Origin of the sequence: Nocardioides sp. GY 10113, assembly GCF_004919105.1 — a bacterium.
In the GTDB taxonomy this organism is placed as follows: Bacteria; Actinomycetota; Actinomycetes; order Propionibacteriales; family Nocardioidaceae; genus Nocardioides.
This window is the reverse complement of sequence record NZ_STGK01000017.1, coordinates 56,798-97,616: the sequence shown is the minus strand read 5'-3', so window position 1 is coordinate 97,616 and position 40,819 is coordinate 56,798. Positions and strand designations below refer to the sequence as shown.

The window sequence follows — 40,819 nt, the reverse complement described above, 5'->3', positions numbered from 1 at the left end:
GTGCTGGTGCGAGCCCTTGTACAGCACGCCCCGCATCACCGCGATGCCCTGGGAGGCCCCGAGACACTCGGAGTTCCAGACCATCTCGCCGGTCTCGATGTCGGCCGCGTAGGTGCCCTCGTAACAACCCGGCGGGTCGCCCTCGGCGGTCACGTAGGCGTTGGTGCCGTCGGTGATGATCGCCCGGGTGCGGCCCCCACAGTTGGTGTTGATCGGCTGGTCGGTGTTGGCGGACCAGTCCTGCAGCGCGCCGGTGGCGGGGTCCAGCGAGGCGACGCCGCCGGTGGCGGTGCCGTTGACCGCGTTGAAGCCACCGCCGATCAGCAGTCGCTGCCCGTTCGGGGAGGGCAGGATGCTGAGGGCGCGCGGGCTCGGTGTGCCGCTGAACGGGTTCGGCTCGGGGGCCGTCAGCGTGGCTCCGAACGAGTTGTCGAGGGCGCCCGGCGTGCCGCTGCTCGCGCCGACCGCCACGACCGAGGCGATGGTCGGCCTGTCGGCGCCGCCCACGGTCGTGAAGTCGCCGGAGAGGTAGAGGCGGTTGGCCGTCGGGCCGAGCGCGGTGACGACGCGGTTGGCGTTGGGGTTGAAGCTGGTGAGCGTGTAGTTCGACAGGTTGATCGCGGCCACCCGGCCCCGGGCGCTGCCGTTGACGCTCGAGAACGAGCCGGCCACGTAGAGCGTCTGGCCGTTCGGGGAGACCTTCAGGTCGTAGACGCGACCGTTCAGCGTGAAGTTGAACGACGTGATCAACGCACCGGTGCTGGCGTTGAACGCCGCCAGGTAGGTCCGCGACACCGCCTGGTTGGAGTTGCTGTTCGTCCCCGGTGGGCGCACCTGCGTGAACCGACCGCCGGCGAACACCACCCCGTTCGCGGTCGCCAGCGCGTCGACGGGCTGGTTGGTCTGCCACATCGAGGACGCCGTGCCGCTCAGCGTCTGGTCATTGGTCGCGGCCTGCGCCGGCGCCGGCGGCGTCGCCACCGCGGCCACCAGGCCGCCCGCGAGAAGCGCCGCGGCGCTACCTGCCAGCCTGCGGCGCCATGCTGCTCGGAGCATTATCTCTCCCCACTCATTCGTTCACCGGAACGCCACTGAGGACATGGGACCCCAAGTCAACGCTGGACAACGGTCACATTGATGGCCAGCAGCGGCATGCCCCACAAGCGGTAAATCGCCCCTCCGCTGCCCGTCCTCGCGGGGCCGGGCCCGTCGCGCCGCGGCGGGACCCCAGCGGCGCGGCGCCCGCCACGCACTGGGATCGGTCCCGCCGGGAGACGTCTGGCGCCTACGCTCGGCTCCGTGACGAACCGGGGCTGGCCCGCGCACCGACCCGCCGCCTGGCTGGCCGGCGCCCTCGGGTGCGCGCTGCTGACCGCGACGGCGTGCGGGGTCCAGGACGAGCAGGAGCCCCCCGCGTCCACGACGCCGATCACCCCGTCGCCGACCGCGGAGGTAGCCGACGGACCGACGACGGTGCGGATCGAGGCGCGCGGCGGCGAGCCCGTCCAGGTCGGCTCTGCCGACGTCGACGTCACCGTCGCCACCCTCGCCGGCGGGGAGGTCACGGCGGCGAAGGCGCCCGAGGGGGTGGGAGCGCTGCGCTTCCCCACCTACCGCGGCCAGGGTCGCTACCCACGAGCGGTCGTGGTGGTCACCAACGCGGGGCCGGACGACGCCCTCAACCCCGGGCAGCGGCCCTTCACCTGGGGCACGGACTTCAACGTGGCGACCGACTCGGCGGGGCGTGCTGAGGACAACGGCGACAACCTGGTTCAGCGGGGCCTGTACAGCGAACCGACGCTCTACAAGGCCGAGCTGGACCTGGGACGGCCGGCGTGCGTCGTCCAGGGCGACCTCGGCACCGTGACGGTGCGCTCCGAGGTCACCGTGATCCCGGGCCTCTGGTACCACATGGAGTGCCGACGCGAGGGCATGGAGGTCACCGTCACCACCTGGCCGCTCGCGGATCCGTCGGACATGTCGGAGCGGACCGTGGTCGGCGCGACGGGCGACGTGACACCGGCGGACCCGCGGGTTCCGATGTCGATCGGCGGCAAGGTCTCCGCCAACGGCGTCATCGTCGCGTCGGCCACCGACCAGATGAACGGCGACCTCGCGACGCCGTTCCTGGTCATCGGCAAGGGCTGACCGACGCCGCGCGGCCGGCGCTGGTGCGCCCCGGCCGCGCGAGCCGAACAGGGCGCCGTCAGGGGGACTCCGTGAGCTGACCGGACAGGTCGAAGCTCAGGTCCCGCGTCGCCCGGTAGTTCAGGTGCGTCTCCGCAGCCACCACGTTCGTGCCGTCCACCAGCAACCCGATCGGCACCTCGATCACCACCGGAGAGTTGCTGGCCGTCGTGCTGTTGCGCGCCGAGGACGCATACGTCCCACTGGTCACCGACCCGCTGGGCATGTTCGACCGCCCCACCTCGGTCCCGTTCACGTAGACCACCACACCGTCATCGGCCACCGTGGTCAGCACCAGGGCGGTCACCTTCGCACGGTCCGCGACCTGGAACTCCCGCCGGAAGTACGCCGCCAACGGCCGCTCCGAGGTCGAGGCGAACGTGTCGATGTTCGTGCCCAACCCCGAGGCACCGAACCCGAGCACACCCGCACCCTCACCCCACGAGGACGCATCGAAGCCCACCTCCGCCCACGACCCCGCGGGCGCACCCGACTGATACCGCCACCGCCACGCCGATCCCGCCGGGATCACCACGCTCTCACCGGCCGGACTCACGGTCACGTCATGGCTCACCGAGTCGGTCGCGCCCTTGTCGTCGGTCACCGTCAACGTCACCGTGTAGGTGCCCGCCGCCGCGTACGCGTGCTGGGCCTGCTGCCCGGACCCGGTCGCGCCGTCACCGAAGTCCCACGCGTAGGAGGCCACCGTCCCGTCGGCGTCGCTCGAGGCCGCGCCGTCGAACTGCGCCGTCAGCGAGTCCACGGACGAGGTGAACGCCGCGGTCGGCGACTGGTTCACGCTCACCGAGCCCGTGGTCATCACCGCGGACAGGTCGAAGCTCAGGTCCCGCGTCGCCCGGTAGTTCAGGTGCGTCTCCGCAGCCACCACGTTCGTGCCGTCCACCAGCAACCCGGTCGGCACCTCGACCACCACCGGCACGCTGTTCGCCACGTCCGTGCTGCGCGCCGAGGACGCGTACGTCCTGCTGGTCACCGACCCGCTGGGCATGTTCGACCGCCCCACCTCGGTCCCGTTCACGTAGACCACCACCCCGTCGTCGGCCACCGTGGTCAGCACCAGGGCGGTCACCTTCGTACGGTCCGCAACCTGGAACTCCCGCCGGAAGTACGCCGCCAACGGCCGCTCCGAGGTCGAGGCGAACGTGTCGATGTTCGTGCCCAACCCCGAGGCACCGAACCCGAGCACACCCGCACCCTCACCCCACGAGGACGCGTCGAAGCCCACCTCCGCCCACGACCCCGCGGGCGCACCCGACTGATACCGCCACCGCCACGCCGACCCCGCCGGGATCACCGTGCCCGACGTGGGCGCCGGGGTGGTGGTCACGTCATGACTCACCGAGTCGGTCGCACCCTTGTCGTCGGTCACCGTCAACGTCACCGTGTAGGTGCCCGCCGCCGCGTAGGCGTGGCTGGTCAGCTCCCCCACCCCGGTCGCGCCGTCACCGAAGTCCCAGGCGTAGGTCATCACCGTCCCGTCGGCGTCGCTCGAGGCCGCACCGTCGAACTGCACGGTCTGGAAGTCCGCCGTCGAGGTGAACGCGGCCGTCGGCGCCTCGTTGGTGCCCGTGCCACCGCCGCCACCACCGCCACCACCAAGGATCTCGGTGGCCAGGCGAGCGTCGTACAGCGCCTGCATCTGGTTCGCGCTCAGCACGGAGCCGAAGACGGAGGCCTCGTCGAGCGTGCCCGACAGGTTGTCGGACCAGGCACCGGACCAGATGTTGTCGCTGCCGACCCGCCAGTAGCCCTGGAAGCTCTGCGCGACGGTGTTCGCGTTCGTCCCTGCGGGGGCGCCGTCGACGTAGAGACGCATGCCGTCGGCGGGCGACATGGTGGCGGAGATGAGGTGCCACTGCCCGTCGTTGACGCTCCGCGAGCTGGTGATCCGCTGCTCCGAGCCCGAGTAGGCGCCGAACACCACCGTGCCGTCGCTGCGCAGGTAGAGCATCCGGTCGTAGTTGCTCGAGCCGCCCGAGTTCGAGCTGCTGTAGCCGATCAACCGGCCGCCCAGGGAGGACGTGGTCCTCACCCAGATCGCCAGGGAGAACGTGTCCGGCGCGGAGGTCAGCTGCGGAGAGGCGACGAAGCCTCCCGTGAACCAGCTGCTGCTGACCGCGGTGTCGGTGGTCCCGGCGAGCGCGCCCGCGGCGCCCTTGGTCAGGCTGCCGACGTACGTGCCGTCGGCGCCGGCGGGCCCGGCGTCCTTGGCGGTGCTGCCGCTGCTCTCCCCCAGCCGGTAGTAGTGCGACGGGTTCATCGAGTACACCAGGTTGCCGTACGGGTCGTCCGGCCCCGCGCCGGGCGGCCCTCCGGCCGTGACCGTGACGGTGCTCGAGCTCGACCCTGTCGCACCCGTCGAGTCCGTCACGGTGAGGGTGACGACGTAGGTCCCGCCCGTGACGTAGGTGTGCTGCGTGGTGGCGCCACGCGCGCCGCCGCCGTCGCCGAAGTCCCACAGGTAGTCGGTGATCGTGGCGTCCGTCGCCGCCGAGGCCGAGCCGTCGACCTGCACGGTGGCGCCGCTGGTCGAGGCCGAGAACGACGCGGTCGGCGGGGTGTGGCCGCCTTCGACGGCCACCACCGAGGTGGTCGCCGAGTAGTTGCCCGCCCGGTCGACGGCACGGACGAAGTAGCGGTTGGCGCCACCGAGCGGCACCGTGATCGCGGTGATGTTGCCCGTGGTCGCCGCGATCGGACGGTCGTCCCGCAGCACGACGTACCGGACGCCGCCGCCGGCGTCGGTGGACCCGGACCAGGACAGCGTCGCGGTCGTGGAGGTGGTGCCGGACACCGTCAGCGCGGACGGCGCCGTCGGCGCGGTGGAGTCCCGCTTCGGGAACCGAACGAAGCCACCGGCGAACGCCGCGGCCTGCGTGCTGGTCGCCGCCGCGACGACGTCGCCGCCCGCCCAGAGCACGCCGGTGTCGTCGGGCGTGATCGCCCAGATGCCGGTGCCCGAGCGCATCTCCAGGTTCGGCGTGAAGGACGGCAGCCGATCGCCGGTGGTGGCGTCCCAGGCGCCGAGCCACCTCAGCGCGTCGGCACCGGTCCACCCGGAGTTCAGGGTCGACCAGGTGTAGGCATCGTGGTACGACCAGTCGTCGCAGTGACACCCCGCGAAGACCGCGTTGTCGAGGTGCCCGATCGCCTGGATGTCGCCGTGCGGCTTGGCGATGTCGCCCATGGTGCGGTTCAGGGTCGTGGGGTCGAACTGGAACAGCGAGTGCTCGGAGCCGCCGACCCACACCTTGTTGCCGACCGCGTCGACGGACCGCTGGTAGTTGTTGGAGTTGCTCCAGGTCGGCGACCACGCGCGGGCGGTGGCGCCGGCGGCCGTCGAGACCGCCGCGGCCTTGATCGACACGACGTTGTTGCTGTTGGCCCGGGTGAAGTAGCCGGTGGCGTACGCCGTGCCCCCGTCCGGGGAGACGGAGACATCGGTCACCGTCGCGTTGAACGTCGGCCGCCAGTCGACGTCGGGCGTGCCGTCGGTCACCGCGACCCGGCCCAGGCCACGGGAGTAGACGAACGCGCTCCGGGTGCCGCCCGCGTAGTGGGTCACGGCCCCGGCGATGTAGAGCCAGTCGCCCGCCACGGTCAGTGCGTTGACGCGGAAGTCGCCGTTGGTGAGCCGGTTCTCGAGGGTCACGTTCCACGAGCCGTCGATCGCGCCGGTGACGGGGTCGAGGGCGACGATGCCCGTCGCCGGCTGCCCGTTGACCGAGGTGAACTCGCCGGCGGCGACCACGGCGCCGCTCGGCAGCGTCGCGAGGTCGTGCACCTGCTCGTCGAGGGTCGGCCGGAAGCTCTGCACCCACTCACCGGTGGCCACGTCGAAGGCCGCCAGGAACGGCTGGCTGACCCGCCCCGTCCCCGCGGCGTCCCGCTGGACGTAGCGGAAGTTGCCGCCGACGTACATGGTGGAGCCGGACTGGGTGAACGCCTGGACCTCGACGTTGCCCTCGGTCTCGGTGTCGCCGGCCAGACCCGAGACGCCCCACGGTGAGGCGAGCGCCCGCGAGCTCGGCAGGCTCTGCTGGGACCAACCGGCCAGGCCCGCGTCGCCGATCGCGGTGAAGGCGGCGTCGCTGGAGAGGACCTTCGGCCGGACGAAGACCTGCGTCTGCGGCAGCGCGTACCCGGAGCTGGACGCCGACCACAGGTAGGACGAGTCACTGCTGGAGCCGCCGACCGAGCTGCCGTAGCCGAAGCCGCGCCGGTAGGTGTTGGCCTCGACGGCGGTGTTGTAGACGAGGTTCTGGCCGCTCCCGGTGCCGAAGGAGGCCGAGGTACCGCCGCTGCCGGACCTGCCGCCGACCGTCCAGGTCGAGACCGGGTTCTCCGCGCCGAAGGTCCAGGTCCAGCCGGGCCACTTGGCGTACCGGACCCGCACCTCCTGGTACGACGAGCCGGAGGTGGTGGTCGCACGCCGCAGGCGGACGCCGTCGTCGAGCGCGTCCACCCGGCCGCCGTTCATCAGCGCCCGGACCGTCCTGCTGGGCAGCTGGACGGTGCTGGTCAGCGCGAGGGCGGACGGTTCCAGCAGGCCCGCCGCGTCGCCCTTGCCGTCGTAGTCGATCGTCCAGCCCTCACGGCCCTGGCCGACCAGTACCCAGCCGCCGCCGTCCGTCGTCATGTCGCAGTAGAACCGCTGCGGCTCGACCATCGCGGGGGTCAGCAGCCAGTAGGCGCCGTCGGTGGACGACGGCTGCGCCTGCTTGATCTCCCAGCAGGAGCCGGCGGCGGTGTCCGCGGACGCGCCGAGCCGCAGCACGGCGGCCGCCGCGGGGGCCAGCTGGCTGGTGACGACCGGCAGCACCAGCGCCGACGCCAGCAGGCACAACAGGACGATCGGGCGCACTCCGCGCATGGTCAAACTCCCCCGTAGAACAACGCTGTCACCGCCCCACCCACGCACGTCCGGGACGGGCCGGGAGCGGCACAGGAACGTAACGTCGGTGCGACGACCTGCACCGTGCGAACTGTGCAGACATCACCAATGTGGGGCACGTGCGGCCTCCGACGGCCACGGCAACGGCGCCCGCGCGCCTCACAGCCAGTCCGGCTCCACGCCCCAGCAAGGCAGCAGGCGCCGCAGCACGTCGCGGTCCGACGCGTAGTACTCCTCGAGCGCCGCACGGGTCTCGACCGCCAGCTCCGGCGGACGACCGGAGTCGAAGTGGCTGAGCACCAGCCGGTCGAGACCCACGACCGAGGCGTTGTAGGTCCAGCCCCAGGGGGTCATCCGCCGCGGATAGCGACGGTCCATCGACTCGGTGTAGGTGAACCGCGTCCGGTTCTTCGTGCGGAGCAGCCGCAGCCGAGGCAGCGAGTAGACACCCTTGTTCGAGACCCGCAGCTCCCCCTCGGGCAGCCGCCACTCCGGATCGACGCCGACGAACTCGAACGCCGCCCGCAGCGCCTCCGGCGAGCGCCGGATCAGGTGCACCTGCTCGAAGACCATCATCTGCTCGGCCGGGAACAGGCCGAGATAGCGCTCCAGGTGCTCGCCGTACCGACCGAAGGTCAGCACCTCGGGCGCGCGGGGGTAGTCGCTCTCCCACGCCCCGCTCATCAGCGCCTGGACGGCGTCGTCGATCGGGAGCAGCGGCACGAAGCCGTGCCGGGCGAAGTGGAAGTAGCTGGACACGGCACGGGCGATCGGGTCCCGCAGCACCACGAGCAGCCTCGCATCGGGCATCGCGGCCTGGATGCGCGCCGGGATCTCGGGGCGTCCGAGGTAGTCGGGTCGCTTGATCCCGCGCACGGTCGTCGCGGCGGGTCGCTCGAACAGCTCGGGGAGCCGGGCCACCTCGCCGGCGGAGTAGAACGGGTCCTCGAAGTGCCGGACCTCGCCGTCGGGAATCTCGATCTCCGGGTGCAGGCTCATCTGGTCCTGGAGGAACGTCGACGCCGACTTCTGCGCGCCGATCACCGCGAAGGACGGCATCCCGTCGTCGAGGCGGCTGGGGCTCCCGCTGCGTGCTGGCGACTGGTCGTTGCTGCTCATGAGGCCTCCGTCAGTGGCGGTTCCGAGGCGCGCTCGCGCTCCCCGAGGTCGAGGAGCCGGGTGCCCTGGTGCAGCAGGTGGGCGAGCCCGTCGGGAGCGATGAAGGCGGTCTCCCAGGTGCCGGCATTGCGGGCGATGGTGCACGCACGCTCGACCGTGACCAGCGCGTAGAGCGCCGCCACCGCCGCTCTGTCGTCGGCCGCGACCCCCGCCGCGACCAGGTGGTGCTCGGCGCGCGCCAGGCAGTCCGCCAGCGAGATCCGATGGACGTCGGGCGCCACCAGCCGGGCCTCGGAGAACGCCCAGTGGAGGGCGTCCAGGCCCGCCACCGCGTCCGGCTCCGCGTTCTCCCAGTCCCAGATCCAGAGCTGACCCGCGCCGTCCCGGGCCCGGTTCCACGGCGCCAGGTCACCGTGCCACAGCGTGGTCACCGGCACCGGCGACCGGAGCCGGGCCAGGGCGGCGGCAAGCGCCAGCGCCTGCTCCGCGAGCGCGCGCACCGGCCCCGAGCGGGCCGCCAGGTCCAGTCGACCGCGCACCGCCCGGAACTGCCCGGTGTGCGCGAGCGGCGCGAGGCGCACGACGGGCGCCAGCGCGTAGAGCTCCTCCGAGGTCGGCGCCGGCACGCGGGTCAACGATCCCCACGCATCGGCCGGCAGCGGCTCGGTCACGGTGACCGGGTGGCCGTGGTAGTCCAGGCGGGCGAGCACCCGCGGCGCGCGTGCCGCGCCTGGCCGACCGCCGATCTCACCCAGCACCTCACCCTCGGTGGCCACGAGGTGGTCCGTCGTCGCGTCCCAGCCGAGCTTGGCGTAGCCGACGGGCTCGCCCCGCCCGTCCACCAGGTGCAGCATCGTCTTGCGGTTGTCGCTGGTCCGGATGCCGGTGGCTGCGTAGACCTCGGTGCCGAGCGCCCGGCTCACGTGCGCGAGCGGGAGCAGGTCGGCGGTGCCGGGCGGGGCGTCACGGCGTACCTGGACGTGCACCGAGGACGCGGCCAGCGGCAGCCCCGCGCGCGCCGCCGCGCCGAGCGCGAACCTCACCGCGTTGGTGGTCGGTGTGCGCAGTCGCCGGTAGTTGGTGAGCGCCCGGCTGGTCACCGCCCGCGGGCCGCGCGGGACCAGCAGCTGCGCGGAGGTCTCCCGCGGCACCAGCCAGTACGACTCGACCGTCTCCCAATCGGCGTCCGGGCTCGGGTCGACGATCGCCCGCAGCGCCGCCGAGCGCTCGAAGGCCGGACCCCACAGCTGCTCGACGACGTGGTCGAGGGGGTGCGGGCCGACCATCACGACCAGCCGAGGCTGCGGCCGAGGTACGCCTCGAGCGCCGCGTTGTGCGGGCGGTAGAACTCGGTCAGCTCCTCGCGCACGGCCTCCGGCATGGCACCGCGGGCGCTGGCGTTGAACGTCTTGCGGGTGGGCAGGGCGACGCTCGGGATCCCGAGGAAGGCGCACACCTCGTCGAAGACACCTTGGACGTCGGTGTACATGTCCTCGCTCCTGACCACCATCAGCTGGTCGCGCGGGAAGCTCTCCGTCCACGTCTGCAGCTGGGGCAGGTAGACGCCCCGCTGGCGATAGGGGTACCAGTCCCACGCGTCGCTGTGGTAGCTCGGATCCCGACGCATCCGCTCCGGCTCCCCACCGGTACGCCGCGACTCGGCCGCGAGCGCCTCGGGGAACGAGAGCGGCTCCACGCCGTTCTGGACCCGCTCCTGGTAGTGCGACCAGGCGCGCTCGACGGGATCGCGGACCAGCGCGATCGCCTTCACCGAGGGTGCCAGCTCGCGCACCCGCGGCGGGACCCGCTCGTCCCACATGTAGAAGGGCGAGGCCTCCCCGCAGACCGGACGGTAGCCCAGCTGCCGCGCGGCCCGCTCGAGGTGGGTCTCCGAGTGGAAGTGCGACCGGTACCAGGGCTCACCCAGGTGCAGGTTCCGGTAGAAGTAGTCGGTGCTCTTGCGTCCCCTCACCTGCGGGTAGAGCCCGAGCACACCGGGATGCATCAGCAGGTAGTTGAACAGCGACGTCGTGCCGCCCCGCTTGGTGCCGATCACCAGGAAGTCCGGCAACCCGCGCCGGGACGAGGTCGCCACGCCCCACCGTCGGGTCGCCCAGTTCGCGAGGTCCATCGCCCCTCGCGGCATGCGCTCTTTCAGATCCGTCAACTGTGTCATCCGATTCCGGGGAGCCCGAGCTCCCCATCCCTCCCTCGAGCGAGCGCCGCTACTACTTCGCCGTGGTGGCCTGGGGGTACGGGAAGAGCGCGACGCGTGGGTGCGCCTTGCCGTTGATCCGCGTGAACTGACCGCCGGCGACGATGCCGCGCTGGGAGGCGGCGATCGCACGCACGCCCCAGAAGCCGTTGAACTTCGGCTGGAAGGCCTTGCGGATGGCGCCGGTGCTCAGCTTGACCGCCAACAGCCGCAGCTTGTCGTTGCCCTGGTAGGCACGGTGGAAGCCGACGTAGACGATGCCGCGCGCGACCTTGACCGCCTGGCCGTCGCCACCGAACTGGACCCGCCACTTCGGGTTGCCGGTGGAGGAGTTCCACGCCACGACCTGGTTGCCCGCACCCGAGGTCGCCTCGCCGCCGACCGCCGCCACCACGCGCTTCTTGGTGGCGTCGAGCGAGAACACGATGGCCTCGGTCGGCGTGCCGGACACCCCGGGGAACCGGAACGTCGGTCCGGTGAGCGCTCCGCTGGCGGTGCTCACGGCCCCGAGGCCGGCCCGCACCGCGCCGTTGAGCTCCAGGAAGTTGCCGCCGACGTAGAGCCGCTTGCCGACGACGTCCAGGGCACGCACGGTGCCACCGGCGGAGGCGTCGAAGTTGGTCGCGACCGCACCCGTGCCGCCGTTCACGGCGACCAGGCGGTCGTGGGCACTCTCGACCGTGAAGAGGTCGTCGGCGGTGCGCGCGGCGTACTGGAAGTCCCCGCCGACGAAGAGCCGACTGCTCCGCCGCGCGAGCGCCCGCACGGCGCCGCTCGTGGCCAGCTGGAACGACGGGTCGACCTTCGCGCCCGACGTGGTCAGGCGTGCCACGTTGGTGCGCTCGACGCCGTCGACCTTGTCGAAGGAGCCACCGACCCAGACGTAGTTCTTGGTCGCGGCCAGGGCGAACACCGGACCGGTGACACCTGCCCGCCAGCCGCCGAGCGGCTGGCCGGTCTTCAGCGAGAAGGCGGCGAGGTTGCGGCGGGCGACCTTGCCACCGTGGCCGTCGACCGCGTGGGTGAAGTCACCGCCGACGATGAGCATGTTGCCGGTGACGGCGAGTGCGTAGACCGGGCCGTCGACGCCCCACTGCTTCGTCGCCGGGGTGGCGAGGGCGTACGGGGACGGGGCCTTCTTCCGCTTCTGGCTCTGTGCGGCGTCGGCAGGGAGACCGGCGGTCACCACCAGCGCCACGCAGAGCGCGACCAGGGCAGCGAGCCGGGCGCGCCCGGCGGGCGCGCGGAGCAGGGAGGTCATCGGACGATCCCCTCCACCTCGGTGGCGGGCCAGACCTCGTCGGCGATCTCGCGGGTGCTCCGGATGTGTGCGGCCGACGAGGCCCCGAACACCACGGACTCGATCGCCGGGAAGTCGGCGACCCACTCGAACGCCTCGCGGGGCGAGACCGCGCCCGAGGCGAAGACCGACATCGCGATCGCCCGGAAACGGCGCTCCTGCAGGGCGCTGCGATAGCTCTCCGAGCCCCCGGACATCCGGAACTCGAGCTTGTTCATGTTGCTGCACACGATCGGGTTCTCGATCCCGACCCGGTCCAGCGCGTCCAGCAGCCGCACCAGGTTCATCGTGATGTACCCGGGCTCGGCCCCGTAGTTCTCCCGCACGTGGCGGGCGAAGACCGCGAACGCCTCGTCGAAGCCGAGGCCGAGCAGCAGGTCGACGATCACGTTCTGCAGGAAGATGACCGGGGTGCTCGCGCCGCGGAACATGCTCATCTCGGCGTCGATCAGCATGGTGATCATGCTCTCGACGTCCTTGCGCGCCACCGCGCGCCCGCCCTTGAACGCCGTCGCGACGACGCCGTCGTCCGGCAGGAACCGGCGCAGGGCGCCGATCATGCCGTAGTCCGTCACGGCGTTGGCGTACTTGTGCGCGTACGGCATGCACGGGTAGAAGGTGAACTCCGGATAGCGGTCCGGGTTGGCCCGCACCACGGCGACGATCTCAGCGACGCGCTCGTGGGTGGTGCACATGAACGTGCGGATGCCCTCGTCGTACGCGGCGTCGAGCACCGCCATCACGGCGTCGAGATCCTGGAAGCGCATCGCCTGGGCGCGCGCCTTCTCCTCGGACATGTGGTTGACCCCGAAGAACTGGTTGTCCCCGAACAGGAGTCTGTCCATGACTCCCCGGTCATGAATACTGATCGTCACTGTCCTCGTGCTCCCCATGATTGTCGGATCCTTGCCAGCCCGCGGCGCGTTCCGCCTCGAACCTTCATCCCGTGCCCGCGCAGCCGGTCGGCGCGCGTCGGACCTACCACTGCCGGACCCCGAGCACTCCCCGTACCCGCCGCGCTGCCGGCCCCGATGCCGCCGTCCGCGTCGGCCAGCAGCATCTCGATGACGCGATCCGCCACCGCCGCCGAGCCGAACGAGTTGAGCCCCCCGGGCTCGCCGGCCGCGAGCTCGCCGAGCGCGCTGCGGACGAAGTAGTCCAGCTCCGCGCTGTACTCCTCGCCGCGCACGTAGAACCACACCGCGGGGGTGAGCTCGGTCGTGTACTTCACGTTCCACCCGACGCGGTAGCCGTCCGGCACCGGCGCGGTGTCGCGCAGGTAGACCTGGCACTCCTGTCGATCCACCGTGATCCGACCGTGCGTGCCCCACAGGGTCACCCGCGTCGTCATCTTCCGGTAGGACTCGTCCGACCAGTTCACCGACAGCTGCGCACTGCCTCCGGTGGCGTACTCCAAGGTGGCGTAGACCTCGTCCTCGGTGTCCGCCGAGAAGATCCGGCCGAGCGTCGTCCCGCGTACGCCGGTGGGCTCGCCCAGGAACCAGGTGAGGAGGTCGAGCGGGTGGGCGGCGTAGTCGTAGAGGCAGCCACCGCCCTCCGAGCGTCGGGAGCGCCAGGTGCCGCCGCGCGGCTTGAGGACCACCGGGCCGTAGGCCTCGGCGAGGGCGTGGTGCACCGTGCCGATCGCTCCCTCGGCCACCAGTCGGGCGGCTTCGGCGAAGGCCGCGACGAACCGGTTGTGATACCCGACCTGGCTGGTCAGGCCGCGCTCCGCGGCGAGGGCGGCGAGCTCCTCGGACTGGCCGGCCGACAGCGTCAGGGGCTTCTCGCAGAAGACGTGCAGCCCGCGTTCCAGGGCGGCGCGGACCATCGGGTAGTGCGCTTTGGTCGGTGTGGCGATGACCACCGCATCCAGCTCCACCGAGTCCAGCATCGACGCGTAGTCCGTCGCCGACCGCATCCCGGTGTGGGTGCCGAGCACATCGAGGACATAGCCGTTCGAGTCACACACGACCTCGATCGAGACCCTCGGGTGCGCGCCGAGGATCGCGAGATGCGAGAGTCCCATCTTCCCCACACCCACGACGGCGACGCGCAGCGTGCTGGTCGGTGCCGGGTCGTGGCCCGCGGTCCCGGCGCCCGGGTCGAGGGAGGTCGTCATGACGTCATCTCACCGGCCGGACCGAAATGTCGGGTCCCGTTGGGTCCGGCGTACCCCATTTGAGGGGTGCGTGTGACGCGGGTCACTGCGGGGCGTTCCCGCGACGCCTCACGGACGCCAACTCGTCCAACCGAAGTCGCCGCCGGTCCACCAGGCAGTAACCTGCGAGCACCAGGCCTGAGAGCAGCACCGCGACCATGAGCTGCAGCTCGCCCTGGCCTGCCACGAGCACTACCGCCAACGACGGCACGGCTACGCAGCCCATCACGGCGGCCGCGGTACCCGCGATCGCACCGAGCGCCGGCGACACGCCGATCCCCCGACGCACCTGCCACGCAGCCAACAACGTGTCGAGCGCCATCGAGAGCGCCCAGACACACGCGGCGCCGTCGATCCCCGCACGCGGGATCACCACCAGGTTGGCGCCGACGTTGAAGCAGACCACGACGAACTTGTTGAACGCACCCCAGCCGCTGCGCCCGCTCATCAGCAGCAGCGATTGCACGTTGCCCGCTGCCAGCACCACGATCGAGCCCAGGCTCAGGATCACCATCGGCGTGACGCCGTCCCCGAACCCCGGGCCGAGCCACCCCAGCACCGTGGGCGAGAAGACACCCAACGTCAGGTAGATCGGTGCCCCGAGCAGCAGGACCCAGCGTGCCGTTGTGGTGTACAGATCGGCCACCTCGGCGCGGCGGCCCTCGACCAGCAGCGCGCTGAACCGCGGCGCCACCACGATCCGGAGCGCCGTCATCGCCACCACGCCGGCCGCGACGAACCGGGAGGCCGCGCCGTAGACGCCGGCGGCGACCGATCCGAGCAGGGCGCCGACCAGCAGGACGTCGATCCAGATGATCGTCTGCTCCATCGCCGCCATCACCGTGCGCGGTCCGGCGAACCCCAGGATCTGGCGCAGCAGCGCACGGTCCGGGAGCCAGCCACCAGCGGCGCGTCGCGACGGGTGGCCGACCATCCGGAGGAGGATCACCACCGCGAGCACGGCTCCAACCAGGCAGCAAGCAGCCCACACCCCGGAGATCGCCAGTGCGCCGCCGCCGAACGCGACCACCAGCACCAGCGAGATGGGCCGCAGCGCCGGCACCAGCACGTTGCCGATCGCGTTGAAGGCGGCCACGCCGCCGAAGGCCCGCGTCGCGGCCAGCGCCACCATCATCAGGCTGGCCGCGGGCAGGAAGACCACAGCGATCGTGATCGCGTCCAGCACCTCCGAGTCCCGCGAGCGCAGGAAGGCCTGCCAGACCACGAGCCAACCCAGCACGCCGGCCAGCGGCACGGCCAGCGCGAGGCCGCAGGTGCCGGCCAGCGCGGCCCGCACGCGGGCCGGGTCCTGGCGTGACAGGCGCGGCAGCAGCCACACCGCGGTGGTGTCCAGCCCCAGTCGACCGACCGCGAGCGCGATGGTGAAGGTGGCGATGGCCTGCAGCACCACACCGGCGCCCTGCGGACCGACCAGGCGCGCCAACAGCAGGTTGAAGAGGAAGCCGCAGAGCGCCGAGACGGCGGCGCCGACGAAGGTGATCGCGCCGCCGCGGGCGGCGCGTCCCAGTTCCGTGGTGCGGCCGCGCGTCCCCGGGTGGGAGACGACGTCAGACACCGTCGGCCGCGAGCGCGACGCGGGCCTCGCCGGCCACCCGCCGACCGGCGCCGCGCTCCACGCCCCGGCGTCGCGGCCCCCGGGCAGCGAGCAGGGTGCCGAGCATCGCCGCTCCGACGCCGGCGAGGTCATCGCTCAGCGCGCGCACCGCCCCCTGGGTGGTCCGCCGTGCCTCCACCACCGCGACCGCCGAGCCCGTGCGTCGAGCCGCCGCGAGCACCGCGGCGCGGGAGGCGCTGGAGGGCATCGCCACCAGGACGCACGCGGGGGGCTCCTCGGCTGCGCCCTCCTTCGTCCCCGCCGCCGACGACGTGCCGGAGGGGGTCTCGGGCCCGAACCGCAGGGCGAGCCTGCCGACCTGGGGCACCGGGCTCGGCACCGTCACTCCGCCGTGCTCGTCGGCGAGCTCGCGGGCGAACTCCTCCTCGCCCTCGGCCAGCACCACGACCACCGCGGCCTCCGCCGACGACGCCAGCCCGAGGGCCAGGTTGATCGCGACGGTGGGACGCTCCTGCGAGGTCAGGTCGACGACGGTCGTCGCCCGCTGGCCCGTGGTCGGCGTCGCCAACAGGCGTTCCGCCGCGCGCCAGTAGCCGTCCAGGTCGGCGATGGAGGCGGGCACCGCACGGGTCGGGTCGGAGAGCCGGGCCAGGAGCGGCCCGCCCCGGGCCTTGGTGACATCGTGCGCGGTCGCCACCCGGCGGTCGAGGGCGTTGACGACGAACGCGGCGATCAGGCCGAGCACGACGCCGGCCGCTAGGCCGATCTGCACGATCATCCGGGTGTGCGGCTTCACGCCGACCGTCGTGTCCCCTGCCTCGGTGATGACGTAGCCGCCGGAGGTGTCGATGCTGTTCATCGCGCCGACCTGGTCGACCAGCGTGCCCAGCTGCGCCTCAAGGACGGTCCGCCGGCTCATCGCGACGGCGTGCGCGGCGCTGCTGGCAGGCGACGAGTCGAGCGCCTCGTTGACCTTCGCGAGCTCCTTGTTGACCTCGTTCTGCTTCGTGGTGAGCCGATCGCTGATGCGCTGCACCTTGCCCTCGGCCACCTGCGTCCGATAGTCGACGATCGCGGTGCTGACCGCGTCCGCCCCGGTGAGCGCGCCGTCCAGCGTGGGCGCGGTGTAGGTGATCCGCGCGACCGTCGTGTCGGGCAGGACGGTGACCGTCGTGGCCCGGCGGACGTCGGCGACGGTGGCGCCGTCGCCGATCTCCCCGGCGGCGGCCGTCAGCACCGCGGAGGACTTGGCCAGCTGCACCTCGGTGGCCGGGTCGATCAGGCCCGACGCGGCGCGCTGGGTGTTGAACGGCTGGTCGGCGATCACGCTGAGATTGACCTGGGCGGTCGCGGTGTAGGTGGTCGGCGTCAGCGTCGCGTAGACGCCCGCGAGCACCGTCGCGAGCATCGTGACCGCGAGTACCACCTTCCACCGCGTCTTGACGATGGCCCAGTAGCGCCCCAGATCCAGCGAACCGCTGTCAGGCGACTCGGTCACTTGCACCCCCTGGAGAAATGTTTCCGAGCGAGCCCCCAGGATCACCGCTCTCCCTAGACTGAGAGATCACGTGGACGACGGCTTACCGCAAATGGGGGGGACTCCCTGGTGTCAACGACTTCCGAGGATCGGGCCGTCGCGACCATGCGGGCGGGGGCGACGTCGCTGCCCGTCTGGCCGGTGGCGGCGTACTTCGGGTTGACCCCCTTGTGGTGGGCGCTGGGTCTCCTCGACATGGTGCTCATGCCGCTCGCGGTGGCGATGGGCGCGCTGCTGGCCGCGCGGGGCAACGTCCGGGTGCCCCGTGGCTTTGCGCTGTGGCTGCTCTTCCTGGTCTGGATGGGCTGCTCCATCGTCATGGTCGACACCCCCAACCACATGGTGGCGTTCCTCTACCGCGCCGGGATCTACGTCGGCGCCACCGTGCTGTTCCTCTACGTCTACAACCTGAGCGGACAGAACGTCGGACGACGGGTCGCGGGCATCCTGACGATCCACTGGCTCAGCGTCGTCGCCGGCGGCCTGGCCGGCATCGCGCTGCTCGGCAGCGTGGTGAGGACCCCGACGTTCTACGTCCTGCAGGCGGTCAGCCCGGGCCTGGTGAACGTCGACTTCATCAACCACATGGTGGTGAGGCGCTTCGCGCAGTACAACCCGGACTCCTACCTGGGCGTGGCGGGACGACCGAGCGCGCCGTTCCTGTACGCCAACAACTGGGGCAACGTCTACTCGTTGCTGTTACCGGTCGTCATCGCGTACATGCTCACCCTGAACCGGCGCGGAGAGCGCCGGGACCGCGTCGTCTTCTGGACGCTGGCCGTGACCATCGCGATCTCGGTGGTGCCGGCGTCCTTCACGATGAACCGCGGGATGCTGATCGGCCTGGGCCTGGCGGCTCTCTACGTCTCGGTCCGGATGGCGATGCGCGGCAACCTGCTGGCGGTCGTGGTGATCCTCGGAGCCGCGGCGATCGGCGGCCTCGCCTTCCAGCACCTCGCCGGCGACCGGCTCGAGACCCGACTCGAGGGCTCGGGCACCGAGACCCGCGGCTCCCTCTACCAGCAGTCGCTGGACGCGGTGCCCGAGTCACCGATCTTCGGCTATGGCGTCCCCATCGCCAGCGACAACCCCGACGCCCCGCCCGTCGGCACTCAGGGGCAGTTCTGGATGGTGCTCGTCTCCCACGGGCCGGTGGCCATCGCCGCGTTCATATCGTTCTTCCTCCTCGCCTGGTTCCGGTCCAGACGGCTCTGGGACCCGGTCGGGCTGGTGACCTCCACCCTGTGCCTGGTCGCCTGCGTGGAGCTCGGATTCTACGGCGTGGTCCCGTACGGGCTGCCGATCATGATGACGATTGCCGCGCTGGCCCTCCGCGGCTGCACGCGGCCCGCGATTCATCGCGCGCCAGAGGAGGACCCGCCAGAGCGCTTCGGCCCCGCGGCTCCGGCCCTGCCGGCGGTCAACGGCCTGTCCAGCGACGGTGCCCGATGAGGCCCACCCTGCTCGTCGCCTCCCCCGGGGGGCACCTCGACGAGCTGATGATCATGGTCGACCTGCTCGGGGTCGACACCAGCAACGCCGTCTGGGTCACCGGCCGCACCTCCCAGTCCGAGTCGCTGCTGGCCGACCGCGAGGTGGTCTGGGTGCCGCGGGTCGGCTCCGGGCAGATGTGGAAGGCGGCCGCCGGGCTGCCCGCCGCGCTCCGCCTCCAGCAGCGGATCAAGCCGGAGCTGCTGGTCAGCACCGGCGCCCTCTTCTCCACGCCGCACCTGCTCGCCGCCACACTGCGCGGTTGCGAGACCTGGTTCGTCGACAGCGCCACGAGGGTGCTCGGGCCGTCCTCGACCGGCAGGTTCGCCCAGCGCCTGACCCGCGCCCGGCTCTTCGTGCAGGGCGAGGGATGGGGCGACGACGCGTGGACCCCGGTGCCGAACGTCTTCGACGCCTTCGAGGCGCACCCGCAGCCCGGGCCCGTCGACGCCTCGCGGCTGCGCACCGGCGTCGTCTCGCTCGGCACCGAGCTGTGGCCGTTCGACCGCGCGGTCGAGAGCTGCCGCCGGGTGCTGGCCGGGCTCGACCTGCGGTGGCAGACCGGGACCACCGAGGCGTACGCCGACGACGGCTCGCCGCTCACCCGCTGGATGCCGGCCACGGAGCTGCACGCCGCGTTCGGCGAGGCCGACGTGGTGGTCACCCACGCCGGCGTCGGCTCGGTGCTCTCGGTCCTCCAGCACGGCAAGGTGCCGGTGATCCTGCCGCGTCGCGCCAGCCGGAGCGAGATGGTCGACGACCACCAGCTGGAGTTCGCCGCGATGATCGACGCCAAGGGCCTCGCGGTCTCGGTCGATCCCGACGACCTGACGCTCGACCACGTGCTCACCGCCGCCGGCCTCGCCGCGCGCCGCCGTCCGGCGACCGCGACGGCAGGGGATCAGATTCCGCGCCCGCGACGCTGAATCTCCGAGACCACCCACGGGACCGAGACCAGACGAAGCGAGACGGCCAGCGCCAGCCACGCCTTGACCTGGATCGGCTCGTACCGCACGGCTCTGCCCACCCACGTACGCGCCTCCGACCCGTCACCGTCCGCCGCGTGCGCGAACGCGATCTGGCCTGCGATGCGGCCGTGGGCCTTGCGGTCGGTCTGGAAACCCGGGTGCTCCGCGCAGAGGTACTCCAGCCCTTCGGCGTACGCGCCCCAGCGTCCGAAGAAGTAGGAGTCCTGGGACCACGTCACCGACACCAGGGGCTCGTTGGCGACCGGGATCGGCGCGATCCACGCGCTGCGCAGGAGCAGGTCGTAGTCCTCGCCGTAGCTGCCGGGCAGCTCCTCGTCGACCAGCCCGAGGCCACCCAGCATCGCCGCCCGGCGCAGCACGAAGGTGCTCGAGTGCAACCCCGCCATCCGGTCGCGCAGCAGCTCGGCGTGGGTCACCAGGTCGGTCGGCACCGGACGGTCGTGCTGGTGCTCGCCGTCGTCGAAGACCGCCGCCGTGCCGACCAGCACCGACCGCGGCGACTCGTCGAACAGCGGCATCTGGGCCGCCAGCTTGCCGGGCAGCCAGTAGTCGTCGTCGTCGAGGAAGGCGACGAACTCGTGGCTCGCCTCGAGGATCCCGGTGTTGCGCGCGCCGGCCAGGCCGCGCGATCGCTGGTTGGCGACCACCCGGAGGGTGCGACCCTCGGGCACGTCCACCTCGGGGGCCTCGATCTCGCAGGCGTCGAAGACGACGATCACCTCGATCTCGCCGTCGTACTCCTGGGCCAGCACGCTGGCCACCGCCCGACGCATCAGCTCGGGTCGGTTGTGGGTGGGCACGACGACGCTGACGGCTGCGGGGCGTGACAAGTCGGGACCTCCTCGAGACGAGAGGGTCCAACCTGCGCGAGCGCCTCGGGCGCCCGGAGGAACTCGGCACAACATGCCTGATTTGAGGGACCTGCCGCGGCGCTCGCAGGTACCGGACCATCGGGGCCCGCATCGCCCGACCGCGGGTCAGTCCAGGCTGACCCGCTCGCCGAGGCGCGGCACCACCGCCATGACCTCGAGCTCCCTCGAGATCCGGTCCGCGAGCGCAGCGCTGGAGTCGGGCTCCCCGTGGACGACGTAGACCACCTCCGGCCGGGTGGGCGCCCCGGCCAGCCAGCCGAGCAGCTCCTCGGCGTCGGCGTGCACCGAGAACGTGGCATCGTCCACGATCTCGGCGCGGACCGGCACGTAGTGACCGTGGATCTTCACCTGGCGCGCCCCCTCGGCCAGGTCCCGGCCCCGGGTGCCGATCGCCTGGTAGCCGGTGAGCACGACGCAGTTGCGGCGGTCCGGCAGCTGCTGGGCGAGGTGGTGGATCACCCGACCGCCCGTGGCCATCCCCGACGCCGACACCACCACGCACGGCACCGTCGGCTGGTTCAGCCGGCGCGACTCCTCCGCGTCCGCGACCCCGCGCACGTGCATCCCGTCGATCGCCTCCTGGAGCTCGACAGCCTCCGGTCGCAGCTGCGGCGACCCGCGGTCGATCGCGTGACGATAGACCTGCAGGGTGGCGAGCGCCATCGGGCTGTCGACGTACACCGGCACCCGCGGCACGGCGCCGGAGCGCATCAGCCGGTACAGCTCCAGCAGCACCAGCTCGGTGCGGTCGACGGCGAACGCCGGGATCAGCACCGACCCGCCGCGCGCGATGGTGCGCCGCACCGCCGGACCGAGCACGTCGCCGCTCGGCGCCGGGTGGCGCCGGTCGCCGTAGGTGGACTCGATGACGACGGTGGTGGAGGCCAGCGCGGGCGGCGGAGGCAGCAGCAACGGGTGGCTGGGGCGCCCGAGGTCCCCGCTGAAGGTCACGGTGGCGCCATCCACGGTGAGGTGCACGGTCGAGGAGCCCAGGATGTGACCGGCGGGTCGCAGGACGGCGCTGGCACCGGTCCCGAGCCCGACCTCCTGGCCGTGCGGGATCGGCGTGACCAGCCGCAGGGTCTGGTCGACGTCGTGCCCGTCGTACAGCGGCAGCGCCGGGTGGTGCCGGGAGAACCCCATCCGGTTGGCGTACTTCGCGTCCTCCTCCTGCAGGTGCGCGCTGTCGCGGAGCACGATCTCGATCAGCGCGGCGGTCTCCGGCGTGCAGACGATCGGTCCCGAGTAGCCGTCGCTGACCAGTCGCGGCAGGTAGCCGCAGTGGTCGAGGTGCGCATGGGTGACCACCACGGCGTCGAGGTCGGACGCGGGGATCTCCGAGGGCTCCCAGTTGCGCCGCCGCAGCGAGGAGAGGCCCTGGTAGAGCCCGGCGTCCACCAGCAGGCTCACGTCGTCGGACTCCACCAGGAAGCGGCTGCCGGTGACGCTGCCGGCCGCGCCGAGGAAGGTGAGCGCGGGTCGCCGCCGTGGCGCCGGGGACATCTGGTCCGCCCCGCTCAGGCCGGGAGCAGCCGCCGCCCGGTCAGCTCCTGGATCTCCAGGAGCACCACCAGGGTCCGGCGCCCCTCGGCCCACGGCAGCAGCCGTTGGGACGCCGGGTGGTCGGCAGCGTCGACCCACCTGGAGTGGCCGCGCGCGAGGACGCTCCAGCCCGACTGGTTGTAGGTCTCGTAGTCGTCGATCTCGAAGGAGGCCGGCGTCGACTGCAGGTGGTGGGCGATGTTGGAGTTCGGTCCGAGGCGGAGCAGCAGGGCGTCGCCCTCCATCGTGTAGTTGACCGGCACGACCACCGGCGCCCGACCGTCACCCACGCTGTAGGCGACCCGGCCGACCTCGTGGGCCGCGAGCAGCTCACGGCAGTCCTCCTCGGGGATCTCCCTGATGTGGCTGGGGAACCATCGCTCCGGCTCGGTCATCACGACTCCTCGCTCGCGGCTCTTCTCGTCCTGTGGGTCCACCCTTCCGCGAACCGGTCGCCGCGCCAAGGGGCAGATCATCGTGGCCCGCGGGACCAAGGTCCCCCGGCCCGGCTCCGGGCACGACGGCTCAGGGGCGGAGGCTCGCCCGGTGGTCGGTGGGCCACGGCCGGACCGACCCACACTGCCAGCGGACACGAGCCCCGACAGTGGCTAGCGTGGCGTCATGGCAGCGCCCTCCCTGGTCCTGGTGCTCAACGCCGGCTCGTCCACGCTGAAGTACCAGGTGCTCCATCCGGGCTCGGGCGACTCGCTGCTGCGCGGCGTGGTGGAGCGGATCGGCGAGGACGAGGTGCCCGACCACGGAGCCGCGCTGGGCGTGATGCAGGCCGCGCTCGACGACCGCGGGATCGGCGCCGACGCGCTGCTCGCCGTGGGCCACCGGGTGGTGCACGGCGGACCGCGGCTGGGCCAGCCGACGGTGATCGACGACATCACCCTCGCCGAGATCGAGATCCAGGCCCGCCTCGCGCCGCTACACAACCCGCCGGCGGCAGCAGGCATCCGCAGCGCGCGCCACCACTTCCCCGACGTACCCCAGGTGGCGGTCTTCGACACCGGGTTCTTCGCCGACCTGCCCGCGCCCGCGGCGACCTACGCCATCGACGCCGAGCTCGCCGGCCGCGAGGGGATCCGGCGCTACGGCTTCCACGGGATCAGCCACGAGTACGTCGCCGCCGCGGTCGCCGACTTCCTCGACCGACCGATCGGCGACCTGGACCAGATCGTGCTGCACCTCGGCAACGGCGCCTCCGCGTCGGCCATCCGCGGCGGTCGGCCGGTGGAGACCTCGATGGGCCTGACGCCGTTGGAGGGCCTGGTGATGGGGACCCGCGCCGGGGACCTCGATCCGGGCGTGCTGCTGCACCTGCTGCGGCACGGCAACCTCGGCGTCGACGCCCTCGAGGACCTGCTCCACCACCGCTCCGGCCTGAAGGGGCTGTCCGGCCACGGCGACTTCCGCGACCTCCACGTGGCGATCGACGACGGCGACCAGGGCGCACTCGCCGCGCTCCAGGTCTACTGCCACCGCGTGCGCAAGTACGTCGGCGCCTACCTGGCGGTGCTCGGCGGCGCCGACGTGATCACGTTCACCGCGGGTGTCGGCGAGCACGACGACCGGGTGCGCGCCGACGCGCTGGCGGACCTGGAGCCGCTCGGGATCGTGCTCGACCCCGAGCGCAACCACGCGGCCACGACGGGGCCGCGCCGGATCAGCGCCGACGAGTCGCCCGTCGCGGTGCTGGTGATCCCGACCAACGAGGAGCTCTCGATCGCCCGCCAGGCCGCGTCCCTGCTCGCCGCCTCCTAGGCCCCACGACCGGAGACCCTGCCGACTCGCGCCTGCGCGACGCGCTCGCGCCGTCCAGCTCAGAAGTCGGCGCTGGTCATCGCCGAGGCGCTGACCGACGGCGAGTGCTCCTCGTCGAGCTCCTCCCCGCCCGGCTCCCACCGCCAGTCCCGCACCTCGGGCAGGTCGTCGCCGTGGTCGCGGGTCCACTGCCGCGCCCGCCGTCGGGTGTCGACCATCTCCTGGCGCAGCGACGCCGCGCGGGAGCGCAGCCCCGGGGTGCGGTCGATGACGTCCATGACCAGGTGGTACCGGTCCATGTCGTTCATCATCACCATGTCGAACGGCGTGGTGGTGGTGCCCTCCTCCTTGTAGCCGCGCACGTGCAGGTACTCGTTGTTGGCCCGCCGGTAGGTCAACCGGTGGATCAGCCACGGGTAGCCGTGATACGCGAAGACCACCGGGATGTCGACGCCGAAGAGGTTGTCGTAGTCGCGGTGCGGCAGCCCGTGCGGGTGCTCGGTCTCGTCCTGGAGCCGCATCAGGTCCACGATGTTGACCACGCGGATCCGCAGCTCGGGCAGGCGCTCACGCAGGATCTTGACCGCGGCCAGCGTCTCCAGCGTCGGCACGTCGCCGGCGCACGCCATCACCACGTCGGGCCGGCCCTCGTCGTTGGAGGCGAACTCCCAGATACCGGCGCCCCGGGCGCAGTGCAGGTCGGCCTCCTCACCGGTCAGCCAGTCGAACGACGGCTGCTTGCCCGAGACCACCACGTTGACGTAGTGCTGGCTCTCCAGGCAGTGCTGCATCGTCGAGAGCAGGGTGTTGGCGTCCGGCGGGAGGTAGACGCGGACCACCTCGGCCCGCTTGTTCACCACGTGGTCGATGAATCCCGGGTCCTGGTGGGAGAAGCCGTTGTGGTCCTGGCGCCACACGTGCGAGGAGAGCAGGTAGTTCAGGCTCGGGATCCGGGGACGCCAGGCCATGTCGCGGGTCGTCTTCAACCACTTGGCGTGCTGGTTGAACATCGCGTCGATGATGTGGATGAACGCCTCGTAGCAGCTGAACAGCGCGTGGCGACCGGTCAGCGTGTAGCCCTCGGCCCAGCCCTGGCAGGTGTGCTCGGAGAGGATCTCCACGACCCGGCCGGCGCGGGCCAGGTGCTCGTCGGTCTCGACGATGTCGCCGGCGAAGACCTTGTCGGTGACCGCGTAGACCGGGTTGAGGCGGTTCGAGGCGGTCTCGTCCGGGCCGAAGATCCGGAAGTTCGTCGGGTTCTCGCTGACCACGTGCACCAGGTAGTCGCCCAACACCCGGGTCGGCTCGTGGATGGTCGCCCCCGGCGCGGGGACCTCCACGGCGTGCTTGCGGAAGTCGTCCATCTTCAGCGGCTTGGTGAGCAGCCCGCCGTTGGCGTGCGGGTTGGCGCTCATCCGCCGGTGCCCCACCGGCGAGAGCGCCTGGAGCTCCTCGATCAGCACGCCGTCGGCGTCGAAGAGCTCGTCGGCCTGGTAGGAGCGCAGCCACTCCTCGAGCTGTCCGCGGTGCTCGGCGTTGTCGCGGGTGCCGGCCAGCGGCACCTGGTGGGCACGCCAGGTGCCCTCCACCGGCACGCCGTCGACCACCTTGGGGCCGGTCCAGCCCTTCGGGGTGACCATCAGGATCATCGGCCAGGGACGACGCTCGGTGTCTCCGTCCTCCCGAGCCGCGCGCCAGATCTCGCTGATCTTGTCGTGCGCAGTGTCCATCGCCGCCGCCATCTGGCGGTGCACGTCCGCGGGATCGTCGCCCTCGACGGTGAGCACCTCGTGGCCGTAGCCGCGCAGCAGGCTCTCCAGCTCCTCGCGGTGGATGCGGGCCGGAACGGTCGGGTTGGCGATCTTGTAGCCGTTGAGGTGCAGGATCGGCAGCACGGCGCCGTCGTGGATCGGGTCGACGAACTTGTTGGCGTGCCAGGAGGCGGCCAGCGGGCCGGTCTCGAACTCGCCGTCACCGACCACCGCGGCGACCACCAGGTCGGGGTTGTCCATCGCGGCGCCGTACGCGTGGGAGAGGACGTAGCCCAGCTCGCCGCCCTCGTGGATCGATCCGGGCGTCTCGGGCGCCACGTGGCTGGGGATCCCGCCGGGGAAGGAGAACTGGCGGAACAGCGCCTTCATCCCCGCCTTGTCGAAGCTGATCCGGGGGTACAGCTCGCTGTAGGTGCCCTCCAGCCAGGCGCACGCCACCGCGGCCGGCCCGCCGTGGCCCGGTCCGGCGAGGAAGATCGCGTTCACGTCGCGCTCGCGGATCAGCCGGTTGAGGTGGGTGTAGACGAGGTTGAGGCCCGGCGTGGTCCCCCAGTGGCCGAGCAGCCGCGGCTTGATGTCCTCGGCCGCCAGCCGGCGTTCCAGCATCGGGTTGTCGAGCAGGTAGATCTGCCCCACCGAGAGGTAGTTCGCCGCTCGCCACCACGCGTGCAGCGCGGCGAGCTCGGCATCGGTCAGCGTGGTCTCGGTCATGAGGGGCTCCCACCGTGTCGGCTGTGCAGCAACCAACGTGCCAGATCGGTCGGGGGCCCGCTACCCCGTCGTCGGCTGTTCGCGCGCTGGTCAGGCGCCGTTGCCGAGCGCGGCGAACGCCGCCCCGAGCCGCTCGCGGGCGTCCTCCGCCACCTTCGCCAGCACCTCGCTCCCGGCGAGGCCCATCATCGCCTCCGGGTCGAACGCCTCGACCAGCGTCGAGCCCGGACCCAGCGAGCGCACCACGACGTTGCACGGCAGCACGGCCGCGATCGAGGGCTCGGCCTGGATCGCCTCGTAGGCCAGCGGCGGTCGGCAGGCGCCGAGGATCACCTGCGGCGCCAGGTCGACGCCGAGCTTCGCCTTGAGGGTGGCGGCGAGGTCGATCTCGGTGAGCACGCCGAACCCCTGCTCCTGCAGCGCCTCGCGGACGGCCGCAACCGTGTCGTCGTAGGACCGGTCGACAGTGGTGGCGATCGTGTAGCTGCTCATCGGTGCCCTCCGGGGATCGTCGGTGAGGCCAGTCTGCCGGGCGGGGCAAGCCACGCCCCCGGGGGCCGACAGCAGAGGCAGCGTAACCAAATATGACTATGCCGCGTTGACCGAACAGGCACCGGTGCGGTCCGCTCCCGCGGTCGCGTCTCGGTCGGTCGCCTGCACCTCGTTCCCGCACCACCACCGATCGAGAGGTCCGCATGACCCCGCGCCGCACGCTTCGGGCCCGCCTGGCCGCCGCGGCCGCGACGGTCGTCGCGATGGCCTGCGGGGTCACGCTCGGCCCCGTGGGGCCCGCGCACGCCGACGAGCCGGTGGTGATCGTGGAACCGGTGCCGGACCTCGGCGGCGACCCGCTGCCGGTCGTGGAGGTGACCAAGCCGTGCGGCGGCGTCGCGGACTACGGCCCGCGCCAGCGCAGGCGGCTGGTCCGGATCACCGACCCGCGCCGGATCGACCGGCTGCCCCCGATGGCGGCGCTGCGTCGCGGGGCGCGGGTCATGGCCGAGGTCGCGCCGACGCTGGTCCGGGCCAACGACCGCCGGGGCATCTTCGCCGTCTTCTACGGCAACATCCTCGGCGAGGCGGCTCCCGCGCTCGCCGACGGGTCGTCGTACGACGACCCGGCCTGGTCCCGGAAGGTCAGCATCACCTTCTTCCGGCCGTACCTGGCCGCGCTGCACGCCAGCCTCGCCAACCAGCGCGTGCCGAAGAACTGGCGGACCTACTACCGGCTGGCGGCCGACTGCTCGGTGAGCCCCGGCCGGGTGGCGATGGCGGGCCTCGACGCGCACCTGATCCTCGACTTCCCGGTCGCGATCGCGCGCAGTGGCGCCCGCCCCGCGCACTTCGGCGACTACTACGCGATCGGCGAGCTGCTCCAGGACGCGACCGTCGACATCGGGGAGGACCTGAAGCGGACGTACGGCGCGGACCTGACGGAGTTCTTCCACCTCTGGGCCCTCGGCGACAGCCTCGACTCCGTCGCCGGCGACGGAGCCACGACGACCCTCCTGTTCCAGGGGATCCGCACGGTGGCGTTCAGCTACGGCCTCGGCCTCCGCAGCGACCACGGGCGGCTCACCCGAGCCGCGATGCGGGCGACCTACTACGCCGCGGAGTCGGTCTCGGACGCGCTGACCGACGCACGCCTGATCTGAGCGGCCCGGTCGGCTCAGCCCGGATCCTCCCTCAGCCCTCCGGCGGGCCGCTGTCCGGCAGCCAGGTGCCGAGCTTGCCGCGGAACAGGCGGCCGATGCGCGCTCGGACCCGCGTCGCCGCCAGGGCCAGGCCGAGGCCGACCGCACCGAGCAGCAACGCGGCGCCCCCGAGGCAGGCGAGCGCCACCCCGACCCCGGGCCGGCCTCCCGCGAGGATCGCCGCGACGACCACCGCGACGGCGCCGCCGAGCGCGACCAGCAGCCACGGCACGGGGGTGAGCAGGCCCACGACCAGGCCCCGCGGCGGGTCCGACTGTGCACCCTTGCCCACCAGCCGCTGCCAGAGCGCCTCCCTGACCGGCGCGGCGAACCACCGCGCTGTCCGCTCCGCGGCACCGACCCCCGCGGGCTCGCGCAGGCCGAGGGCCGCCTGGATCCATCGCCCCGGCGTCCTCCCGAGGCCCGGCGCGATCGCCAGCGCGCGCTCCCCCGCCTCCCGGGTCGCGTACTGGTCGGGATGGTTCCCGGCACGCCGGTCGGCGTCGTTCATCCCGTCGATCATCCGCGCCGCGCCGTAGGCCAGGGACGACCTGTCATAGGCCTCGGCCAGGTCGTCGACCTGGGCGATGACCTGCTCCAGGGTCCAGCCCTCGGCGGCCAGCACCGCGGCCTGGGTCTCGCGGACCCAGGCAACGGCGGACTCGGTCGTCCGTCCCTCGCTCCCGTCGCCGGTGGGGGCGCCGGAGCCGTGGAGCAGCATGCCGAGGTGCGCCACCGCGTGCAGGCGACCCAGCAGCCAGTCCCACCGCCGCATCTGCTCGGCACCGAACGCCCCGAAGTGGCCCACCTGGGTGCCGAACAGGATGTGGTCGCCCAGCCGGCGCGCCACCTCCTGGTGCTCCGGCGGCAGCACCGGCAGCGCCACGTCGGGTCCCAGCCGGACGAACGAGAACGGCACGCTGCGCTGGTCCGGCATCCGTGACGACGTGCAGCGAGACACCACCTCCACCGCCAGCGCCGCCTCCAGCAGCTGCTCGCCCGCGGGCAACGCTCCGCGGGCGGCCGCGAGCTCGCGGCCGAGCACCTGCTGGACGCGCAGGTCGGCGTAGACCCGGTTGATCGCGGCGGCGACCTCGGCGGGCGTGCGCTCGAGCGGGACCCCCGCGCCGACGGAGCCCGACACGACCGGGAACTCCGCGGCCAGCCGCGCACCCACCGCGCGGCGTACCGCGAGCACGCGGCGCACGGACGCGCTGACCAGCGCCAGCGCGGCGCCGAGCTCCGCCCGGGTGGTCGCGTCGGTCTCCCCGGCGAGCCTGCCCCTGAGGGTGCGCAGGATCGTGCGCAGCACCCGCTCGGCCGGCCCGAGCCCCCACGGCCACTCCACCCCGCCCGCCGTGTCCTCGCGGGGGAAGGCCCGCACGGGAGCGCCCTCCGGAGGCGTCCAGAGCGGACCGGTCGCGAGGATCTCCGGCACCGCGCGCATCGGCGCGTCGGCGTCCCGGTCCAAGAGGGTGAGCCGCCCCGCCGCGGTCACCATCACCGCCTCCCACACGCCTCCGGCGGCGCGCCCGCGGGTGTAGACCGGCTGCAGGTGCTCGGCCGCCACCCTCAGGCGCTCCAGCTGGTCGTCGTCGGCGACCGCCCGCTCGAAGAGCCGCTGGCTGTCCGACCAACCGGCGTCGGCCTCGACGCGGAGCCGCTCGAGCTCCTGCACGTCGCTGCGGAAGTCCGCCTCGGCGGGGAACCGGAGCCCGGACGCGACCGCCTGGGTCCACGGCGGCGGCCCGTCGGCCACGGCGGAGTCGGCGATCCGCTGCGCGACCCGGGTGATGCCACCGCTGGGCACCACGTACGCCAGGTAGCGGGTCACCTTGCCGGACACGGCGGTACGGGCGAGCGTGTCCAGGACGGGCCCGAACGGGGCGTTGTCCAGCACGCCGCCGTCGATCAGCCACGACGGCTCCCGGCCGCCGGTGGCCGGCCACACGCGGGGCGGGCCGACCTGGTTCAGCAGCGGCCCCTCGTTGACCGGCGCGAACGCCGCCGGGAACGAGGCCGAGGCCCGGGCGGCCCGGCCCAGCCGGTCCGGGTCGGAGAACTCGGCCAGCAGGTCCGGCGGTGGCGCGAAGTCCATCGTCTCGGGCCGGTAGGTCCACGGCAGGTCGGTGGTCAGCCGGTAGAGGAAGCGGTGGTCGTCGACGTCGAACTCCTGGCCCGCGGCGTCGGTCGCCCGGAACCCCTGTCGGCCCAGGCCCGAGGCCGTGGTGAACAGGGTGACGGTCGGCGGGGCCTGGCCCCGGCCACCCCCACCGGTCGTGGCGCCCAGCGTGGCCATGATCCGCTGCGCCTGCCGGAGGAAGAAGTCGCCGTCGAGGATCGACCCGGTGGCGGCCGCGACGTCCTCGGGGATCAGGCGTCCGCGGCGCAGGGTGCCGAGGTTGCACCAGACCTCGCGCAGCCAGGGACCCGGTACCGGCTCCGCGGGCGCGAAGAAGCTCGGCTCCACCTCGGGGTCGAGCGAGCCGTCGTGAGCGATCGTGGTCGCCAGCATCGCCCCGTTGAGGCCGCCGGCGCTGGTCCCCGCGATCACGTCGACGACCAGGTCGCGGTGCTCACCGCCGTCCGGGTGCAGCAGCGAGCGCCAGCGGTCCGCCAGCGTCGCGTCGTACTCCTTGATCGGGGTGCCGCGGCACGAGCGTCTGACCAGGTCGATCTCGTGGGTGACGCCACCCATCCAGACGGCGAGGCTGACCCCGCCGTTCATCACCAACGCCAGCCGGACCTCGTGATCCGCCATGGGGCGCCTCCTAGGGCGTGTGCCTGCTATCACACTTCCTAGCGGTGATCCGGCCTCACGTCGAGAGCGGGCCCCGATCGCCCAGGTCGCGGATCGGCGTGATCCACGAGCGGTGCGTCGCCGGATCCTTGGTGATCGCCAGCAGCTCGTCCATGTGCGGCTCGAGACCGGTCACCTTGTCCAACGGCACCCCGATGATCAGCTGGAAGCCCAGACCCTTCCACGCCTGGACGGCACGCCCGGCGAAGTCGGAGTCGGCCTTCACGAAGCCCTCGTCGAGGAAGACCGGCGCGAACCGGGGACGCGAGCGCATCTCGTCGCCCAGCCTGAACCGCAGCGCCGAGCCCACGATGAAGGCGACGAGCTCCTGGCTCTCGCCGCCGCTCTTCTCGCCCAGGGTGCGGTAGGTGGCGCGCAGCTCGCCGCTCAGGTGGTCGTAGCGCTCGGCACTGATCTCGACGTGTCGACGCACGTCGAGGAGCCGGTCCCGATCCGTGAGCCCGTCGACCGTGTCGGAGCGGCGCAGCTGGTTCATGAACCGGCTCAGCTGGTCGAACCGCCGCTCCAGGCCGGCGTCGTCGAGCTCGTCGGTGGGACCGGCGGACAGCGCGCGCAGGTCCTTCATGAAGACCTGGACATGCGCCGGGGACAGCCGGCGCAGCCGGATCCGGAGCCGGTCACCGGCACCGCCGAACTCCAAGCGGCGCAGGATCGCGTTGATCGGCTCCAGCCGGTCCTCGATCTCCTCCACCGAGGAGGCCATCGCGCCGACCAGCGGCACCAGGTCCTGCCCGCTCCACTCGGTCAGCCGGCGCCGCCATTCCGAGCGCCGCTCGGCCAGGCCGGTGCCGCGGATCTCCTCGAGGATCCGGGCGTAGTCGGGATAGGAGTCCGCGGTGGCGCCGAGGTTCGGCGAGTCCCACTGCACCTTGTAGACCCGGAAGATCGCGGCGAGCTCGTCCTCGACCCGCCGCGCCTCGGCCTCCAGGTCGCCGACTGCGTCACGCAGCCGCGCGTCCAGGCGCTGGGCGTTCTCGGCGAACCGGTCCAGGTCCTCGGGGTCCGACGGCGCGACGGCCGCGGCGAACTCGGCAGCCAGCGCCGCATCCTGCTCGGGCGTGAGCACCAGGTCGCCGCCGCGGTCCATCGCGTCCAGGCGGTCCTTGACCAGGTCCTCGGAGTCGACCAGCTCGGCGTGCGCGGCGTTGAGCTCGCGCTGGCGCTGCTCCAATCGGTACCGGCTCTCGCGCGCGGTCTCCAGCTCCGCGGCGAGGCGGTCGATCTGCCCCTGCAGCACCTGGAGACCGTCGTCGGAACCCAGGATCTCGCTGCGGCGCTGCTCCAGCTCGGCGATCCGCCGGTCGCAGCCCTCGACGTCGAGGTCGTCGTAGCGGGCCGCCACCACGGCGTCGTACGCCGTACGCCGGTGCTCCATCACGCGCACCTGGCGGTCGAGCTCCGCGACCTCGCCGTCCAGCTCGTCCAGCTCGTCGGCGAGCGTGCCGAGCTCGTGGTCGATCTCGGCGAGCGCGTCGGCGTTGGAGAAGCCGATGATGCTGCGGGCGTCGTTGCGTCCGTAGGCGCCGCGGCGGCCGTTGCGGGTCTGGCCGGCCAGCGTGACCCGCAGACCCTCGCCCGCGAGCCCGTCCGCACTCTCCACGCACAGCGCGTTGCGGCTCGGGTCCGAGACGTGCTGCTGGACCCAGCCGGAGAACGGCGAGTCCTGGAACAGCAGCTTGCCGGCGATCCGCTCCGGGTCGCCGGGGCCGAGGTCGGGAAGGTCGAGCGCGGCGCCCTCGAAGGTGAGCCGGCCGCGCAGCCGCAGCCCGTCGATGGCGGCGGAGAAGGCCTCGAACCGATCCAGCGGGACCAGCATCTGGCGGGCCGAGCCGCCCAGCACCGTCTCCACCGCGGTCCGCCACCGCGCCTCCTCCGGCGCGACGTCGATCAGCTCGGCGACGAAGGGCAGCTCCTCGACCGCGAGACCACTGGCACGCGCCACCTCGGCGCGCAGCTCGTGCAGGCGGGCCGGTACCCGGCCGGCACGGCTCTCCAGCGACGCGCGCTCCTCGCGCAGGTCGGACTGACGCTGCTGGAGCGGGTAGCGCCGGTCGCGCACCGCGTCGCGCTGCTCCTTGAGGCGGGCGTGCGTGCGCTCCCAGCCGGTCAGCCAGCGTCGAGCGTGCTGCTGCAGGGTCGCGAACGACTCTGCGGAGGCCAGCGCCTCCTCGATCTCGACCCCGTCGGCCAGGCCGTCGCCGGCGAGCCCGTCCGCGTCGATCAGCGGCAGCAGCCGCTCCTGCAGCTGTGCCCGCCGCCCCGCCCGGTCCTCGCGCACCACGCGCTCCTGCTCGACGGAGAGCCCCAGCGACTGCAGCGTCGATCCGCCGGCGTCGCGGTGGGCGGCCTTGGCGGCCTCCAGGTCGGCCAGCAGCGTGGTCTCCGCACCGGCGGTGCTGGCCAGCGCGTCGACCGTGGCCGAGCGGTCGGCGCGATTGTCGGCGACCGCGGCCTCGAGGAGGCGCAGGTGGGTCTGCAGCAGCCAGCGTCGCAGCGGGGTGTCACCGGCGAGCGTCACCCCGTAGGCGTCCAGGTCGGCGCGGCGGCGGGTCGCCGCGACCCGCCGTGCGTGCAGCTCGGTGATCGGCTCGAGGATCTCGAGCTTGGCCTCCTCGGTGCGCATCGCCGCGTACGCCGCGTCGAGGTCGTCGAAGTGCTCGATCGCCCGGTCCGCTGCGGCGTAGGTGGCGGGCCGCTCGAGCACCATGTCCTTGTAGAGCTCGTCGACGCTGCGCACCTGGTTGCCGGCCTGGATCCGGGCCAGCAGGCGCAGCGCCTTCGCGCCGTCGCCGTTCGCGCCGATGCCCAGGCGCGCGTGCAGCACCGCGGCGAACTCCGCGTAGGTGCGGTGCACCCGGATGCCGGGGTAGAGCTTCTTCAGCGTGTTCGCGTGGAACCGCTCGGGCACCGCCACCTCGAGGGTCTCCAGTGCCAAGGCGCCCTCGTGCGTGGCCAGCTGCATCTGGACCTCCGCGGAGCGGGTCGCCCGGCGCGGCACGTAGTAGGTGCGCAGGGCGGTGAACCGCCCGCCCTGGTCGTTGACGAACGTCATCGCGACCGCGCCCCAGGTGTCGGCGCCCTTGCCCCGCAGCAGCTTCTCCACCGGCCGTCCGGTGCGGGGGTCGTCGACCACGTCGACCGCACCGCGCAGGTAGGAGAGCAGGTTGCGCTGCCCGGCGCTGCGGGCACGGCCCGCGACGGCGTCGTTCGAGGCGCCGTTGAACTTGGTGTCGGAGGTCATCATCAGCGCCGTGTAGGCGTCGAGGACCGTCGACTTCCCGACGCCGGAGGCACCCGACATCATGATCGCGTCACCGCGCAGCGGCACGGTGGTGAGGCCGCCGAAGCCACCCCAGTTGACCAGCTGCAGCAGCGCCGCGCGCCACTGCACCGTGCCGTCCTCGGGCAGCGCCACCTCGCGGCGGTCGAAGAGGCCCTCGAGGGAGCCGTCGTCGACGAACGCCTCGAGGTCCTCGGCGATCCCCTCGGAGCGCCCCTCGCTCTGGTCGATGCTCATGCTCGCTCCCCCTGGTGCTCCGCGGCGCGCCCCTCCGTGCCGCCGTCCCCGTCCCCGAACAGCTCGACGTCGGCCTCCTCGGCCGCCGGCTGTGCGGTGCCGTTGGCTCGCTGCAGCGCCGCGAGCAGCTCGGCGAGCAGCTCGAGCGGCAGCAACGGCTCGACCGCCTCGCTGATCTCGAACCGGTCCTCGGCAGCGGTCGGGATCAGCAGTCCGGCCTTCATCACGCTCAGCACCGCGTTGCGGGCGCGCTTCTCGTCGCCCGCCTCGTCGGTGGCGTGCGGCGGCCGGAAGCTCGCGACGTGGTCGACGATGTCGTCGCGGTCGATGAAGACCCGGGCGTCGCCGCCGGCGACCCCGGCGCGCAGCCGGTCGCGCAGGTGCACCAGGACCAGCGTCTCCTCGCGCGACCACGCGGCGTCGTACAGCAGGGTCGGGAAGCGGCTGCCCGTCTCGGAGGTGGCCTGGCGCTTCCACGCCACCTCGCGCTCGCGATCGATCTGCAGGTCGAGGAAGAGGTCGTTGAGGCGCCCGCGGAGCACGCGTTCGTGCTCGACGAGCACCCGCCAGTCGCGCGGGTGCGTGCGGGCGCTGATGAACCGCTGCTTGAGCAGTGTGACCAGGGCGTGGCGCTGGCCGTACTCCAGGCCGCCCTCGTCGCCCTCCCAGAGCGAGACGGACCGCTCGTCGATCAGGTCGTCCGCGACCGGATCACCCACCTGGTCCCCGGCCGGGTCGAGGTCCTGGTCGAGGTCCTGGTCCGCGACGTCGTGCGTCAACGGGGACTCCGCGGCCAGGTCGGTCTCGGCGCTCATGCTCGGGTCTCGCTCTCCAGGTGGATCGGGTGGCTGCGGCCGGGCTGGTCGGGCCCGCCGGGAAGGTCAGGGTCGGGCAGCGGCAGCCGGGGCACCGCGAACTCGCGGCGCGATCCGTCGGGCCGGACCGCCGAGAACCGCTCGGTGGCGCGTTCGGCCTCCCAGCCGCGACCCGCGGCGAGGTGGAGGAGGCCGAGGATCTCCACGGGCCGCCGCAGCGCGGGCTCCAGCGAGCCGAAGAGCTCGCCCAAGGTTCCCGCCGGCAGCAGCGCCGCCAGAGCCTCGTCCAGCCGCTCGCGCAACGGGCCCAGCTGCGGACCGCCCTGGGCCTTGAGCGCGTCGAGCGAGACGGTCGGGGCGGCGTCGGCCACGTTCGGCACGATCCGCTCGGGCAGCACGTCGTCAGCGGGATCGTAGAAACGCTCACGGAAGTGCTCCACCCCCGCGCGCGACGGCAGCAGCGGCACGTCGTGGGTGGCCCGCGGGCCGGTGGTCGCCATCCACGTCATGAGCTCGGACTCGACCTGCCGCAGCGTCTGCTCCAGCTCCCGGTCGCGGGCCGCGTCGTGGGAGACGATGTACTCCTTGAGCGTCGCGGTCACCCGCGAGCGCTGGGTCAGCACCCGGTCCAGGCCGTCGCGGACCAGCTTCACGGTCCCCCGCAGCTCGGCGCGCTCGGCCTCGCCGAGGATGCCGTCGGAGAGCGGGTGGTCCAGCAGGGCTCCGAGGTCCTCGCGCAGCCGGCCGACCAGCGCGTCGTCGCGCAGCAGCGCGAAGGCGCCCTCGAAGGCACGCCCCTCGTGGGTCGCGGTCATCAGGGCGTCGGCGCGCGCCAGGTACTCGTCGATGACCTCACCGGCCGGCCGGTCCTCACCCCGGAAGGCGGCCAGGATCTCGCCGCGGATCTGGGCGAACCGCTCCTCGACCCGCGCGAAGTCGCTCGGCAGCGCGGAGATGAGCGAGAGCAGCTCGGTGAACCCCTCGGACATGTAGTCCTCGGTGGCGCCGACCATCTCGGCGCCGTCGACGAGCCGGTCGCGCTCGGCCTTCAGCCGCGCGATCTCGTCGTTGAGGATGGTGACCCGGGCGGTGCGGTCCGGGTTCGCCTCCGCGTTGAACCGGCGGACGGTGCCCAGGATGGTGGCGATCCGGTGCTCGCTGAGCGTGGCCCGGTCGCGGGTCAGGTTCTTCACCAGCTCCAGCGCCTGCTGTGCGTGCGAGGTGAGCGTGTAGACCTCGTTGCCGGCGGGGTCCAGCGAGCGGACCAGCCACTGTCCGCGCATCCAGCGCTGGCACAGGTCGCGGCCGGTGCCGCTGGGCACCTCGTCCCGCCCGGTACGCCGCATCGCGGCCAGGTGCTCCTCGACCTGGGTGTGCAGCCGCGCGGTCGGGATCGGGGTGTTGTTGCGCCCGAACGCGGCCCGGAAGAGGGTGATCACCACGGGCGCCTGGCGCTGGTGGAGCAGGGTCAGGGTCGGCTGGGCGAAGGCGTCCTCGACGCGCGCCAGCTCCGCCGCGATCTCGCTCATCCACCGTCCTCGGCTCTGCCGCGCCGACCCTCCTGACGGCGCACGGTCGGCAAGTGTCTCAAAGGGGTCCGCCACCCCGTGGAGGCGCACCCTGTTACCGGCGCCGGCGCCGGCGTGTCGCCGCGGCCCGGGGACCGGCTCAGACCGCCAGCGGCGGCGCCGCGAGCACCACGGCGCCGACGATCTGCGCCGCGGACGTGAGCCACACCGACCCGCGGTCGGTGCGCAGCGCGGCCCGCCCGAGCTCGAGGTCGAAGACGCCGACCACGTCGCGTTCGGTGACGCGCGCGAGGGCCGGCTCCCCTCGCCGCGGGCGCCGGCGCGGGTCGATCAGCAGCTCGGTGCCGGCCGGCCAGCCACGCGAGGCGAGACCGTCGCCCACCACGAGGTGGCGCACCAGGTCGGCCCCACGGGCCGGGGCCGCCGCCCGAACGGCGCGGCGCGGCGCGGGAACGGGATCGACCGGGGGCGCGACGTCGAACGGCAGCCGGTCCTGCCCGGGCTCCCGCGGAGACGAACGCATGTTCGAACGGTAGCGGATGCATCGCGTCCCGTCGGCGAAGGCCTTGCACGCCGAGTAGAACGCGTTCTAATCTGGACACCTGTCCAGATCGGCGGGGCCCTGCCCGCCACCGGGTCGAGGAGGATCGCGTGGCTGTTCGGGTCGTGCACGTGGCCACGGGGAACGTGGGCCGGATCGCCCTGGGGCAGCTGATCGCCGACCCGCGGTTCGAGCTGGTCGGGCTGGTCGTCTCCGATCCCGAGAAGGTCGGCCGCGACGCGGGCGACCTGGCCGGGGCCGGCGTCGCGACCGGCGTGCTGGCCGGGGACGACCTCGACGCGGCGCTCGCGCTGGCCCCGGACTGCGTCGTCTACTGCGCGCTGGCCGAGACCCGGTTCTTCGAGGCGATCGGCGACCTGGAGCGATGCCTGGCGGCCGGCGCCAACGTGGTCGCCACCTCCCCCGTCCCCCTCATCTACCCCTGGGGCCTCCTGCCGGGGTCGATGATCGACCCACTGGAGCAGACCTGCCGCGAGCGGGGCGTCAGCCTCTTCGTCAGCGGCGTCGACCCCGGCTGGGCCAACGACCTCCTCCCCTTCGCGATCGCCTCCACCTGCCAGTCGGTGCAGCAGATCCGATGCTCCGAGATCGCGGACTACGCGACGTACGACGGCGGGCCGGTGATGTTCGACGTGATGGGTTTCGGCCGCGAGCCGGGCGACCTGCCGATGCTGTTCCAGCCGGGCATGCTCGCCTCGGCCTGGGGCGTCACCCTGCGCCAGCTCGCCACGGGCTTCGGGCTGGAGCTGGACGAGATCACCGAGTGGTTCGAGCAGGAGCCGGCGCCCGAGGCGTTCGACGTCGCCGCCGGGCACATCGCGAAGGGCACCGTCGCCGCGGTCCGGTTCACCATCACCGGCGTGGTCGGCGGGCGCGAGGTGCTGGTGGTCGACCACACCACCCGGCTGCGCCCCGACCTGCGTCCCGACTGGCCGCAGGCGGCCCAGGAGGGCGGCTCCTACCGGGTCGAGATCACCGGCGAGCCGTCGTACCGGGTCGAGGTGTGCCCGACCAGCGCGAAGGGCGACCACAACTACGCGGCGATCGCGGCGGGCGCCGGTCGCGTGGTGAACGCGATCCCCGACGTGGTCGCCGCGGAGCCGGGCATCCGGACCGTGCTCGACCTTCCGTTCGGCACCGCGAAGGGCATCTTCGCCACCACCCTGAACGACTGATCCACCCACTGCACCCACTGATCCAGCCAGCAGCACCGAGAGGAACGAGGAATCCATGGGACGTGTCCAGGGAAAGGTGGCGCTGGTCACCGGTGGCTCCGGCGGGATCGGCGCCGCCAGCGCGCGGGCGCTCGTCGCGGAGGGCGCGAGCGTCGTGATCGGCGACATCCTCGACGCCGAGGGCAAGGCGCTGGCCGACGAGCTCGGTCACGCCGCGCGCTACGTGCACCTCGACGTCACCGACGAGGAGGACTGGTCGGCCGCGCTCGCCGTGGCGACCGCCGAGCTCGGCCGACTCGACGTCCTGGTCAACAACGCCGGCATCGCCAACGGCGGCCAGCTGCAGCGCTTCAAGATGGACAAGTGGCAGCAGATCCTCGACGTGAACCTCACGGGTCCGTTCCTGGGCATGCGCGCCTGCGCGGACGCCATGATCGCCGCCGGGGGCGGCTCGATCATCAACGTCTCCTCGATCGAGGGGCTGCGCGGCACCCCCTGGGCGCACGGCTACGTCGCGTCCAAGTGGGGCCTGCGCGGCCTGACCAAGTCGGTCGCGATGGAGCTCGCGCCGCACGGCGTCCGGGTGAACTCGCTACACCCCGGCCTGATCAGGACCCCGATCACCGAGGGCATTCCCGACGACATGATCCCGATCCCGCTCGGCCGCCCCGGCCAGCCGGAGGAGGTGGCCTCGTTCGTGCTGTTCCTGGCCAGCGACGAGTCGTCGTACGCCACCGGGTCGGAGTTCGTGATGGACGGCGGCACCGTCAACCAGATCCCGCACAAGGCGTGAGCGCCGCCTCCGGCGGTCGAGGTACCGCCGGAGCTGGCCGCGAGACCCCGGTCGCCGTGCCTCAGAGGCCGGCGACCGGCGGCAGGGTGACCACCTGGCCGGCGTAGCTCAGCCCGGCACCGAAGGCGATGAGCAGCGCCGTGTCACCCGGCTTCGCCTCGCCGTCGCGAACCATCCGCTCGATCGCGAGCGGCACCGAGGCCGCGGAGGTGTTGCCGGTGTCGGCGATGTCGCGGGCCACCGGGATGCCCTCGGGGAGCTTGAGGTTGCGGACCAGGGTGTCGGTGATCCGCATGTTGGCCTGGTGCGGGACGAACGCGTCGAGATCGGCGAGCTCGAGGCCGGCGCTGGCGACGGCCTCGCGGGCCACGTCGGCCATCTTGAACGGCGCCCAGCGGAAGACCGCCTGCCCCTCCATCGCGATCACCGGCTGCTGGTCGTGCTCGACCTGGCGGCAGCGCGGCTCCTGCCGGATCACCTGCGACTGGCTGCCGTCCGAGCCCCAGGCCACGGGACCGATGCCGGGCTCGTCGGCCGGCCCCACCACGACCGCGCCGGCCCCGTCGGCGAAGATCATCGCCGTCGACCGGTCGGTCGGGTCCAGGAAGTCGCTGACCTTCTCGACGCCGACGACCAGCGCGTACTCGGCGCTGCCGCCGCGGACCAGGTCCGAGGCGACCGAGAGCGCGTGGCAGAAGCCCGCGCAGCCGGCCGAGACGTCGAACGAGGCGGCCCTGGAGCCGAGCCGGTCGGCCAGCATCGGCGCAGCGTGCGGCGTGTGCTGCCCCTGCGTGGTCGACGCGACGATCACCGCGCCGATCTGGTCGGCGGTGATGCCGGCGGCCTTGAGGGCGTCCTCCGCCGCCGCGACACCCATGTCGATCACCGTCTCGTCCTCACGGGCGAACCGTCGGCGCTGGATCCCGGTCCGGGACTGGATCCACTCGTCGCTGGAGTCCAGCACCTCGCAGATCTCCGCGTTGGTCACCACCCGCTCGGGCCGGTAGATGCCGAGACCCAGCATCGCGGTGGCCGCCGCTCCGGGGCGCTGGCTGATCTTCGACATGGTGTCTCCTGTGGGTGACGACGGCGTGACCGCGGTGTGACGGCTGTCTCCCAGGCTACTTCCGTGGCACCGAGGCGGCCGCGCCACGGTGCGCAGAACGTGGACGCGTGCGGCCTGGGTCACCTCCGGCAGAGATCCGGACAGCCCCGGCGGCACCGGCGCGCGCGGTGTTGGATGTCCTGGTGACCGACGCCACACCCGACGCCGTTCCGGACAGCCAGCCCGCCGAGGGCCTGACCGAGCTGCTCGCCCGCCGCCACCTCACCACCGACGCCGCCCGTCCCGACAAGGTCGCACGCTGGCACGCCGCCGGTCGGCGTACCGCTCGGGAGAACATCGCGGACCTGGTCGATGCCGGCTCGTTCGTGGAGTACGGCCGGTTCGTCACCGCCGCGCAGGAGCAGCGCCGCCACCTCGCCGAGCTGGTCACCGAGACGCCGGCCGACGGCATCATCGGCGGCACCGCCACCGTCGGCGGCCGTCCGTGCGCGGTGCTCTCCTACGACTATCTGGTGATGGCCGGCACCCAGGGGATGCGCGGCCACCGCAAGTCCGACCGGCTGATCGAGGTGGCCGGACGAATGGGGCTCCCGGTGGTCTTCTTCACCGAGGGCGGAGGCGGCCGGCCCGGCGACGTCGACATCCCGCTCGTCTCCGCGCTCGACGTCGGCTCCTTCGCCCTCTGGAGCGAGC

The 40,819-nt window shown here is 72.6% G+C and carries 28 protein-coding genes and 1 pseudogene (1 of these 29 only partly in view); 8 read left to right on the top strand and 21 right to left on the bottom strand.

Features of this window, described 5'->3' with window-relative positions; translation table 11 throughout:
* Window positions 1–1,056, bottom strand: a pseudogene (locus tag E8D34_RS17845) (hypothetical protein); the annotation flags it as partial.
* A gap of 243 nt (window positions 1,057–1,299) precedes the next feature.
* Between E8D34_RS17845 and E8D34_RS17840 the strand changes: the two are divergent.
* The gene (locus tag E8D34_RS17840; protein WP_136596016.1) at window positions 1,300–2,148 is read left to right on the top strand and encodes a hypothetical protein; all 849 of its coding nucleotides are present in this window, start codon (window positions 1,300–1,302) and stop codon (window positions 2,146–2,148) included.
* A 58-nt stretch (window positions 2,149–2,206) separates the two neighbouring features.
* Here E8D34_RS17840 and E8D34_RS21430 read toward each other — a convergent pair whose 3' ends face one another.
* The 9 genes from E8D34_RS21430 to E8D34_RS17795 all read right to left on the bottom strand — a co-directional run bounded on the left by E8D34_RS21430 (window position 2,207) and on the right by E8D34_RS17795 (window position 16,971).
* On the bottom strand, window positions 2,207–7,081 hold the full coding sequence (locus E8D34_RS21430; protein WP_136596015.1) for a PKD domain-containing protein: 4,875 nt from the start codon (window positions 7,079–7,081) through the stop codon (window positions 2,207–2,209).
* A 180-nt stretch (window positions 7,082–7,261) separates the two neighbouring features.
* Entirely contained in the window at window positions 7,262–8,221 is a 960-nt protein-coding gene (locus E8D34_RS17830; protein WP_136596014.1) for a sulfotransferase domain-containing protein, read from the bottom strand.
* Window positions 8,218–9,507 carry a hypothetical protein gene (locus E8D34_RS17825; RefSeq protein ID WP_136596013.1) on the bottom strand — a complete coding sequence of 430 codons (1,290 nt, stop codon included), beginning with the start codon at window positions 9,505–9,507 and terminating at the stop codon, window positions 8,218–8,220. Before E8D34_RS17825 ends, E8D34_RS17830 begins: the two co-directional genes overlap by 4 nt.
* Window positions 9,507–10,316 (bottom strand): sulfotransferase domain-containing protein, encoded by an 810-nt coding sequence (locus tag E8D34_RS17820; RefSeq protein ID WP_206056785.1) that lies wholly within the window; start codon window positions 10,314–10,316, stop codon window positions 9,507–9,509. Before E8D34_RS17820 ends, E8D34_RS17825 begins: the two co-directional genes overlap by 1 nt.
* Window positions 10,317–10,449: 133 nt before the next feature.
* Window positions 10,450–11,697: a delta-60 repeat domain-containing protein gene (locus E8D34_RS17815; protein ID WP_136596011.1), complete on the bottom strand. Its 1,248-nt coding sequence runs from the start codon at window positions 11,695–11,697 to the stop codon at window positions 10,450–10,452.
* Window positions 11,694–12,581: a hypothetical protein gene (locus E8D34_RS17810; RefSeq protein ID WP_136596010.1), complete on the bottom strand. Its 888-nt coding sequence runs from the start codon at window positions 12,579–12,581 to the stop codon at window positions 11,694–11,696. Before E8D34_RS17810 ends, E8D34_RS17815 begins: the two co-directional genes overlap by 4 nt.
* A gap of 26 nt (window positions 12,582–12,607) precedes the next feature.
* Window positions 12,608–13,858, bottom strand: coding sequence for a Gfo/Idh/MocA family oxidoreductase (locus tag E8D34_RS17805; protein ID WP_136596009.1), 1,251 nt, complete (start codon window positions 13,856–13,858; stop codon window positions 12,608–12,610).
* Window positions 13,859–13,940: 82 nt separating this feature from the next.
* A complete protein-coding gene (locus tag E8D34_RS17800) occupies window positions 13,941–15,473 on the bottom strand; it encodes a flippase (protein WP_168929505.1) in 1,533 nt (510 codons plus the stop codon).
* Window positions 15,466–16,971, bottom strand: coding sequence for a Wzz/FepE/Etk N-terminal domain-containing protein (locus E8D34_RS17795; protein WP_168929504.1), 1,506 nt, complete (start codon window positions 16,969–16,971; stop codon window positions 15,466–15,468). The genes E8D34_RS17800 and E8D34_RS17795 overlap by 8 nt, the downstream gene beginning before the upstream one ends.
* 108 nt (window positions 16,972–17,079) lie before the next feature.
* Here E8D34_RS17795 and E8D34_RS17790 point away from each other — a divergent pair, with 108 nt between their 5' ends.
* Together E8D34_RS17790 and E8D34_RS17785 are read left to right on the top strand one after the other, a co-directional pair.
* Window positions 17,080–18,462, top strand: coding sequence for a hypothetical protein (locus E8D34_RS17790; RefSeq protein ID WP_136596006.1), 1,383 nt, complete (start codon window positions 17,080–17,082; stop codon window positions 18,460–18,462).
* A complete protein-coding gene (locus tag E8D34_RS17785; RefSeq protein ID WP_136596005.1) occupies window positions 18,459–19,427 on the top strand; it encodes a glycosyltransferase in 969 nt (322 codons plus the stop codon). The genes E8D34_RS17790 and E8D34_RS17785 overlap by 4 nt, the downstream gene beginning before the upstream one ends.
* On the opposite strand, the gene E8D34_RS17780 is transcribed toward E8D34_RS17785, so the two are convergent.
* The 3 genes from E8D34_RS17780 to E8D34_RS17770 form a co-directional block, all read right to left on the bottom strand.
* Window positions 19,403–20,320, bottom strand: a complete 918-nt coding sequence (locus E8D34_RS17780) for a glycosyltransferase family 2 protein (protein WP_168929503.1) — start codon at window positions 20,318–20,320, stop codon at window positions 19,403–19,405. The genes E8D34_RS17785 and E8D34_RS17780 overlap by 25 nt on opposite strands.
* Window positions 20,321–20,467: 147 nt before the next feature.
* Window positions 20,468–21,865 (bottom strand): MBL fold metallo-hydrolase, encoded by a 1,398-nt coding sequence (locus E8D34_RS17775; RefSeq protein WP_136596003.1) that lies wholly within the window; start codon window positions 21,863–21,865, stop codon window positions 20,468–20,470.
* Between the two features lie 14 nt (window positions 21,866–21,879).
* The gene (locus tag E8D34_RS17770) at window positions 21,880–22,299 is read right to left on the bottom strand and encodes a pyridoxamine 5'-phosphate oxidase family protein (protein ID WP_168929502.1); all 420 of its coding nucleotides are present in this window, start codon (window positions 22,297–22,299) and stop codon (window positions 21,880–21,882) included.
* Between the two features lie 226 nt (window positions 22,300–22,525).
* On the opposite strand from E8D34_RS17770, the gene E8D34_RS17765 reads away from it, so the two are divergent.
* Complete coding sequence (locus tag E8D34_RS17765; RefSeq protein WP_136596001.1) at window positions 22,526–23,671, top strand: acetate kinase; 1,146 nt, start codon at window positions 22,526–22,528, stop codon at window positions 23,669–23,671.
* 59 nt (window positions 23,672–23,730) lie between these two features.
* On the opposite strand, the gene E8D34_RS17760 is transcribed toward E8D34_RS17765, so the two are convergent.
* Both E8D34_RS17760 and E8D34_RS17755 read right to left on the bottom strand, forming a co-directional pair.
* The gene (locus tag E8D34_RS17760; protein ID WP_136596000.1) at window positions 23,731–26,154 is read right to left on the bottom strand and encodes a phosphoketolase family protein; all 2,424 of its coding nucleotides are present in this window, start codon (window positions 26,152–26,154) and stop codon (window positions 23,731–23,733) included.
* Between the two features lie 90 nt (window positions 26,155–26,244).
* Window positions 26,245–26,646, bottom strand: coding sequence for a DUF302 domain-containing protein (locus E8D34_RS17755; protein ID WP_136595999.1), 402 nt, complete (start codon window positions 26,644–26,646; stop codon window positions 26,245–26,247).
* Between the two features lie 203 nt (window positions 26,647–26,849).
* Here E8D34_RS17755 and E8D34_RS17750 point away from each other — a divergent pair, with 203 nt between their 5' ends.
* Window positions 26,850–27,809, top strand: a complete 960-nt coding sequence (locus tag E8D34_RS17750; protein WP_136595998.1) for a DUF5995 family protein — start codon at window positions 26,850–26,852, stop codon at window positions 27,807–27,809.
* A gap of 31 nt (window positions 27,810–27,840) precedes the next feature.
* Here the strand turns inward: E8D34_RS17750 and E8D34_RS17745 are convergent, their stop codons facing one another.
* From E8D34_RS17745 to E8D34_RS17725, 5 genes are all read right to left on the bottom strand, one after another.
* Window positions 27,841–30,609, bottom strand: a complete 2,769-nt coding sequence (locus E8D34_RS17745) for a DUF3376 domain-containing protein (RefSeq protein ID WP_136595997.1) — start codon at window positions 30,607–30,609, stop codon at window positions 27,841–27,843.
* 55 nt (window positions 30,610–30,664) lie between these two features.
* The gene (locus tag E8D34_RS17740; RefSeq protein WP_136595996.1) at window positions 30,665–34,186 is read right to left on the bottom strand and encodes an SbcC/MukB-like Walker B domain-containing protein; all 3,522 of its coding nucleotides are present in this window, start codon (window positions 34,184–34,186) and stop codon (window positions 30,665–30,667) included.
* On the bottom strand, window positions 34,183–35,001 hold the full coding sequence (locus E8D34_RS17735) for a DUF4194 domain-containing protein (protein WP_136595995.1): 819 nt from the start codon (window positions 34,999–35,001) through the stop codon (window positions 34,183–34,185). The genes E8D34_RS17740 and E8D34_RS17735 overlap by 4 nt, the downstream gene beginning before the upstream one ends.
* A complete protein-coding gene (locus E8D34_RS17730) occupies window positions 34,998–36,530 on the bottom strand; it encodes a DUF3375 domain-containing protein (RefSeq protein WP_136595994.1) in 1,533 nt (510 codons plus the stop codon). Before E8D34_RS17730 ends, E8D34_RS17735 begins: the two co-directional genes overlap by 4 nt.
* A gap of 139 nt (window positions 36,531–36,669) precedes the next feature.
* The gene (locus E8D34_RS17725; protein ID WP_136595993.1) at window positions 36,670–37,053 is read right to left on the bottom strand and encodes a hypothetical protein; all 384 of its coding nucleotides are present in this window, start codon (window positions 37,051–37,053) and stop codon (window positions 36,670–36,672) included.
* Window positions 37,054–37,181: 128 nt separating this feature from the next.
* On the opposite strand from E8D34_RS17725, the gene E8D34_RS17720 reads away from it, so the two are divergent.
* Both E8D34_RS17720 and E8D34_RS17715 read left to right on the top strand, forming a co-directional pair.
* The gene (locus tag E8D34_RS17720) at window positions 37,182–38,267 is read left to right on the top strand and encodes a diacylglycerol kinase (protein ID WP_136595992.1); all 1,086 of its coding nucleotides are present in this window, start codon (window positions 37,182–37,184) and stop codon (window positions 38,265–38,267) included.
* A gap of 55 nt (window positions 38,268–38,322) precedes the next feature.
* Window positions 38,323–39,060, top strand: a complete 738-nt coding sequence (locus E8D34_RS17715) for a glucose 1-dehydrogenase (protein ID WP_136595991.1) — start codon at window positions 38,323–38,325, stop codon at window positions 39,058–39,060.
* 61 nt (window positions 39,061–39,121) lie between these two features.
* Here the strand turns inward: E8D34_RS17715 and E8D34_RS17710 are convergent, their stop codons facing one another.
* Window positions 39,122–40,126: a beta-ketoacyl-ACP synthase III gene (locus E8D34_RS17710; RefSeq protein ID WP_136595990.1), complete on the bottom strand. Its 1,005-nt coding sequence runs from the start codon at window positions 40,124–40,126 to the stop codon at window positions 39,122–39,124.
* Between the two features lie 182 nt (window positions 40,127–40,308).
* Between E8D34_RS17710 and E8D34_RS17705 the strand changes: the two genes are divergently transcribed.
* A protein-coding gene (locus tag E8D34_RS17705; RefSeq protein ID WP_136595989.1) for a carboxyl transferase domain-containing protein crosses the window boundary here: on the top strand, window positions 40,309–40,819 show its start. 1,016 nt of this gene lie beyond the right edge of the window; the window shows 511 of its 1,527 coding nt (coding positions 1–511); its start codon is at window positions 40,309–40,311; the stop codon falls past the right edge of the window.

Coding starts and splice junctions, on each gene's coding strand:
- E8D34_RS17760 (WP_136596000.1), bottom strand. CDS start 26,154: ATGACCGAGACCACGCTGACCGATGCCGAGCTCGCCGCGCTGCACGCG.
- E8D34_RS17785 (WP_136596005.1), top strand. CDS start 18,459: ATGAGGCCCACCCTGCTCGTCGCCTCCCCCGGGGGGCACCTCGACGAG.
- E8D34_RS17765 (WP_136596001.1), top strand. CDS start 22,526: ATGGCAGCGCCCTCCCTGGTCCTGGTGCTCAACGCCGGCTCGTCCACG.
- E8D34_RS21430 (WP_136596015.1), bottom strand. CDS start 7,081: ATGCGCGGAGTGCGCCCGATCGTCCTGTTGTGCCTGCTGGCGTCGGCG.
- E8D34_RS17735 (WP_136595995.1), bottom strand. CDS start 35,001: ATGAGCGCCGAGACCGACCTGGCCGCGGAGTCCCCGTTGACGCACGAC.
- E8D34_RS17750 (WP_136595998.1), top strand. CDS start 26,850: ATGACCCCGCGCCGCACGCTTCGGGCCCGCCTGGCCGCCGCGGCCGCG.
- E8D34_RS17830 (WP_136596014.1), bottom strand. CDS start 8,221: ATGAGCAGCAACGACCAGTCGCCAGCACGCAGCGGGAGCCCCAGCCGC.
- E8D34_RS17745 (WP_136595997.1), bottom strand. CDS start 30,609: ATGGCGGATCACGAGGTCCGGCTGGCGTTGGTGATGAACGGCGGGGTC.
- E8D34_RS17770 (WP_168929502.1), bottom strand. CDS start 22,299: ATGACCGAGCCGGAGCGATGGTTCCCCAGCCACATCAGGGAGATCCCC.
- E8D34_RS17725 (WP_136595993.1), bottom strand. CDS start 37,053: ATGCGTTCGTCTCCGCGGGAGCCCGGGCAGGACCGGCTGCCGTTCGAC.
- E8D34_RS17825 (WP_136596013.1), bottom strand. CDS start 9,507: ATGGTCGGCCCGCACCCCCTCGACCACGTCGTCGAGCAGCTGTGGGGT.
- E8D34_RS17740 (WP_136595996.1), bottom strand. CDS start 34,186: ATGAGCATCGACCAGAGCGAGGGGCGCTCCGAGGGGATCGCCGAGGAC.
- E8D34_RS17755 (WP_136595999.1), bottom strand. CDS start 26,646: ATGAGCAGCTACACGATCGCCACCACTGTCGACCGGTCCTACGACGAC.
- E8D34_RS17810 (WP_136596010.1), bottom strand. CDS start 12,581: ATGGACAGACTCCTGTTCGGGGACAACCAGTTCTTCGGGGTCAACCAC.
- E8D34_RS17710 (WP_136595990.1), bottom strand. CDS start 40,126: ATGTCGAAGATCAGCCAGCGCCCCGGAGCGGCGGCCACCGCGATGCTG.
- E8D34_RS17805 (WP_136596009.1), bottom strand. CDS start 13,858: ATGACGACCTCCCTCGACCCGGGCGCCGGGACCGCGGGCCACGACCCG.
- E8D34_RS17730 (WP_136595994.1), bottom strand. CDS start 36,530: ATGAGCGAGATCGCGGCGGAGCTGGCGCGCGTCGAGGACGCCTTCGCC.
- E8D34_RS17715 (WP_136595991.1), top strand. CDS start 38,323: ATGGGACGTGTCCAGGGAAAGGTGGCGCTGGTCACCGGTGGCTCCGGC.
- E8D34_RS17815 (WP_136596011.1), bottom strand. CDS start 11,697: ATGACCTCCCTGCTCCGCGCGCCCGCCGGGCGCGCCCGGCTCGCTGCC.
- E8D34_RS17775 (WP_136596003.1), bottom strand. CDS start 21,865: ATGTCCCCGGCGCCACGGCGGCGACCCGCGCTCACCTTCCTCGGCGCG.